This window comes from Burkholderia sp. Bp9031 (assembly GCF_003857965.1).
Classification (GTDB): Bacteria; Pseudomonadota; Gammaproteobacteria; order Burkholderiales; family Burkholderiaceae; genus Burkholderia; species Burkholderia ambifaria_A.
On sequence record NZ_QTPW01000011.1, the window covers coordinates 1 to 57,671 of the forward strand.

The following is a 57,671-nucleotide window of genomic DNA, read 5'->3' on the forward strand; positions in this document are numbered from 1 at the left end:
AACACCAGCGGCCCGATCACCATCTTGATCAGCCGCAGGAACACGTCGGACACGAGGGAGATGTAGCCGGCAATTTCAGTCGAGACCTTCTTGTCGGGAAATTGCGTATAGATCATGTAGCCAACTGCGATGCCGATCAGCATTGCAATCAAGATGTGAATGGCTGAGGCGTTTCCTTTCTTTCTCACTTTGAATCTCCATGTTTTGCATCGAAGAACTGATGCCGGGAGCGACGAAATACGACGTGGTCGCTTCCGGCAGCATCAGCGTCGTGACGCTTTCCGTAAGTCCGGCTGCCGACAGCCTTCTTCGAATGCAGTCAGCGACTGTGCCCAGCATTCGTCGGGCCATCGGAGTTCCGCCTGCAGGGTCAACGGGCGATAGACAGCCGAATAGAGCGTCCCGTAGCCGCGTGACCACGCGTCCTGATACAGGGGTTCGCACAGTAGTGCATCAATCGCCTGTTGGGCAGTGCCGGACATGTGGCAATGCGTTTGCAGGGCGGTCAACCGCTCTCTCGATCGGGTCGCGTGCGCATGTTCGGGCCATTCGACCGCATGCTGAAAGTTGGTGACGGCGACACGACGCGTGATTTCGGTGGGACGATCCGGGTTGACGAAGACGGTGGCCCAATCTGCATGGCGATCCAGTAGCGTGACGCTGTAACTCATATGTACCGGCACGCGCTGCAGGATGGCTGCTGCTTCGGCAGTTGTCCGTGCCGTTTCGAGCACGTACCGCAGCACGAGCGGGATGCCGAAACCGACGCCGGACACGGTACGTCCTCCGAAAGAGAGCGATACGGCGAGTCCGCTTTCGTTGATGCCGTCGAGCGCTCCCCACAGGCAATCGACCATTGCCGCGACACGCGGCCCCACCCAGCGCGTGGCAAGCCAGCTTCCTTCGAGTAGCGCGGGCGCAAAATCGTAATTGCGCAGCAGCATCGGTTCTCCGTGGCCGGCTGGATCAATCCATACGCCCTGCGAGCATCCTGCAATGTAGGGCGGAGGACACCACAGCGACAGGAAGCGTGCCTCGACGTCGCCGCCTCCCGCGAGGTCGACGAGGCGCTCCCAGACGGGAACCAGTTCGGGCATGTGCTCGCGTAGTGCGCGCCGACACGTGAGGTAGCTGGGCCGGCCGGCTACGCCACTCCGCAGGAACCATGCGCGATAGCTGGGCCACGCGTGTTCGAACAGCGCGCGCCATTTGTCGCCGGGGATATCCTCGGCGATGGCGCGGAACGACACACTGATGGACATGGCGGTGCCTTACAGGATCTTGAACGAACCGGGCGTGGGCACCGCGTCCGGCGTCGGTGCCATGAGTGGTTTGCCGGCGTAGTAGTTCTTCAGTCCACGCACCCAATCTCGCGCACGAATGTTGAGCCGGAAGTTGTCATCCATCGACCGTCCGCGCGTGATCAGGATGCCAAGGTCCGCGCCCTCATAGCGATAGTCGCCGGGACCGGTGATGCGCAGGAAGAATGCCTCGCGTTCGCTGTCGATCGCGCGGCGGTGGTAATCGAAACGGTGGTAAGACACGCTGCCGTCGTCGGCCATGCGGTAGATGCCGGTTGCCGGTGCGTGCGTGACCTGGTCGACTTTGTCATCGTTGAACTTCAGAACGACTTGCGACCACGAATCGATGAAGTGTGGCTGCGCCCATCGCTCGTTGATCTCCTTCACGTTCAGATTGAACGGCACGCCGGAGAATTCGAGCAGGTGGAACAGGAACAGCGGTGCGTCAGCGTATGCGAACGCCGCGTGGTTCGTCATCGGGCTTGCACCGCAGATACGTGGATTGAGTTCGCCGAGATACACTTCGCCGGAATCGACGTCGATCAGGAAATCGAGGTCGAAGTAGCCGCGGTAGCCCTCGTTCAAGAGCTGGTTGCCGAACTTCTCCGCCATCTCGCGGGCCTTCGCACGAACTTCTTCGGTGAATGCCCCCGGGAACACTTCGTTGCCGCACCAGCCGCCCTTGTATGGCGTCAGCTCACGAGCGCCGACCACTTCGGTCAGGAGCGGGCCGACGAGCGTGCCGGACTGCGTCGCGCACGCTTCGAGCGTCGCACCGCGACAGTTGATTCGCTTCATGATCTTGACTTCGGGATCGCTGACGATTTCATCCTTGTGCTTGTTGAAATCATCTTCCGACGCGATGAAGAATGTCGTGTGGCCCGAGTCTCCGAATGCGGACTGCACGACGAGGTCCTTGCCCAGACCGTTGCGATCGGCAATTTGCAGCAGGTGTGCGTAGCTGTCGACTTTCTCGAGCGCGTTCGGCACCGAATGCACGCCTGCCTTGTTCCCGATGCGCACGGTCTCCATCTTGTTGTCACAGCGGGTCCGCAGTGCGGCCGGGGGGAACCAGACATCCAGGCCGATCTCTTCCGCAAGCGCCTCCGTCTTCTCGTCGAACATCAGGAATGTCGCGACCGGTCGGCCACCGCGACGCTCGATCAGATCGATCACCTCCTTGTGCGCCAGCAGATGGTTGTTGATGTCCTCGATCGACTGGAATTCGTCGTGCGGCGATTCGGACGGCACAAAGACGTTCGGATGGCGTCCGTCGAAGCAGTCGATGTAGTTGATGTACATGAATCGATTCACCCATCTGTCCACGCCGAGCAGATTGAAGTTCGTTGCGCTGATGAAGTAGATGGGACGCTCGTTGCGGTGGAACATCAGCAGGAGATCCGCGATGCTGTTGACAGATTTGCTCACTTGTCGCTCCTTGTATCGATTCTTGTTCGATTTCGTTTTGCTGCGTCTTGGTTCAGTTCGGTAGCACCGGGCTTTACGCCTTGGCGCAGGCGTATGCTTGTTGCGATGGCGTGGACGTGACTTGACGAGCGGCCGCAACGCGTGCGGCTGTACTCTGTGCCGCGCATTCGAGCGCCGTCTCGGTGAAGATTCGGAAGCCCAGTTCGGCGCGGAAGCCGTGGATCTCGCGCACGTCAAGCGCGGCCATGAACTGAAGGATTTCGGGGCTGATGACCTGTCCCGGTACGAGGATCGGGAAACCGGGCGGGTAAGGGATCACGAACAGCGCGGACACGAGCTCGCGGCCGGAAGCAATCGCGCGAGCGGCTTCGTTCATGTCGATGTATTCGCAATTTGCATCGTCATATGAAAGGAAGAACGCGCTGCGAATATCACCGTCTCGGGTTTCGGTGCGATCGTCGACACTGCGGCCGCGAAACGCGAAATGGAAACGCGAGAAATCCGGCAGCGGCGGTTGCTCCTGTGTCAGCGAACGAACCCGTTTATCGTGAATCCTCCGCTCGACCGCGCTCATGTCGACCACGCGCGCGTCGACATCGCGTGCAATCTTCACCAGGACCTCGATGAGGTAGGCGATTGCCGAGCGGGTCGTACCGATATTCGTCATGAAAAGAACCGTGTTGCGAGACGTCTTGTTGATCTGGATACCGTATTTATCCATCAACTCCGTGTTTTTGAACGTGTCGCCATCCATGCCCGTCGAACCGATGACGAGTGTCGCGCGCGTCGGATCCAGCACGAACTCGTCGGTACGCCACGCGGCTTCGAGATTGCTCCATCCGGTCTCGTCGTTGAAGTAGCTGCTGACAGCCGACTCTCGATAGGCAGGCGGTACGATGTCCCCGACGCGCAGGAAGCGGAAGTAGCGACTGAGAAACGGGTGTTGCTTGACCTGCTCGCGAAGACTCATTGCGAGTTCGAGCTGGCGCTGGATCAATTCGTAACCCTCGAGTTCGACCTGACGGCGTCCGACGTCGAGTGAGGCGAGGATTTGATAGTTGGGAGACGTCGACGTATGCGTCATGTACGCTTCATGGAACGATTCTTCGGCCTTGTCCTTGAAATCCTGGTCCCACACGTGAATCATCGAGCCCTGGCGCAGCGCGGTGAGCGTCTTGTGTGTCGAGTGCGTCGCGTACACGCGCACCCGCGCGCGCGACGGATCGGGAAGCAGGCGTGCGTCCAGAAGCTGTGCATCGTCGTTCCAGTCGAGCGTGGCGGCGAACTCCGCGTGGCGTTTCGCGTAGGCCGGGTCCTTGAACGTATCGGCGAGCTTGGTCGCGTTCGCCATCGCAGTACGCTGCCGATAGATCGGGTGACAGCGCGCGAAGGCAAACCACGCCTCATCCCACAGGAAGACGAGATCGGGCTTGATCGCCAGGCACTCCATCATCACGCGCTCGACGTCGTAGACGATGCCGTCGAACGTACAATTGGTCAGTAGTACCATCTTCACGCGATCGAGTCTTCCAGCGCGGCGAAAATCGAGCAGCGTCTCTTTGATGTGACGGATGGGTACGGCGCCATACATCGAGTACTCGTCCAGCGGATAGGAGTCGAGGTATGCCACCTGTGCGCCTGCGAGCACCAACCCGTAATGATGGGACTTGTGGCAATTTCGATCGACGAGCACGATGTCGTCGGGCCTGACAAGTGCCTGAACGACGATCTTGTTGCAGGTCGACGTTCCATTCGTCGCGAAATAGGTGCGACGCGCGCCGAATGCACGCGCGGCATACTCTTGCGCGAGCTTCAGCGGTCCGCTCGGATCGAGCAGCGAATCCAGCCCGCCCGACGTCGCGGAGGTCTCGGCCATGAAGAGATTCATGCCGTAGAACTGCGCCATATCGCCGATCCAGTTGCTGTTCATGATCGACTTGCCGCGTGCGAGCGGCAGTGCATGGAATACCCCGGTCGGTTGCTTTGCATAGTCGCGCAGGGCATTGAAGAACGGCGTCCGGTGACGCTCGGCGACACCTTTCATGATCGAGCCGTATAGCTCGAGGTGGTCTTCCTCGCCAAAGAAGATTCGCTTGAAGACCTCGCCGACGCGCGCGGCGATGTCCTCGACGCTCACGTCCGTCACGAGATACAGGTCAAGTTCCGGGCGGATCTGCGCGATCCGGCGGCCAAGCAATGGGCCGCGCTCGGATTCGGGCATGGACTCGACGCTGTCGTCCACTCCGTCCAGAAAACGGCGCAGCATGCCGTTGTGGTTCGCCGATCGGAACGGAAAGCCGTGCCGAATCACCACTGCCTGGAGATTGAAGTTGACGAGAGTCGCGATCAATGCATCTTCGAAGCTCGGCACGATGACGATATCGAAGATGAAGTCGTCATCTGGGCTGCGCTTGCGCTGAACGCGGCGACGCAGCGCGTCTTCCTCGCTTGGCGACATTTCATCGACAATCAGCACTTCAAAATAGGGGCGCGCGAGCTGTGCCTGTCGTTCGCTATCGGTTTCGATTTGAGAGGGAAGCTCGTTTTCGCTGTCGAGCGTGTTCGCGTCGTGACGGTAGGTGCGGGCCGCCAGAACGCGATGAATGCGACGCGCCGCCTGATGCGCGCGGCTCATTTCTTCGCGTTCGATCCATTGTCGAAGCTCCCCGAATACTCGTCGGCCGGGGAACGCCCAGTAGCTTTCGATCGGTGTGAGCAGATCGACGGTGCGCCACACGCTGGCCAGCCGCAGTACAAACTCAGGATCGTCGGTTGACAGGATTGCCAGGCGACTAAGATCGTCTACCAGATTGATCCAGCCGTCCATGCGTCGCTCCCAGACGCTGCGATGGTTGCTCAATTGTGTAACGAACGGCGGCAACGGTTGCTCCGATCTCATATCTGCTATCTCCTTGATTCGATTTTTGTTCCCGGCCATATGGTTCGGAATCCGTCCGGCGGTGCTGGCAAAACGTCCGTCTTTCAATCCGGCTTTGTAAGTGGTCCTAATGTATTAAGATATGAAAAATCAGGATTGTCTCTTTCGTAGACGGGGAATTCGCAGCTTCTGTCCCTGAAGCTTTTCAGAGGCTGGCCGAGATTTCGCAACCCGTGCTCTCGCTCGCGACGTACGCGTTCGAAGTCGACTGCGATCGGGATGATCTCGCTTCCGCTGCCGGCCTGATGCAATACGTAGCCGGATGGATCGCAGACGATCGAGCGGCCGACACCACCGTCTTCGATGCCGTTGATGTCGAAGAAGTAAAGCTGGTTCTGAGCGGCTGATGCTCGGGCGATCGAGAGTTCGACGTCGCGGTCGATCGTGTCCGTCATCGTCGGATGCAGGATCACTTCCGCTCCCATCGCGGCGAGCGTGCGCGTGGTTTCCGGAAACCACATGTCGTAGCAGATCGACACACCGATCCGTCCCATGCCTGGCACGTCGAACACGCAGAACTCGGTGCCGCTCTCGACGTCGCGCTCGTACGGGCGGAACGGAAACAGTTTTCGATAGCGCGCGATGACATCTCCACGCGGATCGATTACCGGTGTGGTGTTGTAGATGAGCGTGCCATTGGGTCCGTCGACCTGCTCGAACAGGGAACCCGGAATCAGCCAGAGCCCCGTTTCATGAGCAAGTTCTGCCAGACGCGCCTCGGTGGCACCGGGCAGCGATTCGGCGTTGCGATGCAGCGGACCCAGCGGCGCGAGTTCGGAGAACAACACCATGTGTACCCACGGAAACCGGACTCGAATGTGGCGCAGGTAATTGCCGATGACTTCGACGTTGCTCTCGAACGCGGATACCCGCATCTGAACGCCGGCGATGCCGAAAATATTGTGCATGGTCTTTCTCAACATTCGATAGAGTTCGGGCAAACGCAATCTACCGTCACGACTGCCTCACGATCGGGCTCGATGGCGGGGCCGTGCGAGGCACGTGGCTCATCGAGGCAGATCCTTGCCGGACCATACGCAGTGTTGTTGAAACGGGAATGCGAGTGGTGTCGGCGCGACGGAATGGTCTCGGCGAGACGCGGGACATCAAGGGGATGCGACGCGATAGCAGAGGGCGAAGCGTGAGCTGTAGTGAGTGGAAGCATGATTGATACGTTCGTCATGACAGTCTGCTGAACGAAAATGATCGGGATGATCGGTGGCATGCATTCTAGAACCAACATGCCTGAGCGAATGGGTCCAACAAATTCATTGTGGTTGGATCCAAGTCGGAAAAGTGTCACCGTGCAATGACTGCCCCGAGGGGGCGGGGCGAATCGATGCGCGGAGCGGTGCGGCAGGTCCGGAGATCGCGACCGAGGCGATTGATGCCGCTAAATTTCAGCTGCTTATTCCGCAACTGCCGGCTCTTCTGCCCGATGCAGCCAAGCCTGGCCCGTATCTCGCCCGGGGCATTCTTTTTTCGGGGCACATTATTCGGATAACGCATGGCCTTTGCGTGCCGAATATCGGTCGCATACCGTCCGCAGGTTGAGGATATCGAGCATCGTCGCTTCACTGATATCGTCGCAGGCCCGTCAGGCGGGCCGAAATCGTCAGTTGACCTCGGCAGGGAGAACTTGACGGAATGAAGCGGGCGAATTGATGGCAGGTTGCAACATGAATGGGTACGTGCGTGATCACCACGAGTCGGATTTGAGATCAGGGGAAATCAGATGAGAGAATCCCCGTTGATCGAATGGCTGCTCACGTTGGCGCACTGGAGTCGTCGCACGCCGTGCGGGACGCCACTGAACCGTAGGCTGTTCGACGACCTGCGCGAAGCGATTCTTTCAGGCCGCATTGGCCCGGGCGCGCGGTTACCCGCGTCCCGCGACCTTGCACGCGAGTTGCATGTGGCGCGGAATACGGTGATCTACGCATACGATCGTCTGACTGCGGAAGGATATGCACGTGCTTCCGGTGGCAGCGGCACATATGTGAGTGACACGGCACCTGATGCGTCGTTGATCGATCGCATGGCCGGCACGAGTCGGACCACGAACGACTGGATCGCGCGCCAGGGATCACGACTCGCCGCCCGCGCAATGGATCTGCTCGTCAACGCGGGTGCATCGGATTATCAGGTTGGCGCATTCGTCCCGGGTATTCCGGACATCGGCGAGTTTCCGCGCGTCGTATGGCAGCGACTGATCGCGAAGGTCTGGAGAACTGCGGGGCAGGGTCAGTTGGGCTACGGCAGTCGTCATGGCTATCCGCCGCTCAAGCGCGCACTGGCCGAATATCTGACGCTTGCCCGTGGCGTCGCGTGCTCGCCGGAGCAGATCATCGTGACACAGGGTTCGCATCAGGCGATCGATCTGTGCGCGCGCCTGCTTGCCGACCCCGGCGAACTGGTATGGATCGAGGATCCGTGCTATTGGGGAGCGCGCAGCGTGTTTCGCGGCGCGGGGCTCGATCTGGAGGCGATACCGGTCGATGCGCAGGGAATCCAGTTGCCGAGTGCATTTGGCCGGAGCCCGAGATTGATCTTCGTCACACCGTCGCATCAATATCCGAGCGGCGTGGTGATGAGCCTCGCGCGGCGCAGGTTGCTGACGGAAATGGCGCGCGCGCAAGGCGCGTGGATCATCGAGGATGACTACGACAGCGAATTCCGGTATTACGGTGCACCCCTGCCGTCACTGCAGGGGCTTGATCCACATCGGAACACGATCTACATCGGCAGCTTCTCGAAGGTGCTTTACCCGGGGTTGCGACTTGCGTTCCTGATCGTGCCGCCCGATCTCGTCGACGCGTTTGCCGTTGCCCAATCGGAGGTCTATCGCGGTGGGCAACTGACAATCCAGGCGGCCTTGGCGGAGTTTATCGACAACGGGCATTACTCGGCCCATGTGCGGCGGATGCGCAAGATATACGCAGCGCGCAACACGCTGCTGACGACGTCGCTCCGGCGGCATCTTGGCGATCGTATCGACGTTGCAGGAACGGATACCGGGCTGCATCTCACGGTGGCGCTGCATGGCGCGAATGACCACCTGGTCTCGCAAGGGGCGTTGGCTCAAGGGATCGTCGCACGGCCGTTGAGCTCGTATTTTGCCGTGCCGTCGAATGCGCGAAACGGTCTGGTGCTGGGTTACGGAGGGGTGTCCGACGATGCGATCGAGGGGGCGGTACAGAAGCTTGCGATTGCGATCGACGTAGCCGAGACCAAGGGGCGATGCTCGCGGGAGACAATACCGACTTGACCGGGGCGCGATCGAGGTGGCGCATGATTTCGTCACGCGCCGTTGCGTGACGACATTATCAAGCGTAGTCGATCGACGGACATGTCACGTCGAGGATGCGCGGCGCGTGCCGCGATCGCTTCGTCCAGGCGGACGAAGCGCCGTTGCCGTGCAGTGATTACCGGAACATTCTCAACCAGTCGAACAGGCCGGGATGCGGACGCCGCCTCGGCGTCGGCGCCGGTGCGCTGCGCGGCCGGAAGTCGGGCGAGAACTGGGCACGCGGGTCGATCGCTTGCGCACGCAGCGCCGCATCGTAGAACGAGCCGACGATCGGCAATGCGCTATGCGCGCCCGCACCCCAATAGTCGCTGCGCAGTGTCACGCTGCCGTCGTCGAAGCCGACCCACGCGCCCGCCACCAGTTGTGGATGCATCAGGATGAACCATCCGTCCGTGTTGTCCTGCGTCGTGCCGGTCTTGCCCGCGACGTCGATGCGAATCCCGTAGCGCGAGCGGATGTCGGCACCGGTGCCGTAATCGACGACGCCGCGCATCACGTCGACCAGCGTTTGTGCCGCCGCTACCGGCAGCGCGCGTTCGGGCGGCGTGCTGCCGAATGCGGCGAGCACCTTGCCGTCGCGATCCTCGATGCGCGTGATCATCTGCGGCGCGACGTACACGCCGCGGTTCGCGATCGTCCCGTACGCGGACACCATCTCCTTCAGCGTGACGGGGCTCGTTCCGAGCGCGAGCGACGGCACCGCGTCGAGCGGGCTCTCGCGCACGCCCATCGCACGCGCGAGCTGCGCGACCCGGCCCGCGCCTTCACGCTGCATCACCTGCGCGGTGATGCGGTTGCGCGACAGCGCGAGCGCGTCGCGCAGCGTCATCGGTGCGTCGGTCGGCGGCTCCTCATCGGTCGGACGCCATACCGCGTGTGCACCGATCGGGATCGCGACGGGGCGATCGACGAACGTATCGTCCGGTCGCATCCCGTCCGCGAACGCGGCGCCATAGACGAACGGCTTGAACGTCGAGCCCGGTTGACGCCGCGCCTGCATGACGTGATCGAACGGCTCGCTGCCGAAGTCGGGGCTGCCGACCCATGCGCGGATCGCGCCGTTGCGCGGATCGATCGCGACGAAGCCGGCCTGGACCTGCGTCTTGCGATCGCACAGCGCATGGATGAACGCGCGATTCGCACCAAGCTGCTTCAGCGCCGCCGCATCGTTGAGCCCGGCGTCGCGCGCGTCGCGATAGTCGGGCGTCTGCCGGATGAAACCGCGGAACAGGTCGTTGCGCAGCCCGCAGCCGGACGCGTTGTGCCACGCGCTGTCGGCGATCGCCTGCAGGCGATCGGTTTGCTGCGTGAGCGCTTGCGTCGCGATGTCCTGCAACTGCGCATCGAGTGTCGTGCGCACGACGAGGCCGTCGGAGTAGAGATCGTAGTTGTTGCGGTCGGCCCATGCGATCAGCCACTTGCGCAACTGCACGGCGAAGTGCGGGGCAGGGCCCGGCTGCGCGGTCTGCGGCTCGAAGTCGACGCGCAGCGGCCGGCGCTGCAGTTTCGCGAGCTGCTGCGGCGACAGCATCCCCATTGCCTGCATCCGCGCGAGCACGATGTTGCGGCGCTGGACCGCACGTTCCGGATTCAGCACCGGGTTGTAGTAGCTGTTGCCCTTCAGCATCCCGACGAGCGTCGCGCTTTCGACGATGTCGAGCTGGTTCGCCGATTTGCCGAAATAGGTGCGCGCGGCCATTTCGACGCCGTACGCGTTGTACAGGAACGGCACGGTGTTCAGGTAGGTTTCGAGGATCTCGTTCTTGCTGTACACCGTCTCGATCTTGAACGCGGTGATCAGCTCCTTCACCTTGCGCGTGAGCGTCGGCGCGCGGCCGACTTCGTCCGGATACAGGTTGCGCGCGAGCTGCTGCGTGATCGTCGAACCACCCTGGCGGCTGCCCGAGAACGTATGCAGCCCCGCCGCGAGCGTGCGGCGCAAGTCGATGCCGTGATGCGAGTAAAAGCGGTGGTCCTCGGTCGCGATCAGCGCGTCGACCATGTGCGGCGAGATCTGCTTGAGCGGCACCCATTCGCGGTTGACGGGCCGGAATTCGGCGATCAGCTGGCCGTCGGCCGACAGCACGCGCGCGGGACGGTCGATGCGCGCCTTGCGGATGTCGCCGATGCTCGGCGTGAACGGCACGAACGCGAGCAGGACCAGCAGGCCGAGCACCGGTATCGCGGCGAGTGTCAGTGCGACGCCACGGCGAGTGGGATGGCGCAGGCGATGCCATGCGCCGGCGCCCAGCGCGCGGGCACCGTCACGGCAGCGAAGCCACAGGTTGCGAAGAAACGGCACGAAGCGATTCACGGCGGCAGGAGCGCGATCGGAAAAGGCGCGATCCTAGCAAACCGGGCAGCGTTGCCTGTGGTCAAAATGCCGGTTTTCCTGCAGGAGTTACAGAAGATTACGTTTGTTGCCCGCGGACAACTTTTGCCCGCGTACGCGGGTGCGATTCGTCCGATGAATCGGCGCCGGCCGCGTCGCCGACCACATCGGCGAGCCGCTGCGCGGCCGCTTCCATCCGCGCGCGATCGAACCCGCCGAAGCCGAGCACGAGGCCCGGCCGCCCGGTGCCCGGCGCGAACATCGGTGACACCGCGCGCACCGCGACGCCCGCCTGCGCGGCGCGCGCCGCCACGTCGAGATCGTCGATCCCTTCCGCGAGCCACAGCACGACGTGCATCCCCTGATCGCCCGGCTGCACCCATGCGCGCTCGCGCGGCAGCCGCGCGCCGAGCGTGTCGATCAGCAGCGCGCGCTGTTCCGCGTAGACGCCGCGCACGCGGCGAATGTGGCGGTCGAGATGGCCTTCCGCGATGAAGGCGGCGAGCACGTGCTGATCGGCGGTCGGCGCGTGGCGGTCCATCAGCACGCGCGCGCCGCAGAACGCCGGTACGAGGTCGTCGGGCGCGATCACGTAGCCGAGCCGCAGCGACGGAAACAGGATCTTGCTGAACGTGCCGAGATAGACGACGCGTTCCGGATCGAGGCCTTGCAGCGACGGAAACGGATAGCCCTCGTAGCGCAGCTCGCTGTCGTAATCGTCCTCGACCACCCATGCGCGATGCGTGCGTGCCCAGCCGAGCAGCGCGTTGCGCCGCGCCATGCTCATCGGCATTCCGAGCGGGTACTGGTGCGACGGCGTGACGAATGCGGCGCGGGCGTTCGCTGCGATGCGGATGCCTGCCTCGACGTCGATACCGTCCGCGTCGACCGGCACGCGGACCATGGCGTTGCGCCGCCCGGTGCTTTCGAGCAGCGCGGTGATGCCGCGATAGGCGGGATTCTCGACCCACGCGCGATCGTCCGCGCCGAGCAGCACCTGGCTCGCGAGGTGAAGCCCCTGCTGCGTGCCGCTCGTGATCACGACCTGATCGGCGCCGCAGCGCACCGAGCGTGAGCGGCGCACGTAGTCGGCGATCGCTTCGCGCAGCGGCAACGCGCCTTGCGGATCCGCATAACCGGACGGTGCGCCGGCGCCGCGTGCGCGCAGGCGGTTGCCGAGGCGGCGCCAGATGTCGTCGGGCGCGGTCAGCCCGACCGGCACCGAGATCGCGAACGGCACGGCCGGCAGCGGACGGAATTCGCGGGCGATCCGCGCGAACGTCGCGGCCGGTTCGGGCAGGCCGGCGTGCGCGGCGCGCTGGCGGGCGGCCGGTGCTTCGCCGGCCGGCGGCGGCTCGGCCAGCGCGTTCGCGACGCGCGTGCCGGCGCCGCCGCGCGATTCCAGGAAGCCTTCGGCGACGAGCTGCGCATACGCGTCGACGACGGTGCCGCGCGCGACCCGCAGCGATGCCGCGAGCAGCCGCGTGGACGGCAGCGTGTCGCCAGGCCGCACGTCGCCGCGGCGCACCGCGTCCCGCAACGCCTGCGCGAGCTGGCGGCTGAGGTCGCCGGCTGCGCGGTCGAGCGCGCCGAGCGACGGAATTTCGACGATCCGGGCGGTTCGGGCCATGATTCTGGTCTGCTGAGATTATTCGAAACCGGCTCTACAGAATAAACCAGTTAGCGATCACAATCCGGGCATGACGAGCCCGTTTCAGGCCCGTTCCCTCCTGAACCCTGTCCGACCGTGGAGCCGCCATGTATGTCCCCGCCGATTTCGCCGAATCCCGCCCCGACGCACTGCGCGAACTGATCGTCCAGCATCCGTTCGGCAGCCTGATCACGCACGGGAAGAGCGGGCTCGACGCGAACCACATTCCGTTCGAACTGCTGCCGGGCGACGGCGGCCTTGGCGAGCTGCACGCGCACGTCGCGCGGGCGAATCCGGTTTGGCAGGAGGTCGCCGATGGCGACGAGGTGCTCGTGATCTTCCGCGCCGGCGACGCGTACATCTCGCCAAACTGGTACCCGAGCAAGCACGTCGCTCACCGGCAGGTACCGACGTGGAACTACGTGGTCGTGCATGCGCACGGCCGCATCACGGTGCGCGACGACGAGAAGTTCGTGCGCGGCGTGGTCGCGCGGCTGACGCGCACGCACGAGGCATCGCAGCCGGAGCCGTGGAAGATGGCCGACGCGCCGAAGGACTATCTCGACACGATGCTGCAGTCGATCGTCGGGTTGCAGATCGAGATCACGCGGCTCATCGGCAAGCGCAAGCTCGGACAGAACAAGGCGGTCGACGATATGCGCGGCGCGGGCGACGCGCTGATCGCGGACGGGAATCTGGCGATCGGGGAGGCGATGCTGGCGGAGGCGGAAGCGAAGCGGGGGTGAGCGCCGTTGATTCGCACGGGGCGCATGCCGCGCCCCCGCCGGCGCACGCTACTGCGTACGCGTCGCGTTCTTCGTCCCTTCTCCCGCCTGCGCCAGCGCCCCGCGAATCGCCGCCTCCGTCTTGTCGTACCCGCCCTCGCCATAGCGCGTATAGACGACCTTCCCGTTCGCGTCGATCAGGTACAGCGCGGGCCAGTACTGGTTGCCGTACGCGCGCCACGTGTCATAGCGGTTGTCCTGCGCGACCGGATACTGGATGCCGAAGCGCTTGAGCGCATCGGCGACGTTCTTCGCATCGCGCTCGAACGGATACTCGGGCGTATGCACGCCGACCACGACGAGCCCCTGGTCGCGATACTTCCGGTACCAGTCGTTCACGTACGGAATCGTATGAATGCAGTTGATGCACGAGTACGTCCAGAAATCGACCAGCACGACCTTGCCGCGCAACTGGTCGAGCTTGAGCGGCGCGCTGTTGTGCCAGCGCTCGATGCCGGTGAAGTCGGGCGCCGGCGTGCCGGCCAGCGACGCGGTCATGTCCGCGTCGTCGCGCGTGCCGGCGAACGCGGCGAGCCCGGCCGTGGCGGCGAGGGCGATCACGAGGGCGGCGGTCTTGAGTCTGGGCAGCATGGCGATTCTCCGGTTCGGCCGGCCGCCGCGCGAGTGCGTCGGCCGGACAGGTTTCGACAGCCCTCATTGGGCCGCGCCGACGTATCTGCGATGTGTCCGGCAAGCCGCGCATGTGCAATGTTGTGTGTCGTCACGGCGGCGCGATACATTGGGATACAAACGTGAGGCCGCGGTGCGGTATAAAAGCGGACATCGCCAGCCGGAATCTCACGACAACGACCCCGACTCATGGACAAGATCGACCACGTACTGATCGTCGACGACGATCGCGCGATCCGCGAACTGATCGCGGACTACCTCGAGAAGAACGGCATGCGCGTGTCGCTTGCCGCGAACGGCCGCGAGATGCGCAACGTGCTCGACGACGGCGCGCCCGACCTGATCGTGCTCGACCTGATGCTGCCCGGCGAGGACGGCCTCACGCTGTGCCGCGATCTGCGCGCCGGCAAGTTCCGCACGGTGCCGGTGCTGATGCTGACCGCGCGTGGCGAGGAAACCGACCGCATCATCGGCCTCGAGATGGGGGCCGACGACTATCTCGCGAAGCCGTTCGCGGTGCGCGAGCTGCTCGCGCGGATCCGCTCGGTGCTGCGCCGCGCGCGCATGCTGCCGCCCGGCATGCAGGTGACGGAGACAGCCGCGATGCTCGCGTTCGGCGAATGGCGGCTCGACACGACGGGGCGTCACCTGCTAGACGCCGAAGGCACGCTGGTCGCGCTGAGCGGTGCCGAGTACCGGCTGCTGCGCGTGTTCCTCGACAATCCGCAGCGCGTGCTGACGCGCGACCAGTTGCTCAACCTCACGCAGGGCCGCCAGTCCGATCCGTTCGACCGGTCGATCGACCTGCTCGTGAGCCGGCTGCGCCAGCGGCTGCGCGACGGCGCGCGCGAGCCGCGCTACATCAAGACGCTGCGCAACGAGGGCTACGTGTTCTCGTCGGCCGTGACTGCCGTCGAAGGTGACGCATGAGCGCGCGCGCCCCGTGGCACTGGCCGCGTTCGCTGTTCGCGCGGCTCGCGCTGATCCTGTGCGTGGGCCTCGCGCTCGCGCAGACGCTGTCATTCTGGCTCACGGTGACCGAGCGCGACCAGGCGACCACCAACCTGATGATGGGCTACATCGAGCGCGAGGTCGCGAGCTCGGTCGCGCTGCTCGACCACCTGCCGCCCGACCAGCGCGCCGCGTGGCTGCCGCGTCTCGCACGGCGCAGCTATGCGTTCATCCTCGGCCCCGGCGAGACGGGCACGCCGCCCGAGGCGCGGTTGTCGGCGCGCGTCGAGCGGTCGATCTCGGACGGCATCGGCGGCGACTACCCGCTGACGGCGAACGCGATCCCCGGCGATCGCGAGCATCTGCAGGTGCATCTGCGCCTGACCGACGGCTCGCCGCTGACGATCGACATCCACCCGATGTCGACGGTGCCGCTGTCGGGCTGGCTGCCGGTCGTCCTCGCGCTGCAGCTCGCGGTGCTGGCCGCATGCTGCTGGCTCGCGGTGCGGCTCGCGACGCGGCCGCTGAACCAGCTCGCGCAAGCGGCCGACGCGCTCGGCCCCGACCTGAAGGGCGAACGCCTGAGCGAGGACGGGCCGTCCGAAGTCGCGCGCGCCGCGCGCGCGTTCAACGCGATGCAGGACCGCATCGCGCAGTACATGGCCGAACGCATGCAGATCCTCGCGTCGATTTCGCACGACCTGCAGACGCCGATCACGCGGATGCGGCTGCGCGTCGACACGATGGACGACGACGTGCAGGGCGCGAAGCTGCGCCAGGACCTGCTCGAGATGGAGCATCTGGTGAAGGAAGGCGTCGCGTATGCGCGCACGCTGCACGGCACGGAAGAGGCCGCGCGCCGCATCGATCTTGATGCGCTGCTCGACAGCATCGTGTGCGACTACACGGATGCGGGGCAGGATGTCGCGCTGCATGGCGGCGGGCCGCTCGCGCTCGTCACGCGGCCGAAGGCGCTGCGCCGGATCGTCGGCAACCTCGTCGACAACGCGCTGAAGTTCGCGGGCGCGGCCGAGATCGACGTGCAGGCGGCACCGGGCGGCGGCGCGATCATTGCGGTGCTCGATCGCGGGCCCGGCATTCCGGACGATCAACTCGACGCGGTGTTCGAACCGTTCCGGCGCGTGGAGACGTCGCGCAATCGCGAGACGGGTGGCACGGGGCTCGGCCTTGCGATCGCGCGGCAGCTTGCGCTCGCGATGGGCGGCACACTCACGTTGCGCAACCGGCCGGATGGTGGCGGACTCGAAGCACGCTTGACGCTGGCGAATGCCGCGTGATGCGTGTCGGGCGGGGGCGCGTCAGCCGGCCAGCGCGTCAGTCGGTCGCGAGGCGCGCGTACATCGCGAAATCGCCCGGCACGCCGCGCACCATCCGGTATGCGCGCAGCAACCCTTCGTACCGGTAGCCGCATTTCTGCAGCACGCGCGCGGAGCCGGCGTTGCTGGTCAGCACGATGCCCTGGATGCGCATGAAGCCGCCGTCGGCGAACGCCCACGCGGTGACGCTCGCGCACAGCGCGCTTGCGATGCCGCGCCCCCAGTGCGACGGCGCGAGGTCGTATGCGATCTCGGCCGAGCGGTTCGCGGTGGACACCGTATGCAGCCCGATCGTCCCGGCGAGCGCGCCCGATGCATCGTCGACGATCGCGAGACGGCGGATCGAATCCGCTTGGATCGACTCGATGCCGTCGAACAGCGGCAGCAGATCGTCGCGCGAATGCAGGTTCCAGCTCGTGTGGCGGACGACGTCGGCGTTCGACAGGTACGCGTACCACGCGTCGAGGTCCGTGCGGTCGAGCTGCCGGAGCGACAGGCCGGGGAAGCCGGAGCGGGGCGGCGCGTCGATTCTCATCGTGCACGCGTTGCGAACGATGCGGCGCGCATGCCGATGCCGTTACGCGGCATGACGCCGGTACAGCGCGAGCGAACCGGCCAGCGCGAGCAGCATCGCGCCGCACGTGCGTTCGAGCCACAGCGCGCCCGAGCGCTTCAGCAGCCGCACCGCGCGTGCACCGAGCAGCGCGTAGCCGAACATCACCGCGCCGTCGAGCAGCGCGAACGTGATTGCAAGCGCGACGTACTGCGGCACGAGCGGCGCGGACGGATCGAGGAACTGCGGCAGGAACGCGGAGAAGAACAGATAGCCCTTCGGATTCGTCACCGCGGTCAGGAAGCTCTTCGCGAAGATCGACGCGTTGGGTTCGGGCGCCGCGCCGCCGTGCGCGGCGGTGACGTCGAGCGAGCCCTTCGACGTGAGCAGCCGGATGCCGACGTACGCGAGATAGGCGGCGCCGAGCCATTTCACCACCGAGAACCAGAACGCCGACGCCATCAGCAGCGCGCCGAGGCCGAGCGCGACCGCGACGATCAGCACGAAGTCGGACAGCATCGCGCCGGCGAAGCCGTAGGCCGCGCGGCGCACGCCGTAGCGCGAGCCGTTGGTCAGCGCGAGCAGCACGGTCGGGCCGGGCGTCGCGATTCCGACGAACGCGACGGCGGCGAAGATCAGCAGGGTCGTTTCATGCATGACGGAGGCTCCCGGTAGCAGGTGCGCGCCCGATTATCGGGTGCGCGGCCCCGCGCTGTACAGGGACGTTCGCCGCCAGATCGATTATCTCGATATTGGCAAGAAGCTGTTTTCATTATTGCGCTATCGATCGGAACCGGTTCCAACTACCATGGCGGGCCGCAGCGGGCTGGCCCGCCGCGACGTCGCGTGCGTGTCGCATGCGCGCGTTCCCGTGTGCGGACGCCGCCGGCCTCGCATGCCGGCAGATCTCGCCGACCGCACGCGTTACTCGCATAGAACAACGGGTTCACCGCCCGGAGACGCTAAAAATCATGAACAAGCAACTGATCGCAGCACCGCTGCTGCTCTCGCTCGCGGGCATCGCCTGCGCGCAAAGCTCCGTCACGCTGTACGGCATCGTCGATGCGGGCGTGACCTATCGCAGCAACGAACGGGTCGGCTCGCCGGGCGCCTACACCGGACATTCGGACGTCGGCCTGACCACCGGCAACCTGTCCGGCAGCCGCTGGGGCATCAAGGGTTCCGAGGATCTCGGCGGCGGGATGCGCGCGCTGTTCGTGCTCGAGAACGGCTTCGACATCACCAACGGCACGTCGGGCCAGGGCGGCCGCCAGTTCGGCCGCCAGGCGTTCGTCGGCGTCGGCAGCGACCGCTACGGCACGGTCACGCTCGGCCGTCAGTACACGTCGCTCGACGATTTCGTGAGCCCGGTCGGCCCGTCTTCGTTCATCGGCGGCTTCGGCGCGCACCCGGGCGACATCGACGACCTCGACCAGACCGCGCGCGTCGACAGCTCGATCAAGTACACGAGCGCGAATTACGCGGGCTTTACGCTCGGCGCGCTGTACGGCTTCGGCAGCCAGCCGGGCAGCATGAAGCAGCGCAACACGTGGAGCATCGGCGCGGCGTACGCGGCGGGGCCGCTGCGCGTGGGCGTGGGCTACGAGCGCTCGGACAACAGCAAGACGGGCGCGGCCGACCCGAGCGCCGGCAAGTGGCAGAGCACCGACGACGGCCTGTTCAACTCGTCGATCAACGAGGGCTATGCGAGCGCGCAGTCGCAGCAGATCATCGCGACCGGCGCGACGTACGACTTCGGCCCGGCCGTCGTCGGCGTGAACTACAGCAACGTGCAGTACCGCAGCGGCGCGCAGTCGCTGTTCAACGGTCATGCGACCTTCAACGTCGCGGGCGTGTTCACGCGCTGGAACGTGCAGCCGCAGACGCAACTGTTCGCCGGATACAGCTACACGCGCGGCAGCGACGTCGACGGCATCGACAACCGCGCGCAGTATCACAACGTCACGCTCGGCGCGGTCTACGACCTGTCGAAGCGCACCAGCGTGTACCTGCTCGGCGCGTACCAGCATGCGTCCGGCACGACGCTCGATGCGCTCGGCCGGCCGGTGGCCGCGACCGCGTCGGTGTCGGACAAGGCGAACGGTCACTCGTCCGACTCGCGGTCGCAGGCGATCGTCAGCCTCGGGCTGCGCCAGAAGTTCTGACGTTACGCGCGCGACCGGCGGCCGCGCGATGCGGCCGCGGATCGCCGGCCGCCCGGCCGGCGTGCGGCCTTCTCCATTCGCCACGGGCCGCATCACCCTTCGCCGCACGCGCGGCACATCTTCGTTTCTATCCCCGGCCTTCATCGGCAACGGCGTTCCGCCGCGCATCGCGTTACTTCACCTGTTCACGATTTTCCCGGCAATGCGGCATGCAGCCTGCGCGCTCGATCGCGCAATGCAGCATGCGCCCGATAATATTTTTTCTCTTTCATTTAAATTTCGATTTGTAATCATCGAGTCGATTTGCCGGCAATGAAAATTCAATGCGCGTGAATCAGAAAAAATGACGTGTCTGCATTGGGAATTCGGAACAAAGTGCCGGTAATGACTAATCGCAACAGCGCTGTCAGGCGAGGAGCTACGGCGCTGGTCCCGGAGTGTTTCCATCGTTGGCCGCCCCGCGTTGCGCGGCAAGAAAATGTAGTGAGTAATTCGCAGTGGAAATGAACAGGTTTTTGAAGAAATCACCAATATTTCATGCGTGGCGAATTAGAGTGTCGAGAAACGATCGCCCGGGAGCACCATTCATGTTATCGAAACAAATTCGCGCGGCATTGCTGGTGTTGTGCATGGCAGTGCTGGCGCCGGTCAGTCACGCACAGGCGCAATACACGACAGACTGGCTCGCGAACACGTTCGGTACGCTGGCCACGCACGTCGGCAACGGCGCGCGCTCGCTGTGGGTCGCGCCCGAGGGCGTGATCTACACGTCGTCGCGCTGGGACGAGAATGCGGGCGGCGTCGCGATCTACCAGAACGGGCAGACGCTCGGCACCATCGGCATCCATGACGAATTCCAGGGCGGCGCGATCACCGGCAACGCGAACTCGCTGTTCGTCGCGCTCGGCTATAACCGCACGTTCGGCAGCGGCTCGGTCGGCCGCTACAACCGCGGCACGAACCAGCGCGACCTGCGCATTCCGGTCAGCACGTGGACGGGCATCCAGTACGCGGACGTGATCACGGGCCTCGCGACGACCGGCAACCTGCTGTACGTGAGCGACTTCTACGGCAACCGCGTGCGCGTCTACACGACGGACGGCGTGTGGCAGCGCGACATCGGCGTGTCGGGCCCCGGCGCACTGGCGCTCGACGCGGGCGGCAACCTGTGGGTCGCGCGCAAGAGCGCGGGCATCGTCGCGCAGTTCAGCCCGACCGGCACGGCGATGAGCACGATCGCGATGGCGGCCGGCGCGCGGCCGGCGTCGCTGTATTTCGATGCGCCGAGCGGGCAGTTGCTGGTGGGCGACGAAGGCCCCGACATGAACATCAAGATCTACACGCTCGCCGGCCAGCCCGCGCAGGTCGGCACGTTCGGCGTGCAGGGCGGCTATCTCGACACGACGTCGGGCATCAAGGGGCAGGTCGGCGACAAGCGCTTCACGCGCGTCGCGGGCATCGGCAAGGACGCGGCCGGCAACCTGTACGTGCTGAACAACGCGTGGGGCGGCGGCTGGGATCTCGGGCGCAACGGCAGCACCGACCTGCATTCGTACAGCCCGACGGGCGTGCTGCAATGGAAGTTGCAGGCGCTGAACTTCGAGGCCGCCGCAGCGCCCGATCCGGCGACCGACGGCGCGTTCTTCTACAGCGGCAACAACGTGTACACCGGCGGCGCGGGCGGCGCCTTCGTCGCGAACACGATCGATCCGTTCACCTATCCGAAGGACCCGCGCCTCGACATGAAGGACTACCAGCGCGGCCAGCATTTCGGCCAGCTCGCGCTGGTAAAGGGCACCCGGATGCTCGTCGCGACCGGGCAGAACCCGGGCAACTACAACATCTATCACTTCAACAGCGCGAGCGGCTATATCGCGATCCCGGACGGCTCGATCCCCGGCAAGCCGTTCAACACGACCCTGCAGGTGACGGCCGGTTTCGCGCTCGACGACAACGGCGACGTATGGGCCGGGCTCGATCGCACCAACAACATCTCGCACTATCCGATGACCGGTTTCGACGCCACCGGGAAACCGTCATGGGGCAAGCCGACGCAGATCCCGATTCCGCGCACCGTGCTGCCGCTCACGCGGATCATCTACCAGGCCGACAGTGACACGATGATTCTCGCGCAGGGCATCTCGGGCAGCTGGGACTGGACCGCGATGAACGGGCACATCGAGGTCTATCGCGGCTGGAAGGCCGGCAACACGAGCACGCCGAACGTGGCGATCAACCTGACGAGCGCGAACCCGAAATCGATGGCGGCGGCCGGCCACTACCTGTTCGTCGGCTACGTGCACACCGTGCCGAACGTCGACGTGTTCGACCTGAACACCGGCAGCCTCGTCACCACGCTGACGAACTCGAACACGTCGGCGATGGACGTCGGCAACGACGTCGACTCGATGTACGGCATCCGGGCTTACCTGCGCTCGACTGGCGAGTACGTGATCACGAAGGACAACTACAACGGGTCGAGCCTCGTCGTGTATCGCTGGCATCCGTGACCACCCAGGCCGCGCCGCTCGGGCATCATGGCGCGCCGAGCACGCGGCCGTTCACCTCGCGTCCGTACATCGAGTCGGGCGTGTCGTGGAATTTCGCGCGCGTGTCCTGCACCGAGCCGGTGAAACGCGGATCCTGTGGACGCTCGTGGCTGTCCATGAAGGTCGCGACGTCCCACGCTTCCTGATCGGTCAGCGTGCCGCCGAGCCCGAGCGGCATGTTGGCCTTCACGAAGCCCGCCGCGTTGCGAATGTCGCCCATCCCCGCACCCCAGTTGAACGAGCGCGCGCCCCACAGCGCCGGAAACACCGGCTTGCCGCCGCTGGATTGCCCCTGGCCGTCCGCGCCGTGACACAGCGCGCAATGCTGCGTATAGACGGCGGCGCCGCGTGCATAGTCGGCCTTCTGCGCGGGCGGCGGCAGCTTCGGGAAACCCTGCCCGGGCAGCTTCGTGCCGACCGGCGCGCCCTTCGCGAGCCAGTACGAATAGGTTTCGAGGGCAACGAGGATCGGGTCGCCGGCCGGCGGCGCCTTGCCGTTCATGCTGTATCTGAAGCACCCCTGCAGGCGTTCGGCGAACGTGTTCACGTGGCCGTTCTTGCTGCGGTAGGCCGGGTACAGCAGGTACGCGGCCCACATCGGGCTCGAATCGGGCCGGCGGCCCGCGTCGAGGTGGCAGCTCGCGCAGGTCAGCTTGTTGCCGACGTACTTGCCCGCGAACTCGGGCGTGTGCAGGAAGATCTGCTCGCCGAGTTTCACGGTCTTGCCGAAGTCGTCGGCAGGGATCGCGGCTTCGGGCGGTGGCGTGAACGGCTTCGCCGCCGCGGCGGAACCAGCGGCCGGCGCATCCTGCGGCGCGGCCGCGCCGGCGAGCGCGGGCAGCCAGGCCGCGCCGAGCAGCGCGGCACGCGCGCCGCGGATCAGCTTCGTGCGGTCGATCATTGTTTTTCTCCGTTCGCGGCGCCGCCGCGCGCATAGTAGGCGGCCACCGCGTCGATATCGGCGTCGGACAGCTTGCCGGCGATCATCGGCATCAGTGCCATCGGGCCGGGTGCCCGCATGCCGTGCTTCCAGCCGTTCAGCTGGCCTGCAATATACGCGGCCGGCTGGCCGGTGAGCGGCGGAAATGCGGTGCCGACGCCGAGGCCGCCCGCGCCGTGACATTGCGCGCACGCGGGCAGGCCTTGCGACCAGCGTCCGCGCGACGCGAGCCATGCGCCGGTGTTCGCCGGATCGATCGAGGTGGCGTCGGATGCGGTTATGGCGGGCGATGCCGGCAGGCTCGCGAAATACGCGGACACCGCATCGCGATCGTGCGGCGACAGCAGTTTCGCGAGCGGCTGCATGACCGGGTTCTGGCGGCTGCCGTCCGCGAACGCGGCAAGTTGCGCGGACAGGTAGGCGGCATTCGTGCCGGCGAGACGCGGGAAGCCCGCGGCCGCGTTGCCTTCGCCCTGTGCGCCGTGGCAGCCGATGCATGCGGCCACGCCCGTCGTCGTGCCCTGGGTGGCGATGGTCTTGCCGAGCGCGATATCGTCCGCGCGGGCGTTGCCGGCCAGCAGCGCGGCTGCGGCGAGCAGCAGCGGTGCGAACCGGCGTCGCGGGTTGTCGACCGAATCGTTCACGTGTCCCCTCCTTGTTGTCTGTCTCGTTGCGCGTGCGCCCGCGCGGTCAGCCCGCGTCGGGCCGATCCTGCCGTGGCGCAAGATGCGCTGCCGGCGCCGTCGCGTCGTAGTGCCCGAAGCCGTAGCGCGCGAAAATCCGGAATGCCTCGGGCGACCGGATGAACGCGAGCCACGCGCGTGCGGCCTCCGGGTGCGGCGCATGCTTCACCATCGCGCCCGCATAGATCGCCGTCGTATTGTGCGCGGACGGAATGTCGATGTGCATCAGCGGATGCCCGACCTGTTCCTGGAACGCCGCTTCCGACTGCCACAGCACGCCGGCGTCCGCGCGGCCCTGCATCAGGAACAGCGCGGTTTCCCGATGGTGGATGTGCGTGAGCTCGGTCGTGCCGGCGCGCACCTTGTCGTCGTAGACGGCGCGCGCGAGCGTATCGCCGCCGGCCTTCACGAGCGACGCGCGGATCTGCCGCGCGACGCCTTCGAAGGCCGGGTTCGGCATCGCGAGCTTCACGTCGGGCCGCGCGAGATCGTTCAGCGATGCAATGTGCTTCGGGTTGCCGGCGTGCACCATGATCGTCAGCTGGTTCGTCACGTACGGCACGGCAGGGCCTTCGAGCGTGCCGTCCGCGATCAGGTCGTCGATCTTGCCGAGCCCCGCGAAATACGCGTCGGGCTTGGCCGTCCACGTCATGTTGCCGACGGTGATCGTGCCACCTGCATGAATCTGCTTCACGAGCAGGCCGGGCGGAATGGTTTCCCAGTAGATGCGGCCGCGGTATTCGGGATGGTCCGCCTCGAACTGCGCGACGAGCGGGGCCATCGCAAAGAAGTAGTTGCCGCCGACGTACAGCACGAGCTTCGGCGCGGTCAGGTCGCCGTGGAAATCGGCGAGCACGTCGACCTGCGGCACGGTGAATTCGAGGCCGCGGTTCGTCGCGTCGTTGTTGCGGCCGTCCTGCCACGGCGGAAAGACGCTGCTCGAAGCGTCGGCGGAAGCGGCGAGCGACAGTGCCGACGTGCAGCAAAGCGCGGCCAGCGCGACATGCAGCGCCGTGCGCCATCGGCGTTGCAGCGAAGCGCGCGTGCGGATCGATGTCATGACGTGCGTCACTTCGCGTAAGTGAAACCGGCGTGCTGTAGTTCGGCTAGCGTGCCGACCACGCCCGGCGTGACGATCGCCGACGGAATCACGTGGTTCGTCAGGTCGGCGGCGAGTGCGTCGAGCGGCAGCTTGTCCGGGTTCGCGTTCGCGCCGTCGAGCCGTTCCGCGAGTTCCCAGATCGCGTTGTGGCACGCCAGGAACACGACGCCGCGCTGCAGCAGTGCGGCGATGCTGTTGTCGTGCGACGAGAATGCGCCGTCGGCCAGCTCGTGATCGTTCGCGTCTTTCGATTGCGCGGGTTTCGCGGCGAGCAGCGTGTTGGTCGCGAACGCGGCGCCGGCCAATTTCGCGAGGCCGTATTTGTCCCACGCGGCCTGGTCGAACAGCGCGAGATGCGCGGCACCGTGCGTGGCCGACACGACGAGGAAATCCGGATGACCGAACGCCCAGATTTGCGCGTTCAACGCATTGCGCATCAGGTTCAGCCACGGGCCGCCGAGGTCGGTGTTGTCCCATACCTGCTTCGGGCCGCCGCGATAGCCGATCACTTCCGTGAGCGCCGCGTGATCCCATTGATCGGGACGCTCGACGATCATCGGCACCGTCTTGAAGTCACGGCGTCTCGGCGTGGCCGCGAGGCGGCGGGTGAGGTCGGCGACGCGCGTCGCGTCGCCGGCCAGCAGCGCGCCGGTTTCGGGTGTCGCCGCCTGGGCGACGCGTGACGCGCCGAGCAGTGCGGTGCCGGCCGCGAGGCCGAGTGTCTTGAGCGCGTCGCGGCGCGCATGCCGGTCGGACATCGAACTCTCCCATCTCGTTTTTGTGGGGGCGTGCCGCATCGCCGTGCCGCGGCGGTGCGTCGCCATCGCGTAGCCAGTCTAGAGGCGCGCGATCGATATCTGAAATCGCGATATCGGATGGGAGATATTCGAGGGTCCGATGATTGGCCGAAACGACGAAGGCCGCGCGACACCGGCTGATGGGGCATCCATACCGGTTCGTGTCACCGGCCGGGGTGCGTCGCGCGTGTCGCGCGGCCCCGGCCGCCCGGTACGAAGGTGCGAGGGTGCGTTAGAACGACACCGTTGTCGTCAGCGTGACGAGCCGCGGCTCGCCGACCGCGACGATCAGGTTGCTGTTGCTCGACGGATAGTAGGTCTTGTCGAGCAGGTTCTTCACGTTCAGCTGGATGCGGGTGGGGAACTTGCCGATCGTCGTTTCGTAGGCCGCGAATGCATCGACGGTCACGTAGCCGGGCAGCGTGAAGCTGTTCGCGGTGTCGCCGGGGCGTGCGCCGACGAGCCGCGCGCCGCCGCCGAAGCGCCAGCGTCCGGGCAGGTTTGCAATGGCCGTGTCGTATACCGCGAACAGGCTGCCCGTGTGGCGCGCGACGTTGACGAGCGGCGTGTTGCTGTCGCGATCGTTGGCGTTCGTGTACGCATAGCTGCCGATCAGGCTCAGGTGCCGCGTGAACTGCCCCGCGACGTCGAGTTCGATCCCGCGCGAGCGTGCGGTGCCGATCGTCGACGTGATGTCGCCGACCGTGACCGCGACGTTGCGCTTGTCGATCTGGTAGGCCGCGAGCGTGCCGGTGATGCCGGGCTTCAGGCTGAACTTCAGGCCGGCTTCCAGCACGCGGCCGAATTCCGGCGCGAGCGGTGACGCGACGTTCGATGCGACGTTCGGCTTGAACGAGCGGCTCACGTTCGCATACGCGGTCAGCGACGGCGTGAGCGCATACGCGAGCCCGAACTGCGGCAGCCACACGTTGCCGTGCGAGCGGTCGGCGAACACGAACGGCCGCCCCATCCCCGATTCCTGCTGCCAGTCTTCCCAGCGCAGCCCGCCGACCGCGGTGAGCCGGTCGGTGATCTTCACGGAGTCCTGCACGATCATCGAATACGTGTGGACCTTCGAAAGCGAATCGCTCTGCTTCGCGCTTGCCGTGCCGCCCGGCGCGAGCAGGCCGTAGACGGGATCGTAGAGATCGAAGCCCTTGGTCGCCGTGCCGCGGATCGTGTCGCCGCGGAAGCTGCGCTGCCGCTCGTATTCGCCGCCGACGTAGAGCGCATGGTTCATCCCCGCGAGCGTCAGGTTGCCGAGCAGGCCGAGCGTCGCGATCTGGTCGGAATCGTTGCGCCCGAGGTTCGCATCGGACGAGCGCGACAGCGCGCCGGTCGTGCTGTTGAAGGCGGTCGCGCGGGTGAGGTACTGGTCGTAGCGGTCGCGGCCCCAGCCGTAGGTCGCACGCACGCGCCACGCGTCGGAGAAGCGGTGCTCGACGCGCGCACGCAGCGTCTCCTGGATCCCGCTGCTTTGCGCCCACGCTTCCTCGTAGCGGCGATAGCGCAGCGTATCGTCGGGGCGGCCGTTCACGAGCACGGTGCCGCGATCGAACGGCATCGTGTAGTCGACGTACTGGTAGCTGACGTCGATCGATGTGTTCGCGTCGTGCCACGACAGCGCCGGCGCGATCAGCGCATTGCGTTCGCGGCCGAAGCTGCGCCAGTAGCGGCTCGTGTCGTATTCGCCGGTGAGCCGGAACGCGAGCGTGCCGCCCGCGACCTGCCCCGGCTTGCCGAGCGGGCCGGTCAGGTCGAACTGCGCGCTGCTGCCGCCGTGGCTCGTGCGCGAGGCCGAGATCGAGCCGCCGAACGTGGCCTCCGGCTTGCGCGTGACGAGGTTGATCACGCCGCCCGGATCCTGCATCCCGTACAGCAGCGACGCCGGGCCCTTCAGCACTTCGACGCGGTCGATCGTCGCGAGATAGCTGTGCAGCACCGGCGTGCGCACGCCGTCGACGAGCACGGAGCCGTCGTTGTTCGATCCGAAGCCGCGCTTGATGAACGCGTCGCGCGTGCCGCCGAGCGTGTTGGTCTGCGTGACGCCGCTGATGTTGCCGAGCACGTCGTCGAGCGAGCGCGCCTGCTGGTCCTGCATCACGCTGCTGCTGACCACCGCGACCGATTGGGGAATCTCCTTGAGCGGGCGATCGTCGCCGCCGGCGATGCTGCTGGTGCGCGGCTGGTAGCCGACCGTCGGATCGGCGACGGCCGAGGCGCTGACGCTGATCGCCGGCAGTTCGCGTTCGGGCGGCGCGGGCGTGGCCGCGGCTGCCGATGCCGCTGCGGCAGGTTCGGCATCCGCATGCGCGCCGCTTGCGACGCAAAGGGTGATCAGGGCAGGGAGGCTCGCGCGCCACGGGCGCAGGGTCCGCGCGCGGCGGGGCGGTCGACGGGATGGCATGAATCGATGAATGGCGGAATGCTAAGGATGAGGGCGCGGGCCGCAGCGCTTCACTTTCACTGCGTCGCGGCGGCAGGATGCGCATGATATATGTAATGAGAATCGTTTGCAATTGTAATGGGCCCGATGCGGGCCGTGACTCGCGATTGCCGGGCCGTCGACCGTCTGCTACCGTAGCGGCCAAAATCAGACGCAGTGAAATTCAATGAGAGCCGGGGGCCGCACCATGTCATCTTCCAGTCACGTCGCGTGCAGCGCGACGTCGCGCACCGCAGTCGACCATGCGGGTGGTGAAGTGATCGCAGCCATGTTCCACGATTCGAACGATTAGGGCCCGTTCCCGTTATTAGCGTGAACAGGCCGTAAAGCAACGGCAGCGAATTCAATTGGCGTATCGCAGGGGCAGCCGGCGCCGCGCCGCCTTCAATCACTTCAACCACCACACTTGATGGGAGACCACCCAATGAAAAGGATTTCCGCGCCGTTCATGACGGCCGCGCTGGCTGCATGCGCGATGCTGGCGGGCGTTCACCGGAGCGGCTATGCGGCGCCGGCCGCCGAGCCCGCGATCGATGCGCACTACGGCGCCGTGATCGAGGCCTATACGAAGGACATGGCCGCCGCGAAGACGAAATACGACGGCAAGCGCCTCGCGTTCGTCGGCGCGGTGATCCGGATGGGCAGCGACCCGGGCGGCACGTACTTCGGTGCGCTGACGACCGACGGCGAACAGTTCGATACGCATTTCGATGTGTCCGACCAGGCGGCGCTGAAGCCGAAATTCCCCGACGGCGAGATCAAGCCGTTCACGGCGTCCGCGAATTTCCGCTTCAGCTGCGTGAACGAAGGCTACATCGACGCGCCGGTGCTGCCCGGGTTGAAACTGTCGCACTGCCGGCTCGCCGATTGAACGATGGGCGGTGTCCGGCGCATCAGAACTTTTGCTGGATGCCGGCCATCACGCCGAGCTGATTCATCCCGGTGCCGACCGTTCCGCCGGCGGCGACCGCGTTCGCGGCCAGCATGCTGTTGAACATGTAGCCCACCGACGTGTAGACGGTCGTCCGCTTGGACAGGAAGTAGTTCGCGCGGCCGGCGAGCAGCGTGGCATTCGTGCCGCCTTCGCTGGTCTCGCGACGCTGCAGGTAACGGACGCCCTGGAGGTCGAGCGCGAGGTAGGGCGTTGCGTAGTAGGTGCCGCCCGCGAACACGATGTCGGCCTGCAGGTGTTCGGCCGCCGCGAGGTTGCGGCGGATCCATCCGGCGCCGAGCTTCGCGGGGCCGATCTTCACGTAGCCGGCGACGATGTCGCGCGTGTCGGTGTATGCCGGATTGTTCAGCGGCGCGAGCGCGCCGCCGCCGCCGCGCATCACGTCGTGCGAGGCGGCCAGCCCGAAATTGCTCGCGTCATAGGCGAGCATCGCCGTGTATTGACGGCACGCGACGATGTCGCCGGGCACCTGTCCGGCGCAACCCGTCGCCGACGGTCCTGCCGGCCCGGCCGCGTCGCGGCCGAAGCTGTAGGTGGCACCGAGTGTCACGCCGTGGAACGTGCCCTTGTAGCCGATCGCATTGTCGCTGCGCGCGTTCGGCAGATAGGAGTCGAAATCCGCCATCGAATGAAGCGACGGGCCGATCACGTCGGCATTGGTCAGCACGATCATCGACATGTTCATCTGGCGGCCGAGGGTTAGCGCGCCGAACGGGCTGTTCACGCCGACGTTCGCCTGCCGCCCGAACAGGCGGCCGCCGTAGTTCAGCGCACCGGTGCCGGGCTGGAAGCCGTTTTCGAGCACGAAGAAGGCCTGGTAGCCGCCGCCGAGATCCTCCGTGCCTCGCAGGCCCCAGCGTGACGGCACCTCGCCGGTCAGCGTCGGCATCCCGGTGAACGAGCCGCCGTGCGCGGCGTTGTTGTAGTAGGACACGCCGGTATCGATGATCCCGTACAGCGTGACGCTGCTTTGCGCACGGGCCGGTCCGGCCAGCGCCATCGCCGTCGCGAATGCGACACCCAGTTTCGTTTTCATGGCTGTCTCCAAACAGTATGTAGATATGCTTATCGATTTTTTTAATGACCCGGACGCATCCGGGATGCCGACGGGTATCGGCAAAACTGCGAGCGTCGTGCGTTACGACATCGCCGGGTCGCGCTGCCGGCGCGGTGCCGCGGCACGCGCGCCCACCACGGCGACGGCGATCGCGGCACCGGCCATCGGCACGAGGAACGCGAGATAGAGATGGGACACGGACCAGCCGTCGTCCAGCAGCGCGCCGACCGTCATCGGCGACAGGATCGCGCCGAGGCGGCCGATGCCGACCGCGAGACCGATGCCGGTCGTGCGGATCTCGGCCGGATACGGCGTCGGCGACAGCGCATACATGCCGGCCACGCACGCATTGATCACGGCACCGAGGAACACCGCGACCGTCATTCCGATGCCGAGCGAGCCGGTGTTCGCACCGAACACGACCATCAGCGCGCCGCCGAGCAGCAGCGTCGCGCCCAGCAGGTTGCGCAGGCCGAACCGCGTCGACAGCAGGCTGAAGAGCGACGCGCCCGCGATGCCGCCGAGATTGAGCAGCACGCCGCCGGTCACGCCCTGCGATGCCGACAGCCCGGCCTGGACCAGCAGTTTCGGCGTCCAGCTCACGACGAAGTAGAAGCTGCCCATCACGAGAAAGAACGCGATCCACAATGCGATCGTGCGACGCGCGAGCGGCGCGCGCAGCACGGCCGTCCAGCCCGACGCGGGGTTCGCCGTGTCGACGGAGGCGGTCGCGGCCGGCAGCGTGTCGATCGTCGCGCGCTTCATTCTCGCGAGGATGCGATTGATTTTCTGCAGCGCGTTGTCCGGACGCCGCGCCAGCAGGAAGTCGAGCGACTCCGGCATCAGCGCGAGCACCATCGGGATCGACATCAACGTCAGGATGCCGCCGAACGCGAACACGCTGCGCCATCCCCACGTCGACAGCAGATAGCCGGCGATGATGCCGCCGGCGGTGGCGCCGATCGCGTAGCCGGTCGACTGCATGCCGATCGCGGCGCTGCGCCATTTATTCGATGCGTACTCGCCGCTGATGACGGTCAGGCTCGCCAGCATGCCGCCGATGCCGAGCCCCGTATAGGCACGCGCGACCGCGAGTTGCAACGTGCTGTGCGTGGCCGCGCAGGCCAGCATCCCGGTCGAGATCACGGCGAGGCAGAGCAGGATGATGCGGCGGCGGCCGACGCGGTCGGCCAGCGGCGCGATCAGCACCGAGCCGATGCCCATGCCGGCCAAACCGGCACTCAGCAGCAGGCCGATTTCCTTGCCGCTCAGTTTCCACTCGGCCGCGAGATGCGGCGCGGCAAACGCGATGGCCAGCACGTCGAAGCCATCGAGCATGTTCAGCACGACGCAGGCCGTGACGGCCATCGTCTGGAACGCGCTCATCGGGGACTCGTCGATCGTATTGCGGATATTTGCGCTCACGTCAAAGATCCTTCCAAAAATAGTATGACTAATCGAATGGGATGAAATCGAAGCCGGCCGCTGCGAATGGGACGAACGCGATTGCGCGGGCTGACGGGCAACCCGGGGAGCGTCCGTCGCGACCGGCAGGCGCCGTTCGCGCGCCGGCGCGATGGCTACGCGGGTTCGGGTTGCAGCAGCAGACGCTCGATCACGCGCCGTGCGCGATTGGGGCCCGCGTCGACGTGAATGTCGATCTGGCGGCCGTCCGGGAACCGCAGCTGATTCCGGTATTGCGCTTCGATCACGGCCTTGTCCTCGTCGAACGTCGCCGCGGATTGCTCGATGACCGTTTGCGCGATGCGTTCGACGTCGTGCTGCGGATTGGTCGCGACGGTCCAGAAGTAGTGCGTCGTCGCGTCCGTCTCGGGCGTGACGCCGTGGAAGCCGCGCATGTGAAAGCCGCCGCGCGCCGGATCGTGCAGGTCGCCGGTGCCGGCGTCCATCGCGCCGGTCCAGATGCGGATGTGCGACACGTGGAACTCGATTTCCTGCCAGCGATCGACGCGGCCCGCGAACGGCCAAGCAGCGGTGTAAGTCGGCGGCGGCGCGGAATCCGGCATCCGGCGGACCAGCGTCACCGTGTCGCCGTCGCTGCTGACGCGGGTTTCCGCGCCCATGTGCAGCGGCGCATTGCCGCCGATCGTCTTCAGATGGACGTAGCCGAGATGGCTCAGGTCCATCAGGTTGTCGTGAATCAGCTGATACGGCGCGTCGTAATGGTAGTGGCCGCCGCCGAACCGGTATTGCGGGTCCGAGTGAAACGCATAGCGCGGCGGCGCGCAGGTCGGTCGAGCATGCGCGTCGGCGCCGATCCAGATCCACACGATCGCGTCCTGTTCCTGCACCGGATACGACGATACGCACGCCCTGGCCGGAATCCGCTCCTGGCCGGGAATCTCCACGCAAACACCGCCGCGGTCGAACAGCAGGCCGTGATAGCCGCAGCGCAGGCCGCGCGCTTCGAGCGAGCCGCACGACAGCGGCAGCGACTTGTGGCAGCAGCGATCCTCCAGCGCGCCGACTTCCCCGGACGGCAAGCGGAACAGGACGACCGGGTGGCCCAGCAGCGTGCGGGCGACGGGCTTGTCCGTCAGTTCGGATGAAAGCGCGGCGACCCACCAGCGGTCGGACGGGAATTTAGCAGTATTGATTGTTGATCTGCCATGATGCTCCATTGATCGTCTCCAGTATTGTGATTGGCACGCCGCGTGCCGGGCGGTCCGCTTACAGATCGAGTACCAGCAGGTCGGTTCGCGATCGCGAACAGCACGGCATGAACTGGTCGCCGGCCGCTTGTTCCGCTTCCGTCAGATAAGAATCGCGATGATCGGGCTCGCCTTCGAGCACGCGCGTCACGCAGGTGCCGCACACGCCTTGCTCGCACGACGTCAGCACGTCGACGCCGTTGGCCGCCAGTGCCGCGATGACCGTGCATTCGGCCGGCACGTCGATCACCTTGCCGCTGCTCGCGATCCGGACCTGGAACGCGCGATCCGCGCCGGTCGACGCAACCGCGCCGCCGAAGAACTCGTAGTGCAGCCGCTCGTCGGCCCAGTTGCGCGCGCGCGCGGCGTTCAGCACCGCATCCATGAAGCCGCGCGGGCCGCATACGTACAGGTGCGCGCCTTCGGGCGCCGCGGCGAGCACCGCGGCCAGGTCGAAGCGTTGTGTGGGGTCGCCGTCGTCGACGTGGAAGCGGGCGCGATCATGGAACCCGGCTGCGTTGATTCGCTCGACGAAGGCCATGCGGTCGGTCGAGCGCGCGCAGTAATGCATGTCGAACGGCATGCCGGACGAGAACAGCCGTTCCGCCATGCAGAGGATCGGCGTGACACCGATCCCACCTGCGAGCAGCAGATGGTGCGGTGCGTCGGGTGCGAGCGGGAATTGATTGCGCGGCACGCCGATCCGCACGATATCGCCTTGCCGGACTTCGTCGTGAATGACGCGCGAGCCACCTCGGCCTTCGGCATCGCGCAGCACCGCGATCTGATAGCGGTCGCCGTGCTCGGGGTGATTGCACAGCGAATACTGGCGCACGAGCCCGCCCGGCAAATGCACGTCGATATGGGCGCCGGCGTCGAAGCGCGGCAACGGCGCACCGTCGTCGCTGACGAATTCGAAGCCGCAGATGTCGCGTGCTTCCTGCCACTTGCGGGCCACCCGCACCGTCAGCATCGCAGCGCTCATGACGCCTCCTTGATCTGCGCGACCGGAATCACGGGCCGCTGCGGGCTCGATGCGTTTTCTTCGGCGAGCAGCCGCTCGATCACCTTGCGCGACAGCACGCCGCCCGCGTCGATGTTGAGCTTGAGCAGCTTGCGCTCCGGCCACTGCTCGAGGTTGCGCTGCTGGCGCTCGAGCATCTCGAGATCCTCGGCGAAGATCTTGCCCTGGCCTTCGCGGATCTCGGCGGTCAGCGCGTGATCGTCGGGCCGGAAATTGCGCGCCATCCCCCAGAAGTACCAGATCGAGGTGTCCGTCTCGGGCGTGATGAAGTCGACCACGATCGACGACGCCTTCGCGTCGGCCGGCGCGTCGTAGCCGCCGCGGCCCGCATGCGCGACGCCCACTTCGATCATCACGTGGCTCGGCGGCGTGAAGCGGCAGATCTGCCAGCGGTCGACCGGCACGTCGTCGGCCAGCCCGTTGCCGCGCAGCGCCATCCGCCAGAACGGCGGCGGCATCACGTTCTCCATGAAGCGGCTCGTGACGACTTCGTCGCCATGGCTGGTCGTCTTCGGCGGCGCTTCGTCGATCTCCTTCTGGCCGATGCTCGTCGCATGCACATACGTCTCGTGCGTGAGGTCCATCAGGTTGTCGATCATCAGCCGGTAGTCGCAGCGGATGTGATACAGGCCGCCGCCGTGCGCCCAGGCCGGATCTTCGGCCCACGACAGGGCGGGCAGCCTGGCGGGGTCGGCTTCGGACGCGTCGCCCGGCCACACCCAGACGAATCCGGCGCGCTCGACGACGGGGAAGCTGCGAATCGACGGGAAGCCGCCGACGCGCTGGCCCGGCATGCCGGCTGCCTTGCCGTTGCAGCCCATTTCCAGCCCGTGATAGCCGCACACGAGCACGCCGTCGCGCACGAATCCCAGCGACAGCGGCGCGCCGCGGTGCGGGCAGAAGTCCTCCAGTGCGGCGACCTGACCGTCCGCTGCGCGGTAAAACACCATCGATTCGTTGCAAATCCTGCGGCCCAGCGGCTTGCCGTCGATTTCGTCGGGCGTGCACGCCACATACCAAGCGTTCTTGAGAAACACGTTCGTCGTCTCCTTCAGGTCGATGCCGCCGGTGCGCGGCATCTCTTCATTCCGTGTACTGAATGAGATTCAGTGTACTCATTGAGATTGGCTGGAGCAAGGCGAGCGGTATACTGGTTTTCCCGGGAAATGGCGCGAGGCAGCGCCATGCCGTCGGCGCACGCAACGGCGTGTGCCGCCTATGTCATCGACTCATCCATGGAAAAAACGAATCCCGCCGACGCGCCGGCATTCCCGCTCGATCTGTACGACGAACCCGGGCACCTGATCCGGCGCGCACATCAGATCGCGGTTGCGATGTTCTACGAGAAGCTGGGGCGGGACGTGACGCCCGTGCAGTACGCGGTCCTGCGGATGCTCTACGAGTGCCCGGGGCTCGACCAGGTGACGCTCGCGCAGCGGGTGGCGCTCGACACGTCGACGACCGCGGACCTCGCGGTCAGGCTCGAAGCGAAAGGATTGATCGTCCGTGAAGTGCTGCCGCGGCGTCAGCGGCGGCTCTTGCTGACGCCGACGGGCGTTGAACTGCTCACGCACCTGATTCCGTCGGTGAAGGAACTGCGTGCCGGCCTGTTCGACGGGATGGGGGAGGAGGACTCGCAGGAGCTGATGCGGCTGTTGCGCAAGTTCGTCCATCTGAACAACGAGCAGAGCCGTGCGCCGCTGCGGGTCAGCGAGGATTCGTAGCGGCCGGTTTTCCTGCGGCGGCAGAGCAGATGCCGTGCCGGCGTCACGTGCGTGACGCTTCTCCTTCCAGTCGCCGCATGGCTTCCGCGACCTCGTTCCGGAAGCGCACCAGCGCCGCCTGCTCAGGCACGGGCGGCTGCACGGCCGCCCACAGCATGTCGATCAGCTGCGTGGCCGTCGTTTCCGTATCGAGCTTGCGATGGCCGAGGATCGCATCCCACAGCACGTGCTCGATCGGCCCGAACACCATCGAGCGCAGCAGGCTCAGCGGCATGTCGCTGCGCACCTGCCCGGCCGCCTGGCCGCGCGCGAGCACGTCCATCAGCGGCGCCGTGTAGCGGCGCTGCAGCGCGGTGAGCTCGTCGCTCAGCGCGTGCTGCTTCGCACGACCTTCCGACAGCACCAGCGCGCACAGCCCCGTGCCGTTCACCAGCATCAGCCGCAGGTGTGTGCGCACGATGAACGCGAACTGCTGCTGCACGGACGCCTCCACCGGCATTCCATGCTCGAACGCGGCAATGATTTCGTCATACCAGTCGGCGATCACGCGCGCGCACAGCTCGCGCTTGCCGCGGAAGTAGCTGAACACCGTCGCCTCCGACACGCCGACGCGCTGCGCGATCTCGGCGGCCGTCGCATGCTCGTAACCCTTTTCGGCGAACACTTCACGACCGGCGCGCAGGATGTCCTGCACGCGCTGCTGGGACTTGCGCCCGGCGGGTGCGCGCGACGAGTCGGCGCGGTCGGCTTTGGCGGTGGCGGTCATGGTGTCGGCGGGAGCGGCTGTCATGTTGCAATGATATCTGAGTGTCACTCAAAAAACTATTGACGCCAAGCCGGACGAGGCGCGAAACTGTGCCAAATTTCCGCTGCATTAGCTTAATGAATCGACGCATTGATCCGATTTGAGCGAAACTCAGAAATCGGCGCATGCGACCCACTTTCTGGAGACGGAGGAGACATGATCAACCTGCCCGGCGTGCAATTCATGCTCGGTGAAGACATCGAGATGCTGCGCGACGCCGTCGCGACGTTTGCGGCGAAGGAAATCACGCCGCGCGCGGCGGAGGTCGACCGCACCGACCAGTTTCCGATGGATCTGTGGAAGAAGTTCGGCGATCTCGGCGTGCTCGGGATGACGGTGGCCGAGGAATACGGCGGCGCGAACATGGGCTACACCGCGCACATGGTCGCGATGGAGGAGATCTCGCGCGCGTCGGCGTCGATCGGACTGTCGTACGGCGCGCACTCGAACCTGTGCGTGAACCAGATCCACCGCAACGGCACCGACGCGCAGAAGCAGAAGTACCTGCCGAAGCTCGTGTCGGGCGAACACATCGGCGCGCTCGCGATGAGCGAGCCGAACGCGGGCTCCGACGTCGTCAGCATGAAGCTGCGCGCGGACAAGCGCGGCGATCGCTACGTGCTCAACGGCACGAAGATGTGGATCACCAACGGCCCCGACTGCGACACGCTCGTCGTCTACGCGAAGACGGACCTCGATGCCGGCCCGCGCGGCATCACCGCGTTCATCGTCGAGAAGGGGATGAAGGGCTTCTCGGTCGCGCAGAAGCTCGACAAGCTCGGCATGCGCGGGTCGCACACGGGCGAGCTCGTATTCCAGGACGTCGAAGTGCCGGAGGAGAACATCCTCGGCCAGCTCAACGGCGGCGTGAAGGTGCTGATGAGCGGCCTCGACTACGAACGCGCGGTGCTGTCGGGCGGCCCGACGGGCATCATGGCCGCGTGTCTCGACGCGGTGGTCCCGTATATCCACGACCGCAAGCAGTTCGGCCAGTCGATCGGCGAATTCCAGCTGATCCAGGGCAAGGTCGCCGACATGTACACGACGTTCCAGGCATGCCGCGCATACCTGTACGCGGTCGGCCGCCATCTCGACTCGGCGGGCAGCGACCACATCCGCCAGGTGCGCAAGGACTGCGCGGGCGTGATCCTCTATACGGCCGAAAAGGCCACGTGGATGGCCGGCGAGGCGATCCAGATCCTCGGCGGCAACGGCTACATCAACGAATACCCGGTCGGTCGTCTGTGGCGCGATGCGAAGCTGTACGAGATCGGCGCCGGCACGAGCGAGATCCGCCGGATGCTGATCGGCCGCGAGCTGTTCGCGGAAACGATGTAACGCCCCACGTCACGCGAACGGAGCCCCGTCGATGCCGATCATCGAATCGAAACTGAACCCGCGTTCGGAAGAATTCCGCGCGAACGCCGCGGCGCTGGAGGCGGTCGTCGCCGACCTGCGCGCGAAGATCGAACAGCTCGCGCAAGGCGGCGGCCAGGCCGCGCGCGACAAGCACCTGTCGCGCGGCAAGCTGCTGCCGCGCGACCGCATCGCGCAGCTGCTCGATCCGGGCGCGCCGTTCCTCGAGTTCTCGCAGCTCGCGGCGAACGGCATGTACAACGACGACGCGCCGGGCGCGGGCGTGATCACCGGGATTGGCCGGATCGCGGGCCGCGAGTGCGTGGTCGTGTGCAACGACGCGACGGTCAAGGGCGGCACCTACTACCCGATGACCGTGAAGAAGCACGTGCGCGCGCAGGAGATCGCCGCGGAAAACCGGCTGCCGTGCGTGTACCTCGTCGACTCGGGCGGCGCGAACCTGCCGAACCAGGACGACGTGTTTCCCGATCGCGACCACTTCGGCCGCATCTTCTTCAACCAGGCGACGATGTCCGCCGCGGGCATCGCGCAGATCGCGGTCGTGATGGGCTCGTGCACGGCGGGCGGCGCGTACGTGCCGGCGATGAGCGACGAGTCGATCATCGTGAAGAACCAGGGCACGATTTTCCTCGGCGGCCCGCCGCTCGTGAAGGCCGCAACCGGCGAGGAAGTGAGCGCCGAGGATCTCGGTGGCGGCGACGTCCACACGCGCCTGTCGGGCGTGGCCGACCATCTCGCGCAGAACGACGCGCATGCGCTGTCGATCGCGCGCAACATCGTCGATCACCTCGCGCCGAAGATCGCGTTGCCGGTCGCGCTGCGCGAACCGAAGCTGCCGCGCTACGACGCGAAAAGCCTGTACGGCGTGATTCCGGTCGACACGCGCAAGCCGTTCGACGTGCGCGAGGTGATCGCGCGCATCGTCGACGATTCCGAATTCGACGAATTCAAGGCGCGCTTCGGCACGACGCTCGTCACGGGCTTCGCGCACATCTGGGGCCATCCGGTCGGGATCGTCGCGAACAACGGCATCCTGTTCTCCGAATCGGCCGTGAAGGGCGCGCATTTCATCGAGCTGTGCTGCCAGCGCAAGATTCCGCTCGTGTTCCTGCAGAACATCACGGGCTTCATGGTCGGGCGCAAGTACGAGAACGAGGGCATCGCGCGGCACGGCGCGAAGATGGTGACGGCCGTGTCGAACGCGAAGGTGCCGAAGTTCACGGTGATCATCGGCGGCTCGTTCGGCGCCGGCAACTACGGGATGTGCGGCCGCGCATTCGGTCCACGCTTCCTGTGGATGTGGCCGAACGCGCGGATCTCGGTGATGGGCGGCGAGCAGGCCGCATCGGTGCTCGCGACCGTGCGCCGCGACGGCATCGAGGCGAAGGGCGGCACGTGGTCGGCGGAGGAAGAAGACGCGTTCAAGCAGCCGATCCGCGACCAGTACGAGCGCCAGGGGCATCCGTACTACGCGAGCGCGCGGTTGTGGGACGACGGCGTGATCGACCCCGCGCAGACGCGCGACGTGCTGGGCCTCGGCCTCGCCGCGTCGATGAACGCGCCGATCGAAGACACGCGCTTCGGCGTGTTCCGCATGTAACGGCCGGGAGGGCTGACCGATGCGATACGAAACGATCAAGGTAAGCGAAGCCGGCCGCGTGGCGACCGTCACGCTCGCGCGGCCCGACGTGCGCAACGCGTTCAACGAGACGACGATCGCCGAACTGACCACCGCATTCGAGTGGCTCGACGCGCACGCTGGCGTGCGTGCGGTCGTGCTTGCGGCGGAAGGCGCGGCGTTCTGCGCGGGCGCGGACCTGAACTGGATGAAGAAGATGGCCGGTTACTCGGACGACGAGAACCGCGCCGACGCGCGCAAGCTTGCGCGGATGCTCGAGGCGATCCACCGCTGCGGCAAGCCGGTGATCGCACGCGTGCACGGCGACGCGTATGCGGGCGGCGTGGGCCTGGTGGCGGCGGCCGACATCGCGATCGCCGTCGACGGTGCGAAGTTCTGCCTGTCCGAAGCGCGGCTTGGGCTGATTCCGGCGACGATCGCGCCGTACGTCGTGCGCGCGATGGGCGAGCGCGCGGCGCGCCGCTACTTCACGACGGCCGAGGTGTTCGACAGCGCGCGTGCCGCGTCGCTCGGCTTCATTCACGACGCGGTGCCGGCCGATGCGCTCGACGAAACGGTCGCGAAGCTGGCCGCGACGCTCGTCGCGAACGGCCCCGACGCGGTGCGGGCATGCAAGCGCCTCGTCGCCGACGTGGCCGGCCGCCCGCTCGACGCGACGCTGATCGAGCAGACCGCCGACTGGATCGCGCGGACCCGCGCCGGCGCGGAAGCGCGCGAAGGGATCGCGTCGTTCCTTGAAAAGCGCACGCCTTCGTGGCGTGAATGATGGCGTGCCAATAACTTTCCGGACGACACCGAAGCCATGTTCGACAAGATTCTGATCGCCAACCGCGGCGAAATCGCCTGCCGCGTCGCCGCGACGTGCAAACGTCTCGGGATCGCGAGCGTCGCCGTCTATTCCGACGCGGACGCGAACGCGAAGCATGTCGCCGCATGCGACGAAGCCGTGCACATCGGCGGCTCGGCGGCCGCGGACAGCTACCTGCGCATCGAGCGCATCATCGAGGCCGCGCGCGCGACCGGCGCGCAGGCCATCCACCCGGGCTACGGCTTCCTGTCGGAGAACGAAGATTTCGCGCACGCATGCGAAGAGGCCGGCATCGCGTTCATCGGGCCGCCGGTCGACGCGATCGCCGCGATGGGCTCAAAGGCGGCCGCGAAGGCGCTGATGCACGCGGCCGCGGTGCCGCTCGTGCCCGGCTATCACGGCGATGACCAGGACCCATCCAACCTGCATCGCGAAGCCGACGAGATCGGCTACCCGGTGCTGCTGAAAGCGAGCGCGGGCGGCGGCGGCAAGGGCATGCGCGTGGTCGAGCGCTCGGAGGACTTCCTGGCGGCGCTCGCGTCGTGCCAGCGCGAGGCCGCGAGCAGCTTCGGCAACGACCGCGTGCTGATCGAGAAATACCTGACGCGCCCGCGCCACGTCGAAGTGCAGGTGTTCGGCGATACGCACGGCAACACCGTGTACCTGTTCGACCGCGATTGTTCGGTGCAGCGCCGTCACCAGAAGGTGCTCGAGGAAGCGCCGGCGCCGGGCCTGCACGACGACGTGCGTCGCGCGATGGGCGAGGCGGCCGTCGCGGCCGCGCGCGCGGTGAGCTACGTCGGCGCGGGCACCGTCGAATTCATCATGACGGGCGACGCGTTCTACTTCATGGAAATGAACACGCGCCTGCAGGTCGAGCATCCGGTCACCGAGATGGTCACGGGGCTCGATCTCGTCGAATGGCAACTGCGCGTCGCATCGGGCGAGCTGCTGCCGCTCAAGCAGGACGAACTGCGCGTGCAGGGTCACGCGATCGAGGCGCGTCTCTACGCGGAGAACCCGGCGCGCGGCTTCCTGCCGTCTACCGGCACGCTGAAGCACCTGCGGCTGCCTGGCGGCGTCGAGTTCGCGATCGGCGCGCCGGTGCGCGTCGACAGCGGCGTGCGCGAAGGCGATGCGATCACGCCGTTCTACGATCCGATGATCGCGAAGCTGATCGTGCACGGTGCGGACCGCGCGGAAGCGCTCGGCCGGATGCTGCGCGCGCTGCGCGCGTGCGAAGTGGTCGGCCTGCACACGAATGCCGCGTTCCTGCAGCGGATCGTCACAAGCCAGCCGTTCGCGATCGCCGATCTCGACACGGGCCTGATCGAGCGCAACCACGATGCGCTGTTCGCGCCGCAACAGCCGCCGCGTGCGACGCTCGCGCTGGCCTGCGCGGCGCTCATCGCGCGCGAACGTGACGCTGCGCTGCGGGAAGGCGCGTCGCCGTGGCGTGCGTTGCCGGACTGGCGGCTGAACGGCGGTTATCGCCGCACGCTCGAATGGCATGCGCCCGAGCGCGAAGCGGACGTGACGGTCATGTACGAGGACGACGGCGGCGGCGCGCGCCTCGCCACCGGCGATGCGGCCGCGCAGCCATTCGCGTGGACGCGCGGCGCGACACCGCTCGACTTCGACGTGACGCTCGACGGCGTGCGCAGCAGCGGCCGCGTGTATGCGGACGGCGACAGTTTCCACGTGTTCACGCAGGGTGTCGCCGAGACGTTCGAATGGCGCAACGTGCTCGCGCACGCGGGCGATGCCGAGCATGGCGGTGGCCGTCTGACCGCGCCGATGCCCGGCAAGGTGATCGCGGTGCTGGTCGAGCCGGGCCAGAAGGTCGAGGCCGGCACGCCGCTGATCGTGATGGAAGCGATGAAGATGGAGCACACGATCGGTGCGCCGGGCGCGGGCGTCGTCGCGGAAGTGCTGTACGGCGTCGGCGACCAGGTCGCGGACGGTGCGCAGTTGCTGATGATGGCGGAAGGCTGAGTGTTGAGTACGCGTGAGGGCCGCTGCCGGCTCTCGCGCGCGGGCCATCGTGCCCCGTGTGACCGGAGCGTTCCCGACGCCATCCGGCTGCGAATACCTGATGTGCCTGCATCAGGACGACATCGCACTCTTGCGTTGTGCTCGTCGTTTTCGTCGCGCGTAGACAAAAGCAAATAATCTGCGTGTCGCGTCTTCAATATCTTTGAATAATCCCGTGAGTCTCGCCGGTGACCGGCGCGCTCGACATGCGCTGTTGCGCTGCCTCGCACGGGTTTGCCCGTTGCAACAGTTGTTCAAAGATCGAAACCGGACCCGTCCGGACTTCTTCGCCGAAACGAACTGACTGCTTTCTCTTGTGGAGAAAGGGAGCACGCGATCGCGACTGCTTTCCGGAGCGTCCGGAAAATCAGGCTCGATGGGAGAGATAGCTGCGTGCCCCTGTCCATGCTCGACATGGCTGCGTTAGCGTAACCGCCGGGATATGTGGCCCAGTCACGTACAATGGCCTGGTCAAGCAGGGGGATCGCTTTTAATGGACGGTCGTCTGATAGAGATGGTGCAGGATGAGGCTGATTCGCCATTATGGGGCGAGCTCGAGATCACCCGGGACACGGATCTCTGCATCGATCTTGAAATCTCCGATAGAGCCATGTTGAGATTGATGCGGAGATTTTCGGAAACCTTTGGCGTTGATATTGCCGATTTCGACATTGACTACTATTACCCTTCCCGGAAACTGGGATTGGGTCGATTCTTGATGACGGTATTCAGGTCACCATTTAGTACCGACGCCAGGGACAAAATACTGGAGCGTCCGCTCACCATCAGAATGATGGAAACGGCGATCGAAGCCGGGCGATGGACGATGTAACCGCTCGAAAAAGAGCCGGGCATCGCCCGGCGCGTGGCTGGCCATCCATGACAGCGCGCCGGTCGGCGGTCCGCTGAAATGGCGCGCTTTTCCCGATGTGCGCCGCCATGCGCGCTACACTGGGCCCTTCGAATCTCCCTCCCGCCGACGATGACCGCTCCCGCCTTTCGATCGACGGCGCACCCGCCACACCCGCACCGACGCGTGCAGCTGCATGCACGTCGGTCCCCGGCGCGCGACACTGTCGTGTCACACGTCAAACTTAGCATCTCGGCGTCGACATGACCGGCGCGGCTTCGCGTCCGCGTCACATCATCACCCCACGGAGAACCGTTATGCGAAAGTCGGCCCTGCGGCCTTTCGCGGTCGCCGGCCTGCTCACGCTGATCGCACTCCTTAGCGCCTGCAACGACGACCTGACCGCAACCCCAGCGCCCGTCGCGCAGCAGAAGGCCGCGTGCGGCCGCGGCACGGTCGCCACCGCGCAGATGCACTGCCCGCCGGGCTTCACCGCGCCTGCTTCCTCGCCCGCATCCTGATACCGGCCTTCCACCAGAAATCCAATCACGAGCAATCAGCATGGCCATCCATTCGCGACGCGATTTTCTGAAGTTCTCCGCCGGCCTCGCCGGCGCGACCGCCGCCACCGCGCTGCTTCCCGAATCGATCCGCAAGGCGCTTGCGATCGAGCCGAATACCGTGACGGGCACGATCCAGGACGTGCAACACATCGTCGTGTTCATGCAGGAGAACCGCTCGTTCGATCACTACCTCGGTCACTTGAGCGGCGTGCGCGGCTATAACGACCGCTTCCCGGTCACGCTGCCGAACGGCAAGCCGGTCTGGTTCCAGCCGCGTCAGGAAGACCAGACGAGCGTGATCGCGCCGTTCCGCTACGACACGACCAACCCGAGCGTCAACGCGCAGTGCATGGGCGGCCTGCCGCATACGTGGGCGACCACGCACGGCGCGATCGACAATGGCCGCGCGGACCAGTGGGCGGTGCAGAAGTCCAACATGACGATGGGCTACCACGTCCGCGACGACATTCCGTTCCATTACGCGCTCGCCGATGCGTTCACCGTGTGCGACAACTACTTCTGCTCGATTCCGGGCAACACGCACCCGAACCGCATGTACCTGATGACGGGGATGGTCGACCCGCTCGGCACGGGCGGCGGCCCGCTGCTCGACAACACCGACTATATCGACAACCAGTTCGACAAGATCAAGCTGCCGCCCTTCAACTGGACGACCTATCCGGAGCGCCTCGAGAAGGAGGGCATCTCGTGGCAGATCTACCAGCAGGGCACCGGCTTCGACAACTTCACCGGCAACTACGGCACGAACATGCTGGCGTGCTTCAGCAACTTCGTGAATGCGCCGGCCGGTTCGTCGCTGCAGATGCGCGGGATGAGCACGCGCCCGATCACGCAACTGAAGGCCGACGTGCAGGCGAACGCGCTGCCGCAGGTTTCGTGGCTGCTGCCGCCCGCCGCCTATTCGGAACATCCGAAGTTCACGCCGCTGTACGGCGCGTACTACCTGTCGACGATCCTCGATGCGCTGACGTCCAATCCGGACGTCTGGAGCAAGACCGTCCTGCTCGTCATGTACGACGAGAACGACGGCTTCTTCGACCATGTCGTGCCGCCGTCGGCGCCGACGTTGCCGGGCTCCGGCATGAGCACCGTGGACGTGTCGCTCGAGCGGCACGACGTCGTGACCGCGACGCAGACCGCGACGTATACGGCCGACAGCCTGCCGTACGGCCTCGGCCCGCGCGTGCCGATGTTCGTCGTGTCGCCGTGGTCGAAGGGCGGCTTTGTCTGCTCGCAAGTGTTCGATCACACGTCGGTACTGCAATTCATCGAGAAGCGCTTTGGCGTGATGGAAACCAACATCTCGCCGTGGCGCCGCGCGATCTGCGGCGACCTGACGTCGGCGCTCGACTTCTCGAAATCGGATGCCACGCTGCCGGCCCTGCCGAGCACGCAGGCGTACGTCGCGCAGGCGGACCTGCAATGCTCGCGCGCGTCGTCGCAGACCGCGCCGGCCAGCACCGCGCAGCAGGTCGTGACGGCGCAGGAACCCGGCACGCGGCCGGCGCGTGCGCTGCCGTACGAATTGCACGTCACCGGGCAGTTGCAGGCACAAGGCTACGCGCTGACGTTCGCGAATACCGGTACGCAAGGCGCGCACTTCTGGGTCCATACGGGCGACGCCACCGCGATGCCGCGCCGCTACACGGTCGAAGCGGGCAAGCAACTGACCGATACGTGGGCGCTCGACGCGAACGGTAACTACCTGGTGAGCGTGTGGGGGCCGAACGGCTATTTCCGGCGCTTCGCCGGATCGGCCGCCGCGGATGCCGGCGCGAAGCCCGAAATCACGCCGTGCTATGACGTCGCCAACGGCGACGTCTACGTGACGATCGCCAACGCGGGCACTGCCGCACTGACGGTCACGGCGACCGATGTCGCGTACGGCGGGGCGCCGCGCACGCTGACGATTCCCGCGGGGCAACGCGTCGAAGCGCACTGGGATCTGTCGTGCAGCAGTCAGTGGTATGACCTGCAGTTCGCGGTGGCGGGGAATGCGGGCTGGACGCGCCGCATCGCGGGGCACGTCGAAACCGGCAAGGCGAGCGTCACCGATCCGGCCGCGGTCGCGCCGACGATTACGGCGATCTGACGGCAACCGGCGCGCATCGGCCGAATCCGGCCGGTGCGCGTGCCGGCGACCTTGCGCTTGAAGCGGGTGCTTCAGGACAGCCGCCCGTCGTCGTGCGCCATCATCGGCGCGCGCATGTCGGACCGCATCCCGTAGTCATGCACGATGTGGCTGTCCGCGCGGCGGAACAGCCAGGGCGCGTTGAAGCCGACGAGATCGGCCACGCCTGCTCAATGAAACGAGAACATCGGCCGGCCGCGCAGCGAGCCGCGCGCCCGATCTCGGCTACTACTCCGGATAACGAAGTGAAGAAGGGCGCGGAGGCACTGCTGCACGCGCTGCACACACACGATGACGACTGGCAAGGGCACGCGCGGCGCCAGCGCGGGATCCTCGGCCGCTATACGTCGGCAAACCTCGCGCTCGTCGCCGAATACGACGCGCTGCTCGCGAACCTGATCGGCGCGACGGCTGCATGAGGTTGCGCGACGCCTGCCGCATCCGGGTTGTCCCGGGTTAATGTCTGACGAAATAATGCCGTTAAAAAAGAAACCGCCGAACCGAGGAGATTCGACGGTTTTTGAAGGCACGAAATTGACGGCTCCGAGGGAGGTCCGTCGAAAATCATTTTAGAGGTTAACGAGTCGGAAAAATTGTTAAACATCTTTCAATTGATGATTGTCATGTAATTCGGATTGATATTGTTGGCTGGTTTTGTACTATTATTATTCGAATATCATCAATATCGTTTGAAACGAGGAAATTGAATTCCGTGGAGACTGAATGCCCCGTGGTAACCTGCCTATGGAGCAATCTTCAGGCGGTTGCGGCGAGTCCGGGCGGTGGGTCCGGGTCCGGTTTGGTCGTCTGGTATTTGTCATACCAAATGCTGGGCACGATGCCTTTGAAACGGATCTTGCAGTAAATCGATCGGCTCGAGAGTGTCTGGACGGAGCAGATAAACGATATCGATTGAAATGCCGTAGACGGATTTGTGTAACCTGTCGCACTGTCGACGACGTGCATGCATGGTGTATTTCGCGTGTTTGAATGTCGTTGACAATATCGAATTTGACGGCGCGCCGAAATGAAAAGTACGCTTCCGGAAAAGATCGAAACAATAGGATGGGCCGGGTAGGCGGTGGAGCGTGTCGTGGTCGGCTCGCACCACATGTATCGAGAGCGCGGGCCGTCGTCGGCGGTCCGACATTTGCCGGAGCGCCGGATGAATGCGGTCGAACCTCGCCTGGAGGCGAACAGCGTAGCGAATCGGGACGAAATCGATCTCGTGTTTGGCGGGCCTGACGATCACCCCGATCTTGCGTCGGTACGCAGTTTCGTCGAAAGCCGGCTCGGATTCGTGCGCGAGCCGGTCTGCCGCGCCGACCTGTCGGGCGGCGTGCTGTATCACGAATGCCTCGCGCGGCTGCGCTGGGGATCGCGCGACGCGTTGCCGCCGCTCGCATTCCTGCCGCGCCTCGAATCGCTCGGGCTGATGCGCTGGTTCGACCGGCTCGTGGTGAGCCGCACGATCGACGCGCTGCGCGCCGATCCGACGGCCGTGTATGGCTGCAACGTCGCGGCGACGAGCGCGGTGGTGGACGATGCATGGCTGGCCCTCTTCAGGCGGCTCGAGCGTGAGCCGTCGGTCGCGGCGCGGCTGGTCGTCGAGATTACCGAGACGGGGCCGCTGAACCCCGTCGCGGGCCGGTCGTTCGTGAATCGGTTCCGCCAGGCCGGATGCCGCGTCGCGATCGACGATTTCGGCGTCGGCTTCAGCGCATTGAACAACCTGGTGGTCGGCAACCCCGATATCGTGAAGCTCGACAGGTCGGTCCTGTCGCTGATCAAGCGCAACGCGATCGGGCGCTACCAGTTTCGCCGGCTGATCGCGTTTGCGCACGAAAGTGCGCGGCACGTCGTCGTCGAAGGCGTGGAGAACGAGACCGACCGGCAGATCATCCTGGATTCCGGCGTCGCGTGGGCGCAGGGCATTCGCTTTACATGGCGGTCGCCGGCCGCAGCATGACGCCGCGGCGTGGGCGCTGCACGTCGGCATCGGGCAACGATGGATCGCAAAGGGGCGTGGGCATGGCGGCGACGAGGAAGGCCGGGCACGGAAGGGGCACACAGGCGGCCGATGCGCGCGAGCTCGTCGCGATCGCCGAACTGGCAGACATGTTGCATCACTTCGGTGCCGATGCGACCGATGCGCCGATCGACGTCCTGCCGTATCTCGACGGCCTCAAGGCCGTCGCGCACCGTATTCACAGGATGAAGCCGCTCGACGCCGACGGCCGCGAACTCGCGGCACGGCACTATTACGCCGGCGTGTTTGCGGGTGCCTGCGGCGACGATTCGGCGATCGCGCGCGGCGTATCCGGCAGCGTCGCGCGGCAGGCCGTTGAGGTCAGCCGTGCCGCGCTGCGCTGTTTCGCGGGGCTGGCGCGGATCGGACGCCGGCATGGCCGTGCGTTTGCCGCAAAGCGCGGCGATCGGGTGCCGGCCTAGGCCGGATTGCACGTCGCGCCCGGTTCGCCGATCCCCGTCGACGACGAACGGACCATGCACCGAATCGATCACGACGCAGTCGCGTGCGGACGCGTCCTGCCGTCGAGGCCGCCCTGTGCCACCCGTCGCCGCGGCCTTATTTCCGCAGGAAGCGCAGTGCCAGGCGCGCCATGCGCGGGACGAACATCGGGCGCAGCAGCCGCTTGTCGTACCCAGCCATCCGCCGGTTGTTCTCGGTGAGGCACAGCTCGATCAGCTCGCGCGGGTTCAACGCTTCGCCGATGTCGGCGGTGCTCGTCGCCGGGAAGTTCGCGTCGCGCGCGACGCCATCGGTGTCGATCCCACGCGCGATGCCGATGCGTTCCCGGATCAGGAACACCCATACGGCCGCAACCCGTGCAAAGAACCACGGCCGGCGCCACCACGGCAAATTGCGCCAGTACCACGCGTACCAGTTCACGAAGAACAGGATGTGGCGGCCTTCCTCCTGGATCACGGGTTCGAAGGTATCGACGAGTTCGGCAGGAAAATAGCCGGAGCGCTGCGCGGAGCGGAACAGGCCGAATGCGAAGAAGCTGTCGATGCATTCGCTGAAGCCGGTCACCATCCACGACCATTCGGGGTCTTTCGGTGCCGGATAGGCCGGTTCGGGGGCGAGCTCGATGCCGTATGCGTGGACCAGTTTCGACAGCACGACCTTGTGCCGCGCCTCCTCGCCGCCGTCCATCTCGAGCGCCCGGCGCAACAGCGGATCGTCGACGGTCGCGGCGAACGTGGCGACGCGGATCGATGCGCGGCCTTCGGTTTGCACGGCGATGTCCCAGATCGGCAGCGACGTGAGCCGCTTGAGTTCGTCGGGCTTGAGCGGTGGCCAGTCGATGACGGCCGGCTTGTACGGGTTGTGTGTATCGAGCAGCATGCGGCAGAACATCTGCCGGTGCGCATCGGAACCGATCCTGACCGGACCCTGACTCTCGAAGGTCCAGTTGCGCATGGCGTGATCTGCCGCTGCATGCTTTTCCTGCAGCGTGTCGGACATGGCTGTTGTTATGCGATTACAAGACGAAAGATTCTTGCATAGCTTCCGTCATCGCGTATTTTCGTGCGGGACTGCGCTGCCCGGGGCAGCGCTCAGGCCTGCGTGTCGACCCAGAGGCGTCCCCAGCGTGACGCATACGCGAGCGCGTGTTCCTCTTCGAAGAAGAAATCGATGGCGTCGAACGACACGGCGCGCGGCGACGGACCGCCGCTTGCCTTTTCGATCGTCAGGTTCGCGGCGAACAGCCCGTTCGGCAACCGGGCAGCAGCGGGGGCGACTTCGTAGCCCTTGTAGCGGATCGTGCGGTTCATGGCGTGCGCATGGAGGGTTCGGGCTTTCAGCGTACGAAAACCCGCGCGCGGCGTGAACCAATCTTTCGACCAATGCAAATCACGCGGCGGGCCGAATCGTTATCGGTGCGGGGAGCCGGCACGCAGCAGAGGCGCCGGCGCGGCGCGTGCCGGACTGTCGGACACGCGCCGCCCGCGCGCGGCGAACGTCGTCGGCCGGGCGCGGGCGGCGGGAAGGCAGGGGATTACTGGTTGGCGATCTTCAGCACGGGGGCGAGCGCGTCGACCGACGCGGCATGCGTGGTTGCGCGATGCGACGCAAACGCCAGCGCGAACTCCGCCGCCTGCGCGCCGACGGTCTCGAGCTGCGCGACGACCTTCGGATCCGAACAGCTGTCGGCGCTGTCGAAGCGCGTTTCGAGCGTGTTCACGGTCGCGCCGAACGGCGTCGGCCAGCCGCGCAGCGCATGGACGATCGAACGCAGCGACGTCAGCACGGTGCCCGCGGCCTGCCAGCCGTAGGCCGTGACGATCAGGCCGACCGCGCGGCCGTCGAGATACGGGCGCTCGTCGGCGCGCAGTTCCTCGAGCGTGTCGAGCGCGTTCTTCACGAGGCCGGACACGCCGCCGTGATAGCCGGGCGTCGCGATGATGATCGCATCGGCTTCGCGCACGGTGTCGATCAGCTCTCGCTGCGCGTCGGTCAGCGCCTTGTGTTCGGGGGCGTAGTGCGGCAGCGTATGCAGGAACGGGCCGTCGAACAGGCGCGTGCGTGCGCCGGCGGCCTGCGCGCCGCGCAGCGCGAACGACAGCGCGCGCTCGGTAGACGACGCGGCTCGGGTGGTGCCGCCGATGCCGACAACGAACGGGCGGCGGTGTTGATCGAATGCAGTCAAGGGGCGCTCCTTGGGATGGCTTGCCCGGCTAAGCACAGGCTTAAAACCAGATGGTAACGACCCCGCCGTCACTCTGAAAACGACTTTTCGTTCTATCGATATGCCATGCACGCGGGTCGGGCGTACGCGCGGCACCGCAGATGGATAGCAGAAATGCTTGGTTGGGACGGCGGGCCGCGCTCGATAAGATGGGCCCGTCTCCTCCATGATGTCTCTACTGACATGGGTTGGCCCCGCCGCGCGGATGCAGGCGGGGCTTTTTTTCGTCCGGCGCAGGAAAGGGGGCGCGATGCGCGCGTTACTCGAACACCGGCCGGAAGAAGCTGCGCTCGTAGCTGACGATGCAGCGCGTTTCTTCCGCATACCGGAACGCGGCCTGGCAGGCGGGATCGGACTTCGAGCGTTCGCGGTAGCGTTCGTACTCGGCGAGGCTCGGGAACGAGAACATTGCGAGCGCGATGTCGTTCGCGCCTTCGGAAGGCAGGAAGTAGCCGTGATGCGTGCCGCCGAATTGCTCGACGAGCGGAATCCACATCTTGCCGTAGGTTTCGAACTGCTCGAGTTTGTACGGATCGATGACGTAGCGAAGGAAGCAGGTGACCATGGGCGTTCGCGGTACTGTGAAGGATCAACGAGTCTGGATCGCGTCACCGGGCGTGTCAACGAGGAAGCGGCCGCGCTCGCGCGAGCATCGTGCATCTCGAACAAGGGATCGCGCGTGCCGAATTGGGTCGTCGAGGATGTGCGCGGCGCGCCTGCGTCGCGGCGTGCGCTCCGCGGCGATGAGCGCGGCCGGTGCGGCCAGCCGCCGTTCGTCGCCGTGGCGAGCGCGTCGGCACGGCCGCGTCGCGGCACGAAGGGCGCGCGGTGCCGGCCTGACTCGTCGTGCCGGCCTGGTGGCGCGGCCTTACTCGTCGCGATGGCCCGTGTCGCCACCGCCACCGCCGCCGCGCGCGAGGCGCCATGCGATCGTGCCGAGCACACCGACCGCGACGACCAGCGCGCTCCACAGCACGTAACGGCGCGTCGCATCCGTATCGGCGGCCGGCTCCGGCGGGACCGCCGAGACCGGCAACGCCGCGCCGACGCGCGCGGGCCGCACTTCCGGCGCCATTCCGACCAGCAGCGCATCGCGGCTTGCGGCCGATGACGGCAGCGACGCATTGCCGACGCCGAGCGTGAACGGCGGCGTGCCGCGCGCGACGAAGGTCAGCGCGGCCGGGTGCCAGCCGATCGCAACGGCCGGCTGACCGCCGCCGAGCCCGCCGTTGCGCATGTCGACGACGATCCGCCACGCGCGATCCGGTTTCGGCGCGAACGCCAGCGGCGAATTGCGCTGTTCGCCACCGTTGCCCTGCAGCCGGAACAGCGCGGCGTCGGCGACGTCGCGCCACGGCGCTTGCGCGTCGGGGCGACTCTGCAGCGTTGCGCGCGCAACCGTATTCGGCTGCGGCAGGTCGATGCGCACGCGATCGACCGGATACGCGCCGTCGGTGTCGAACAGATACTCGCCGGGCGTGTTGCCTGCCCGCACGTGCACGGCGTCGCGCCATTGGCGCGGCACGGCCGCGGTGTCCGTCGTGCGCGCATCATGCGGTCGCGTTTCGATCTCGATCGATCCGATCGCGGGCGCGCTGTCGAGCCAGTCGAGCCGCAGGTAGCGCGGCCCCGTGCCTTCCAGTGCGATGCGTTCCTGCATCAGCATGTCGCCGCCGCGCCCGACCTTCAGCAGTTGCGTGCTGCCGAGCGAGCGCCAGCTGCGCAGGTCGTCGCTCGCTTGCACGGCGACGCGCCCCTGGTAGCTGTCGTCGCTCACGTGCACGAGCAGCGCGTCGACCTCGCCGTCGGCATGCGACAGGTCGACGAGATCGGCCGCGTGCTTCGCGGGAGCCGGCGCGGTGACGGCCGCGCGCAGCGAGCCGTCCGGCGCGACCGACACGCCGAGCGGCGCGTGGCCGTCGTCGGTGCGGGCAGGCGGCAGCGGGAACCAGTGCACCGGCGTGCGCGACGGCGGCGCGGCGGCCGCTGCGGGCGCATCGAGCGAATACGGCACGGGTTCGCCGGCGCCGTTGAAGATGCGCACGTCGCCGAGATCGTCGCGCCGGCTGGCCGCATACACGGCCTGCGGCACGGTGAGCTGGTAATACGCGGCGCTGCCGTCGAGATCGAGCGCGAAGCGTCGGGCGACGCGCTCGGCGCCCGGCGTGCCGTCGGCCGCCGCGAACGACGTCAGCAGGCTCAGGCCGAGCAGGGCTGCGAGTCGTTTCATGATGGGGTGTCGTCCCGTTGAGCCGCGGCCTTCGGCGGCAGCGGCGAGAAATAGCCGATCAACAGCAGCAGCACGCCGATGCCGATGAACGATACGATGCGTTCGATGCCGGTGACGTGCGACAGGTCGAACAGGAACAGCTTGATCACCGTGAGCGCGAGCAGCGCGGCGCCGACGAACCACAGCGGACGCAACCCGCGGCGGGTGGCCCAGATCATTGTCGCGAGCGCGCAGAGCGTCCAGTACACGGAGACCGACGCCTGCACGAGGGTCGATTCCGCCATTGCGTCGAAGGCGTACGGCACGCCGGTCCAGTGATGCAGCGTGCGCAGCAGGATCGCGTTCAGCCACAGGAAGGCCGTCGCGCCGGCCGCGCCGAGCAGCTCGACGCGATAGTTGCCGAACGACCAGCCGAGCTTGCGTGCGCGCACGAACCACGACGCGGCGAGTGCATAGACCACCACGAGCACCAGATCGAGCGGATTGAGCAGCGGAATGCGTGCCCAGCTGCCGCCGTCCTGCGTGAAGTTCGCGTAGAAGGTCCAGACCCACATTACGACGATCAGCGGCAAGGACGCGAGCGCGCACACGCGCGCGACGCCTTCGCGGCGCGTCAGCCACATGCCGGCGAACGCGAACAGGCTCCAGCCGACCATGAACACCTGCTGGATGCCGAACGACGACAGCACGGTGTCGATGTCGTAGGCCAGGTGGAAACGGTGATGCAGCGTGCGCAGCAGCAGCGCGTTGAACCACAGGAATACGGTCGCGAGCGCCGCGAGGTCGGCCGCAAGCGGATGCCAGTCGACGCCGAGCGTCTTCAGGCGGCGCAGCCACGTGGCGAACGCGACGAAGATCAGCAGTTGCGCGACGTCGAGCGGATTGAGCAGCGGCAGCCAGAACAGCGGCGATGCGTCGCCGTCGCTCGTCACGCTCGCGATGCTCCATAGCCACAGCAGCGCGGCGAGCGGTGCGGCACCCCATACCTGGTACGCACGCGGGAACGCGGCGACCGGCCAGCGCAGGCGCGAGCCGGGGCCCGCCACCAGCAGGAGCAGCGCGCCGAAACCGTAGGCCCACGCGCTCCAGCTCCACGCGCCTTCCGGCACGAACGCGCGCAGGCGCCAGAAGCCTTCGAGCGAGAACAGCCCGCACAACGTCCAGAACATCAGCGTGTGCAGCGGCGCGATCACGGGGACGGGGATGGCCGCCACGGCCGACCTGCCCGTCGCCCCGGCTGCGCCCGTTGCCGGACCGGCGGCCGTCGTGCCGCGCGACTGACGCAGCAGCAGCGCATAACATGCGATGACGGCGATCGGCCACGCGAACGCGCCCATGCCCGACAGCGGCGCTTCATGCGAATCGAACGCGCGTAATGCGAGCAGCGCGAGCACCGGCGTCAGCGCGAGTGCCGGCCATTCGGCGATCGGCCACGCGAGCTTGCGGCGCGCGACGTGTGCCAGCCATGCGGTGCCGGCGGCGAACAGTGCGGTTGCGTCGACGACGAAGCGATCCGCGTGCAGATCGACGTGACGGCTCGCGTAGACGAGGATCTCGTGCAGCCCGCCGCTCAGCCACCACAGCAGCCCCCACGCCGCGGCGGCCGCGCCGACGTCCGGCATCCACGCGTGCCATGCGCGCGCTTCGTCGCGCCCGTGCAGCCACCAGCCGGTGAACAGCCCGGCGAGCGCGATCAGCAGCATCGCGATATATGGGCTGTTGAGCACCGGCAGCGCGTTCGCGTCGGCCGGTCCGAGCAGGCTCGTGAAGAATGCGCCGGCCGCGGCGATCTGCATCAGCAGGCCGAACCCGAACGGCGCGAGACGCTTCTCGCGCACGCCGACCCATACGATCGCGGCGCCTTCGATCGCCCACGCGGCACTCGTCGTCGGGCCCGAGAATGCGAGTGGTACCGCGAGCGTCGCGAAGATCACCGCGAGCGCGAGCATCGCTTCGAACAGCAGCGCGAGACGATCGCGGCGGCGTGCGAGCCATGCGGCAACCGCGACGTAGAACGCCGACAGCGCGACCGCGCTCCATGCGAGCCCGAACGGCATGTCCTTCACGAGCGAGGCCTGCAGCGCGGTCGCGACGATCGGCGTGCCGAACACGAGCGTGCCGTCCACGTAGTGACGCAGCGCGAGCTCGCGTTTCACCGCATACAGCAGCGCGATGCCGACATACATCAGGAAGAACAGGATCAGGAATGGTTCGGTGGTCGCGAACAGCGCGGGGCGGTATGCCGTCACGCCCCATGCCGAGCCGATCGTGAACGTGAACACGAAGCCGAGCAGGTTCAGCGGCCGCCAGGCCTTGAACCACGCGATCGCGAAGATGCCTGCGTTCAGTAATGCGTAGTAACTGAACAGCGCGACATGGCTGCCGTGGCCGGTCGACAGCAGCACCGGCGCGAGAAAGCCACCCGCGCTGCCCATGAACGCGAGCGGCAGCGCGTTCTGCTTCACCGCGAGGAACGCGCTCAGCGCGCATACCGCGACCATCAGCGGGAACGCCGCGCCGACCGGCAGCAGCGCGTAGAGCTTGGTTGCGGCGAAGATCGTCAGGTACAGGATGCCGACGCCGCCGCCCTGCAGCACGAGGCCGTAGGCCGCACGGCGCGCACGCATGCGCCAGCCGATCGCGAGCAGCGCGGCCGCGGCGAGTGCCGTGCCGGCCAGCCGGAATTCGATCGGCAGCATGTTGTTGTCGGCCGCGTACTTGAGCAGGAACGCGACGCCGAAGAACAGCACGACGATGCCGACGCGCACGACCGTGTTGCCGCCGAGCAGCCAGTCGCGCGCGGCGCGGAGCGCGCGTTCGGCGATGCCGGGTTCGCGGGGCTTTGGCGGGGCGGGCGGGGCAGGGCGGGGGGACGTTGCGGGCGGATTCGTCGGTGTACCGGTAGCGGCCTGCGCGTCGCGCGTGCGCGGGGCGACGGCCGGCGCGGGAGCGGGCGTGGACATCGACGATGGCGTGGCGGTGCTCGCGGCGACGGGCTGCATGGAGGGCCGCGGCGGCATCGTGGCCTGCGATGACGTGGCGGTGACCGGCGGCGCCGACGGCGCCAGCGCGGCGCTGCCCGTCGCGGCGGCACCGGCCTTCGCGCCGGCGAGCTGGCCGCGCAGCACATCGAGCTCGCGCGTGAGCGCGTCGACCGTCGCTTCGAGGCGCGCGACGCGATCGGCGAGCGGAACGGGCGGCGAATGCGGCGTCGCGGGGGGCGCGGATATCGCGAATTCGCCGGGTGTCGTGCCGCCGTTCTTGCGCTTGCGTTGCTGCAGTGCATGGCCGATGCAGAACCCGACCGCCGCACCGAGCAGCGTGCCGTTGGCGGCGGAGAAATCCCCGAACAATGCGGCGATACCGCCCACGATGAAACCGATTGCGGCAAAAGCCCAATTCATCGCCTAGCTCCCTCTCTCGTTTCGTTATCGTCCTTCGATCGTCGCGTGGTCCGATCGAGGCTGTTTGGGCATGGCCGGCAGGCGAACCGGCATGCGCGCACCGTTGGCTCGATGCCGTGCGCAAGGCGCGTTGCGGCTTCACAATCGGTGTGGTTGCCGGCAATGTATCACAGCGGCCATGCGGGATTTTCTGGGTTGCGCGCGGGCCTCGAAACGTGGCTGTCGCGCGTTCGCGAAGCGGGTTTTCGTACGACCATTCTTTTTGCTCGAGCGGGGGCAGGCGACACGGTCCGGTCGGACGTGAAATTGTCGCAAAGCGACGCGCGCCCGTTGCGGATCGATGCGGAAAATCACCGCTCGCATGTCCCGCTGCTGCGCACAACTTCCGGACGCGAGGCCCGTCGTTGCTGGCCCTGCGCGTATTGCATTGCCGCAATGGGGTGCCGCCGCGCCCCGCGCCCCGCATGGCGGGGCCGGCGGGCGTGTCGTATTTGCGCAAGCGTTTGTCGTAATTCGTCGGCAGGTCGGGGTTTTTTCTGGCAACTATGTAGGCACGCTATGAGACGCGTGAGTCCCCGCTACACGAGGAGAAGGTTTCAATGGATGCCCCCAAGGTCGTGGTCGAAGGTCTGTGCAAGGTGTTTGGAAGCAACCCGCAGCAGGCGCTCGACATGCTCGCTGCCGGTGCGACGAAAGATGATGTGCTCAAGCGTACCGGTCAGGTCGTCGGCGTGCACAACGTATCGTTCGATGTGCAGGAAGGCGAAATATTCGTGCTGATGGGCCTGTCCGGCTCCGGCAAATCCACGCTGATCCGCCTCGTGAATCGGCTGGTCGATCCGAGCGCCGGCAAGGTGCTGATCGACGGGCTCGACGTCGCGTCGGCACGCCGCTCGGCGCTGACCGCGCTGCGTCGCAAGGACATGAGCATGGTGTTTCAGTCGTTCGCGCTGATGCCGCATCGCTCCGTGGTGTCGAATGCCGCATTCGGCCTCGAGGTCGCGGGCGTCGGCAAGAAGGAACGCGAGCGCCGGGCGATGGAAGTGCTCGAGCAGGTCGGTCTGGCACCGTTCTCGCACAAGCTGCCGTCCGAGCTGTCGGGCGGCATGCAGCAGCGCGTCGGCCTCGCCCGCGCGCTGGCCGTGAACCCGTCGCTGATGATCATGGACGAGGCGTTCTCCGCGCTCGATCCGCTCAAGCGCCGCGAAATGCAGGACGTGCTGCTGCAACTGCAGAAGGAACAACGCCGCACGATCATGTTCGTGTCGCACGATCTGGAGGAGGCGCTGCGCATCGGCAACCGCATCGCGATCATGGAAGGCGGCCGGCTCGTGCAGGTCGGCACGCCGCAGGACATCATCGCGAACCCGGCCGACGACTACGTACGCGCATTCTTCGACGGCATCGACACCAGCCGCTATCTCACTGCCGGCGACCTGATGCAGACGGGCGCCGTGCCAACCATGTCGAAGTGCGATGCCGCGAACGTCGCGGCGACGCTGAACGGCAGTGCCGAATACGCGTTCGTGCTCGACGCCCAACGCAAGATTCGTGGCTTCGTCACGCGCGATGCGATCGGTCAGGCCACGCCGTCGGTGCGGCCGATCGAAAGCATCCGGCGCGATGCGTCGCTCGAACATGTCGTCGCGCGCGTGGTCGCGAGCCCGAATGCACTGCCCGTCGTCGACGACGACGGCTGCTACTGCGGCTCTGTCGACCGCGCACTTATCCTGAAGGCAATCACGCGTTCGCGAGGCTCCCATGTCT

General features: G+C 66.3%; 46 protein-coding genes and 3 pseudogenes (2 of these 49 only partly in view). 21 read left to right on the plus strand and 28 right to left on the minus strand.

Annotation, left to right across the window (positions count from 1 at the left end):
* The 5 genes and pseudogenes from DIE15_RS16400 to DIE15_RS16420 all read right to left on the minus strand — a co-directional run.
* Positions 1 to 143, minus strand: a pseudogene (locus DIE15_RS16400) (dicarboxylate/amino acid:cation symporter); the annotation flags it as partial.
* Positions 144 to 263: 120 nt separating this feature from the next.
* A complete protein-coding gene (locus tag DIE15_RS16405) occupies positions 264 to 1,262 on the minus strand; it encodes a C45 family autoproteolytic acyltransferase/hydolase (protein ID WP_082664967.1) in 999 nt (332 codons plus the stop codon).
* Between the two features lie 9 nt (positions 1,263 to 1,271).
* A complete protein-coding gene (locus DIE15_RS16410) occupies positions 1,272 to 2,867 on the minus strand; it encodes a biotin carboxylase (RefSeq protein ID WP_082664968.1) in 1,596 nt (531 codons plus the stop codon).
* Entirely contained in the window at positions 2,803 to 5,556 is a 2,754-nt protein-coding gene (locus DIE15_RS16415; RefSeq protein WP_260428270.1) for an aminotransferase class I/II-fold pyridoxal phosphate-dependent enzyme, read from the minus strand. Before DIE15_RS16415 ends, DIE15_RS16410 begins: the two co-directional genes overlap by 65 nt.
* A gap of 155 nt (positions 5,557 to 5,711) precedes the next feature.
* Positions 5,712 to 6,575 carry a carbon-nitrogen hydrolase family protein gene (locus tag DIE15_RS16420; RefSeq protein WP_057930115.1) on the minus strand — a complete coding sequence of 288 codons (864 nt, stop codon included), beginning with the start codon at positions 6,573 to 6,575 and terminating at the stop codon, positions 5,712 to 5,714.
* An 827-nt stretch (positions 6,576 to 7,402) separates the two neighbouring features.
* Between DIE15_RS16420 and DIE15_RS16425 the strand changes: the two genes are divergently transcribed.
* Complete coding sequence (locus DIE15_RS16425) at positions 7,403 to 8,935, plus strand: PLP-dependent aminotransferase family protein (protein ID WP_124833812.1); 1,533 nt, start codon at positions 7,403 to 7,405, stop codon at positions 8,933 to 8,935.
* A gap of 157 nt (positions 8,936 to 9,092) precedes the next feature.
* On the opposite strand, the gene DIE15_RS16430 is transcribed toward DIE15_RS16425, so the two are convergent.
* Both DIE15_RS16430 and DIE15_RS16435 read right to left on the minus strand, forming a co-directional pair.
* Positions 9,093 to 11,291: a penicillin-binding protein 1A gene (locus DIE15_RS16430; RefSeq protein WP_124833813.1), complete on the minus strand. Its 2,199-nt coding sequence runs from the start codon at positions 11,289 to 11,291 to the stop codon at positions 9,093 to 9,095.
* Positions 11,292 to 11,388: 97 nt separating this feature from the next.
* Positions 11,389 to 12,939 (minus strand): PLP-dependent aminotransferase family protein, encoded by a 1,551-nt coding sequence (locus tag DIE15_RS16435; RefSeq protein ID WP_124833814.1) that lies wholly within the window; start codon positions 12,937 to 12,939, stop codon positions 11,389 to 11,391.
* A gap of 128 nt (positions 12,940 to 13,067) precedes the next feature.
* On the opposite strand from DIE15_RS16435, the gene DIE15_RS16440 reads away from it, so the two are divergent.
* Positions 13,068 to 13,706 (plus strand): FMN-binding negative transcriptional regulator, encoded by a 639-nt coding sequence (locus tag DIE15_RS16440; protein ID WP_124833815.1) that lies wholly within the window; start codon positions 13,068 to 13,070, stop codon positions 13,704 to 13,706.
* Between the two features lie 48 nt (positions 13,707 to 13,754).
* Here DIE15_RS16440 and DIE15_RS16445 read toward each other — a convergent pair whose 3' ends face one another.
* Positions 13,755 to 14,336 (minus strand): thioredoxin family protein, encoded by a 582-nt coding sequence (locus DIE15_RS16445; RefSeq protein WP_124833816.1) that lies wholly within the window; start codon positions 14,334 to 14,336, stop codon positions 13,755 to 13,757.
* Positions 14,337 to 14,564: 228 nt separating this feature from the next.
* On the opposite strand from DIE15_RS16445, the gene DIE15_RS16455 reads away from it, so the two are divergent.
* Together DIE15_RS16455 and DIE15_RS16460 are read left to right on the plus strand one after the other, a co-directional pair.
* The gene (locus DIE15_RS16455; protein ID WP_057930120.1) at positions 14,565 to 15,305 is read left to right on the plus strand and encodes a response regulator; all 741 of its coding nucleotides are present in this window, start codon (positions 14,565 to 14,567) and stop codon (positions 15,303 to 15,305) included.
* On the plus strand, positions 15,302 to 16,624 hold the full coding sequence (locus tag DIE15_RS16460; RefSeq protein WP_124833818.1) for an ATP-binding protein: 1,323 nt from the start codon (positions 15,302 to 15,304) through the stop codon (positions 16,622 to 16,624). The genes DIE15_RS16455 and DIE15_RS16460 overlap by 4 nt, the downstream gene beginning before the upstream one ends.
* 37 nt (positions 16,625 to 16,661) lie before the next feature.
* On the opposite strand, the gene DIE15_RS16465 is transcribed toward DIE15_RS16460, so the two are convergent.
* On the minus strand, positions 16,662 to 17,198 hold the full coding sequence (locus DIE15_RS16465) for a GNAT family N-acetyltransferase (protein ID WP_124833819.1): 537 nt from the start codon (positions 17,196 to 17,198) through the stop codon (positions 16,662 to 16,664).
* 42 nt (positions 17,199 to 17,240) lie between these two features.
* Positions 17,241 to 17,873 (minus strand): LysE family translocator, encoded by a 633-nt coding sequence (locus DIE15_RS16470; RefSeq protein WP_124833820.1) that lies wholly within the window; start codon positions 17,871 to 17,873, stop codon positions 17,241 to 17,243.
* 314 nt (positions 17,874 to 18,187) lie between these two features.
* On the opposite strand from DIE15_RS16470, the gene DIE15_RS16475 reads away from it, so the two are divergent.
* From DIE15_RS16475 to DIE15_RS16485, 3 genes are all read left to right on the plus strand, one after another.
* Positions 18,188 to 19,381 carry a porin gene (locus tag DIE15_RS16475; RefSeq protein ID WP_057930123.1) on the plus strand — a complete coding sequence of 398 codons (1,194 nt, stop codon included), beginning with the start codon at positions 18,188 to 18,190 and terminating at the stop codon, positions 19,379 to 19,381.
* A 28-nt stretch (positions 19,382 to 19,409) separates the two neighbouring features.
* A complete protein-coding gene (locus DIE15_RS16480) occupies positions 19,410 to 19,697 on the plus strand; it encodes a hypothetical protein (protein WP_124833821.1) in 288 nt (95 codons plus the stop codon).
* A gap of 271 nt (positions 19,698 to 19,968) precedes the next feature.
* Positions 19,969 to 21,891, plus strand: a complete 1,923-nt coding sequence (locus DIE15_RS16485) for an SMP-30/gluconolaconase/LRE-like region family protein (protein WP_124833822.1) — start codon at positions 19,969 to 19,971, stop codon at positions 21,889 to 21,891.
* 25 nt (positions 21,892 to 21,916) lie between these two features.
* On the opposite strand, the gene DIE15_RS16490 is transcribed toward DIE15_RS16485, so the two are convergent.
* The 5 genes from DIE15_RS16490 to DIE15_RS16510 all read right to left on the minus strand — a co-directional run bounded on the left by DIE15_RS16490 (position 21,917) and on the right by DIE15_RS16510 (position 27,859).
* Positions 21,917 to 22,831, minus strand: a complete 915-nt coding sequence (locus DIE15_RS16490; RefSeq protein WP_057930125.1) for a c-type cytochrome — start codon at positions 22,829 to 22,831, stop codon at positions 21,917 to 21,919.
* Positions 22,828 to 23,514 (minus strand): c-type cytochrome, encoded by a 687-nt coding sequence (locus DIE15_RS16495; RefSeq protein WP_124833823.1) that lies wholly within the window; start codon positions 23,512 to 23,514, stop codon positions 22,828 to 22,830. The genes DIE15_RS16490 and DIE15_RS16495 overlap by 4 nt, the downstream gene beginning before the upstream one ends.
* Before the next feature lie 46 nt (positions 23,515 to 23,560).
* Entirely contained in the window at positions 23,561 to 24,613 is a 1,053-nt protein-coding gene (locus DIE15_RS16500; protein WP_057930127.1) for an extracellular solute-binding protein, read from the minus strand.
* An 8-nt stretch (positions 24,614 to 24,621) separates the two neighbouring features.
* Complete coding sequence (locus tag DIE15_RS16505; RefSeq protein WP_057930132.1) at positions 24,622 to 25,413, minus strand: hypothetical protein; 792 nt, start codon at positions 25,411 to 25,413, stop codon at positions 24,622 to 24,624.
* A gap of 271 nt (positions 25,414 to 25,684) precedes the next feature.
* Entirely contained in the window at positions 25,685 to 27,859 is a 2,175-nt protein-coding gene (locus DIE15_RS16510) for a TonB-dependent siderophore receptor (RefSeq protein ID WP_124833824.1), read from the minus strand.
* A 463-nt stretch (positions 27,860 to 28,322) separates the two neighbouring features.
* Here DIE15_RS16510 and DIE15_RS16515 point away from each other — a divergent pair, with 463 nt between their 5' ends.
* Positions 28,323 to 28,769, plus strand: coding sequence for a hypothetical protein (locus DIE15_RS16515; RefSeq protein ID WP_057930151.1), 447 nt, complete (start codon positions 28,323 to 28,325; stop codon positions 28,767 to 28,769).
* 22 nt (positions 28,770 to 28,791) lie between these two features.
* Here DIE15_RS16515 and DIE15_RS16520 read toward each other — a convergent pair whose 3' ends face one another.
* From DIE15_RS16520 to DIE15_RS16540, 5 genes are all read right to left on the minus strand, one after another.
* Positions 28,792 to 29,886 (minus strand): porin, encoded by a 1,095-nt coding sequence (locus DIE15_RS16520; RefSeq protein WP_124833825.1) that lies wholly within the window; start codon positions 29,884 to 29,886, stop codon positions 28,792 to 28,794.
* Between the two features lie 102 nt (positions 29,887 to 29,988).
* Positions 29,989 to 31,332 carry an MFS transporter gene (locus DIE15_RS16525; RefSeq protein WP_057930149.1) on the minus strand — a complete coding sequence of 448 codons (1,344 nt, stop codon included), beginning with the start codon at positions 31,330 to 31,332 and terminating at the stop codon, positions 29,989 to 29,991.
* Positions 31,333 to 31,487: 155 nt separating this feature from the next.
* A complete protein-coding gene (locus tag DIE15_RS16530; RefSeq protein WP_124833826.1) occupies positions 31,488 to 32,549 on the minus strand; it encodes an aromatic ring-hydroxylating dioxygenase subunit alpha in 1,062 nt (353 codons plus the stop codon).
* Positions 32,550 to 32,598: 49 nt separating this feature from the next.
* Positions 32,599 to 33,564 (minus strand): PDR/VanB family oxidoreductase, encoded by a 966-nt coding sequence (locus DIE15_RS16535; protein ID WP_124833827.1) that lies wholly within the window; start codon positions 33,562 to 33,564, stop codon positions 32,599 to 32,601.
* Complete coding sequence (locus DIE15_RS16540; protein ID WP_057930154.1) at positions 33,561 to 34,640, minus strand: aromatic ring-hydroxylating dioxygenase subunit alpha; 1,080 nt, start codon at positions 34,638 to 34,640, stop codon at positions 33,561 to 33,563. The genes DIE15_RS16535 and DIE15_RS16540 overlap by 4 nt, the downstream gene beginning before the upstream one ends.
* 198 nt (positions 34,641 to 34,838) lie before the next feature.
* Here DIE15_RS16540 and DIE15_RS16545 point away from each other — a divergent pair, with 198 nt between their 5' ends.
* Complete coding sequence (locus DIE15_RS16545) at positions 34,839 to 35,327, plus strand: MarR family winged helix-turn-helix transcriptional regulator (RefSeq protein WP_057930146.1); 489 nt, start codon at positions 34,839 to 34,841, stop codon at positions 35,325 to 35,327.
* Positions 35,328 to 35,370: 43 nt separating this feature from the next.
* On the opposite strand, the gene DIE15_RS16550 is transcribed toward DIE15_RS16545, so the two are convergent.
* Positions 35,371 to 36,117 (minus strand): TetR/AcrR family transcriptional regulator, encoded by a 747-nt coding sequence (locus DIE15_RS16550; RefSeq protein WP_057930145.1) that lies wholly within the window; start codon positions 36,115 to 36,117, stop codon positions 35,371 to 35,373.
* Between the two features lie 171 nt (positions 36,118 to 36,288).
* On the opposite strand from DIE15_RS16550, the gene DIE15_RS16555 reads away from it, so the two are divergent.
* The 7 genes from DIE15_RS16555 (at position 36,289) to DIE15_RS16585 (ending at position 45,516) form a co-directional block, all read left to right on the plus strand.
* Positions 36,289 to 37,470, plus strand: a complete 1,182-nt coding sequence (locus DIE15_RS16555) for an isovaleryl-CoA dehydrogenase (protein WP_044847409.1) — start codon at positions 36,289 to 36,291, stop codon at positions 37,468 to 37,470.
* Positions 37,471 to 37,501: 31 nt separating this feature from the next.
* Complete coding sequence (locus DIE15_RS16560; RefSeq protein ID WP_057930144.1) at positions 37,502 to 39,109, plus strand: carboxyl transferase domain-containing protein; 1,608 nt, start codon at positions 37,502 to 37,504, stop codon at positions 39,107 to 39,109.
* A gap of 19 nt (positions 39,110 to 39,128) precedes the next feature.
* The gene (locus DIE15_RS16565) at positions 39,129 to 39,914 is read left to right on the plus strand and encodes an enoyl-CoA hydratase/isomerase family protein (RefSeq protein WP_057930143.1); all 786 of its coding nucleotides are present in this window, start codon (positions 39,129 to 39,131) and stop codon (positions 39,912 to 39,914) included.
* 36 nt (positions 39,915 to 39,950) lie between these two features.
* A complete protein-coding gene (locus DIE15_RS16570) occupies positions 39,951 to 41,951 on the plus strand; it encodes an acetyl/propionyl/methylcrotonyl-CoA carboxylase subunit alpha (protein WP_124833828.1) in 2,001 nt (666 codons plus the stop codon).
* A gap of 532 nt (positions 41,952 to 42,483) precedes the next feature.
* The gene (locus tag DIE15_RS16575) at positions 42,484 to 42,822 is read left to right on the plus strand and encodes a DUF1493 family protein (RefSeq protein WP_124833829.1); all 339 of its coding nucleotides are present in this window, start codon (positions 42,484 to 42,486) and stop codon (positions 42,820 to 42,822) included.
* Positions 42,823 to 43,157: 335 nt separating this feature from the next.
* A complete protein-coding gene (locus DIE15_RS16580; RefSeq protein WP_124833830.1) occupies positions 43,158 to 43,361 on the plus strand; it encodes a hypothetical protein in 204 nt (67 codons plus the stop codon).
* A gap of 40 nt (positions 43,362 to 43,401) precedes the next feature.
* On the plus strand, positions 43,402 to 45,516 hold the full coding sequence (locus tag DIE15_RS16585) for a phosphocholine-specific phospholipase C (RefSeq protein ID WP_124833831.1): 2,115 nt from the start codon (positions 43,402 to 43,404) through the stop codon (positions 45,514 to 45,516).
* 71 nt (positions 45,517 to 45,587) lie between these two features.
* Here DIE15_RS16585 and DIE15_RS37705 read toward each other — a convergent pair whose 3' ends face one another.
* Positions 45,588 to 45,719, minus strand: a complete 132-nt coding sequence (locus DIE15_RS37705) for a hypothetical protein (protein ID WP_260428272.1) — start codon at positions 45,717 to 45,719, stop codon at positions 45,588 to 45,590.
* A gap of 38 nt (positions 45,720 to 45,757) precedes the next feature.
* Here DIE15_RS37705 and DIE15_RS16590 point away from each other — a divergent pair.
* From DIE15_RS16590 to DIE15_RS16600, 3 genes and pseudogenes are all read left to right on the plus strand, one after another.
* Positions 45,758 to 45,974: pseudogene (locus DIE15_RS16590) on the plus strand (DUF2827 family protein); the annotation flags it as partial.
* Between the two features lie 746 nt (positions 45,975 to 46,720).
* Positions 46,721 to 47,524, plus strand: coding sequence for an EAL domain-containing protein (locus DIE15_RS16595; RefSeq protein ID WP_057930138.1), 804 nt, complete (start codon positions 46,721 to 46,723; stop codon positions 47,522 to 47,524).
* Positions 47,525 to 47,586: 62 nt separating this feature from the next.
* Entirely contained in the window at positions 47,587 to 48,006 is a 420-nt protein-coding gene (locus tag DIE15_RS16600; RefSeq protein ID WP_124833832.1) for a hypothetical protein, read from the plus strand.
* Positions 48,007 to 48,142: 136 nt separating this feature from the next.
* Here DIE15_RS16600 and DIE15_RS16605 read toward each other — a convergent pair whose 3' ends face one another.
* The 6 genes from DIE15_RS16605 to DIE15_RS16635 all read right to left on the minus strand — a co-directional run bounded on the left by DIE15_RS16605 (position 48,143) and on the right by DIE15_RS16635 (position 55,904).
* Positions 48,143 to 49,045 carry a hypothetical protein gene (locus DIE15_RS16605; RefSeq protein ID WP_057930137.1) on the minus strand — a complete coding sequence of 301 codons (903 nt, stop codon included), beginning with the start codon at positions 49,043 to 49,045 and terminating at the stop codon, positions 48,143 to 48,145.
* Positions 49,046 to 49,137: 92 nt separating this feature from the next.
* Positions 49,138 to 49,356 (minus strand): hypothetical protein, encoded by a 219-nt coding sequence (locus DIE15_RS16610; protein WP_006749916.1) that lies wholly within the window; start codon positions 49,354 to 49,356, stop codon positions 49,138 to 49,140.
* 224 nt (positions 49,357 to 49,580) lie between these two features.
* Positions 49,581 to 50,231 carry an NADPH-dependent FMN reductase gene (locus tag DIE15_RS16615; protein ID WP_057930136.1) on the minus strand — a complete coding sequence of 217 codons (651 nt, stop codon included), beginning with the start codon at positions 50,229 to 50,231 and terminating at the stop codon, positions 49,581 to 49,583.
* A gap of 298 nt (positions 50,232 to 50,529) precedes the next feature.
* Entirely contained in the window at positions 50,530 to 50,835 is a 306-nt protein-coding gene (locus tag DIE15_RS16620; protein ID WP_057930135.1) for an NIPSNAP family protein, read from the minus strand.
* A 303-nt stretch (positions 50,836 to 51,138) separates the two neighbouring features.
* On the minus strand, positions 51,139 to 52,500 hold the full coding sequence (locus DIE15_RS16630) for a DUF3999 domain-containing protein (protein ID WP_124833833.1): 1,362 nt from the start codon (positions 52,498 to 52,500) through the stop codon (positions 51,139 to 51,141).
* Positions 52,497 to 55,904, minus strand: a complete 3,408-nt coding sequence (locus DIE15_RS16635) for a DUF2339 domain-containing protein (RefSeq protein WP_124833834.1) — start codon at positions 55,902 to 55,904, stop codon at positions 52,497 to 52,499. Before DIE15_RS16635 ends, DIE15_RS16630 begins: the two co-directional genes overlap by 4 nt.
* Positions 55,905 to 56,381: 477 nt before the next feature.
* Between DIE15_RS16635 and DIE15_RS16640 the strand changes: the two are divergent.
* A pseudogene (locus tag DIE15_RS16640) lies at positions 56,382 to 57,671 on the plus strand (glycine betaine/L-proline ABC transporter ATP-binding protein); its annotated part runs 2 nt beyond the window's last position; the annotation flags it as partial.
* Positions 57,666 to 57,671 carry the beginning of a choline ABC transporter permease subunit gene (gene choW, locus DIE15_RS16645; RefSeq protein ID WP_124833835.1) on the plus strand. 891 nt of this gene lie beyond the right edge of the window, so only the first 6 of its 897 coding nucleotides appear in the window; its start codon is at positions 57,666 to 57,668; the stop codon falls past the right edge of the window. The pseudogene DIE15_RS16640 and the gene choW, both read left to right, overlap by 8 nt.

Bases quoted from the DNA above. Each gene is read 5' to 3' on its own strand.
- DIE15_RS16420 (WP_057930115.1), bottom strand. From the start codon at position 6,575: ATGCACAATATTTTCGGCATCGCCGGCGTTCAGATGCGGGTATCCGCG.
- DIE15_RS16580 (WP_124833830.1), top strand. From the start codon at position 43,158: ATGCGAAAGTCGGCCCTGCGGCCTTTCGCGGTCGCCGGCCTGCTCACG.
- DIE15_RS16415 (WP_260428270.1), bottom strand. From the start codon at position 5,556: ATGGACGGCTGGATCAATCTGGTAGACGATCTTAGTCGCCTGGCAATC.
- DIE15_RS16490 (WP_057930125.1), bottom strand. From the start codon at position 22,831: ATGATCGACCGCACGAAGCTGATCCGCGGCGCGCGTGCCGCGCTGCTC.
- DIE15_RS16520 (WP_124833825.1), bottom strand. From the start codon at position 29,886: ATGAAAACGAAACTGGGTGTCGCATTCGCGACGGCGATGGCGCTGGCC.
- DIE15_RS16505 (WP_057930132.1), bottom strand. From the start codon at position 25,413: ATGTCCGACCGGCATGCGCGCCGCGACGCGCTCAAGACACTCGGCCTC.
- DIE15_RS16425 (WP_124833812.1), top strand. From the start codon at position 7,403: ATGAGAGAATCCCCGTTGATCGAATGGCTGCTCACGTTGGCGCACTGG.
- DIE15_RS16530 (WP_124833826.1), bottom strand. From the start codon at position 32,549: ATGGAGCATCATGGCAGATCAACAATCAATACTGCTAAATTCCCGTCC.
- DIE15_RS16470 (WP_124833820.1), bottom strand. From the start codon at position 17,873: ATGCATGAAACGACCCTGCTGATCTTCGCCGCCGTCGCGTTCGTCGGA.
- DIE15_RS16575 (WP_124833829.1), top strand. From the start codon at position 42,484: ATGGACGGTCGTCTGATAGAGATGGTGCAGGATGAGGCTGATTCGCCA.
- DIE15_RS16480 (WP_124833821.1), top strand. From the start codon at position 19,410: ATGCGGCCGCGGATCGCCGGCCGCCCGGCCGGCGTGCGGCCTTCTCCA.
- DIE15_RS16435 (WP_124833814.1), bottom strand. From the start codon at position 12,939: ATGGCCCGAACCGCCCGGATCGTCGAAATTCCGTCGCTCGGCGCGCTC.
- DIE15_RS16595 (WP_057930138.1), top strand. From the start codon at position 46,721: ATGAATGCGGTCGAACCTCGCCTGGAGGCGAACAGCGTAGCGAATCGG.
- DIE15_RS16510 (WP_124833824.1), bottom strand. From the start codon at position 27,859: ATGCCATCCCGTCGACCGCCCCGCCGCGCGCGGACCCTGCGCCCGTGG.
- DIE15_RS16585 (WP_124833831.1), top strand. From the start codon at position 43,402: ATGGCCATCCATTCGCGACGCGATTTTCTGAAGTTCTCCGCCGGCCTC.
- DIE15_RS16630 (WP_124833833.1), bottom strand. From the start codon at position 52,500: ATGAAACGACTCGCAGCCCTGCTCGGCCTGAGCCTGCTGACGTCGTTC.
- DIE15_RS16460 (WP_124833818.1), top strand. From the start codon at position 15,302: ATGAGCGCGCGCGCCCCGTGGCACTGGCCGCGTTCGCTGTTCGCGCGG.
- DIE15_RS16565 (WP_057930143.1), top strand. From the start codon at position 39,129: ATGCGATACGAAACGATCAAGGTAAGCGAAGCCGGCCGCGTGGCGACC.
- DIE15_RS16485 (WP_124833822.1), top strand. From the start codon at position 19,969: ATGTTATCGAAACAAATTCGCGCGGCATTGCTGGTGTTGTGCATGGCA.
- DIE15_RS16535 (WP_124833827.1), bottom strand. From the start codon at position 33,564: ATGAGCGCTGCGATGCTGACGGTGCGGGTGGCCCGCAAGTGGCAGGAA.
- DIE15_RS16620 (WP_057930135.1), bottom strand. From the start codon at position 50,835: ATGGTCACCTGCTTCCTTCGCTACGTCATCGATCCGTACAAACTCGAG.
- DIE15_RS16445 (WP_124833816.1), bottom strand. From the start codon at position 14,336: ATGCTGCCCAGACTCAAGACCGCCGCCCTCGTGATCGCCCTCGCCGCC.
- DIE15_RS16605 (WP_057930137.1), bottom strand. From the start codon at position 49,045: ATGTCCGACACGCTGCAGGAAAAGCATGCAGCGGCAGATCACGCCATG.
- DIE15_RS16465 (WP_124833819.1), bottom strand. From the start codon at position 17,198: ATGAGAATCGACGCGCCGCCCCGCTCCGGCTTCCCCGGCCTGTCGCTC.
- DIE15_RS16635 (WP_124833834.1), bottom strand. From the start codon at position 55,904: ATGAATTGGGCTTTTGCCGCAATCGGTTTCATCGTGGGCGGTATCGCC.
- DIE15_RS16610 (WP_006749916.1), bottom strand. From the start codon at position 49,356: ATGAACCGCACGATCCGCTACAAGGGCTACGAAGTCGCCCCCGCTGCT.
- DIE15_RS16440 (WP_124833815.1), top strand. From the start codon at position 13,068: ATGTATGTCCCCGCCGATTTCGCCGAATCCCGCCCCGACGCACTGCGC.
- DIE15_RS16570 (WP_124833828.1), top strand. From the start codon at position 39,951: ATGTTCGACAAGATTCTGATCGCCAACCGCGGCGAAATCGCCTGCCGC.
- DIE15_RS16560 (WP_057930144.1), top strand. From the start codon at position 37,502: ATGCCGATCATCGAATCGAAACTGAACCCGCGTTCGGAAGAATTCCGC.
- DIE15_RS16500 (WP_057930127.1), bottom strand. From the start codon at position 24,613: ATGACATCGATCCGCACGCGCGCTTCGCTGCAACGCCGATGGCGCACG.
- DIE15_RS16545 (WP_057930146.1), top strand. From the start codon at position 34,839: ATGGAAAAAACGAATCCCGCCGACGCGCCGGCATTCCCGCTCGATCTG.
- DIE15_RS16600 (WP_124833832.1), top strand. From the start codon at position 47,587: ATGGCGGCGACGAGGAAGGCCGGGCACGGAAGGGGCACACAGGCGGCC.
- DIE15_RS16455 (WP_057930120.1), top strand. From the start codon at position 14,565: ATGGACAAGATCGACCACGTACTGATCGTCGACGACGATCGCGCGATC.
- DIE15_RS16405 (WP_082664967.1), bottom strand. From the start codon at position 1,262: ATGTCCATCAGTGTGTCGTTCCGCGCCATCGCCGAGGATATCCCCGGC.
- DIE15_RS16515 (WP_057930151.1), top strand. From the start codon at position 28,323: ATGAAAAGGATTTCCGCGCCGTTCATGACGGCCGCGCTGGCTGCATGC.
- DIE15_RS16555 (WP_044847409.1), top strand. From the start codon at position 36,289: ATGATCAACCTGCCCGGCGTGCAATTCATGCTCGGTGAAGACATCGAG.
- DIE15_RS16550 (WP_057930145.1), bottom strand. From the start codon at position 36,117: ATGACAGCCGCTCCCGCCGACACCATGACCGCCACCGCCAAAGCCGAC.
- DIE15_RS16475 (WP_057930123.1), top strand. From the start codon at position 18,188: ATGAACAAGCAACTGATCGCAGCACCGCTGCTGCTCTCGCTCGCGGGC.